General features: G+C 70.8%; 46 protein-coding genes and 1 other RNA gene (1 of these 47 running past the window's edge). 18 read left to right on the forward strand and 29 right to left on the reverse strand.

Annotated elements, in window-relative coordinates:
* The first annotated feature begins 57 nt into the window (after nucleotides 1-57).
* A complete protein-coding gene (locus DEJ01_RS14450) occupies nucleotides 58-969 on the forward strand; it encodes a sulfurtransferase (RefSeq protein ID WP_111093409.1) in 912 nt (303 codons plus the stop codon).
* Complete coding sequence (locus DEJ01_RS14455) at nucleotides 966-1,424, forward strand: SufE family protein (RefSeq protein WP_027465483.1); 459 nt, start codon at nucleotides 966-968, stop codon at nucleotides 1,422-1,424. The genes DEJ01_RS14450 and DEJ01_RS14455 overlap by 4 nt, the downstream gene beginning before the upstream one ends.
* Nucleotides 1,425-1,496: 72 nt before the next feature.
* Here DEJ01_RS14455 and DEJ01_RS14460 read toward each other — a convergent pair whose 3' ends face one another.
* Nucleotides 1,497-2,480: a S9 family peptidase gene (locus DEJ01_RS14460; protein WP_181438465.1), complete on the reverse strand. Its 984-nt coding sequence runs from the start codon at nucleotides 2,478-2,480 to the stop codon at nucleotides 1,497-1,499.
* Nucleotides 2,481-2,503: 23 nt separating this feature from the next.
* Between DEJ01_RS14460 and DEJ01_RS14465 the strand changes: the two genes are divergently transcribed.
* From DEJ01_RS14465 to DEJ01_RS14480, 4 genes are all read left to right on the forward strand, one after another.
* Complete coding sequence (locus tag DEJ01_RS14465; RefSeq protein WP_017886108.1) at nucleotides 2,504-3,085, forward strand: DUF3000 domain-containing protein; 582 nt, start codon at nucleotides 2,504-2,506, stop codon at nucleotides 3,083-3,085.
* Nucleotides 3,082-4,392: an HRDC domain-containing protein gene (locus DEJ01_RS14470; protein ID WP_375342385.1), complete on the forward strand. Its 1,311-nt coding sequence runs from the start codon at nucleotides 3,082-3,084 to the stop codon at nucleotides 4,390-4,392. The genes DEJ01_RS14465 and DEJ01_RS14470 overlap by 4 nt, the downstream gene beginning before the upstream one ends.
* A gap of 128 nt (nucleotides 4,393-4,520) precedes the next feature.
* Nucleotides 4,521-5,738, forward strand: coding sequence for a thiolase family protein (locus tag DEJ01_RS14475; RefSeq protein WP_027465475.1), 1,218 nt, complete (start codon nucleotides 4,521-4,523; stop codon nucleotides 5,736-5,738).
* Between the two features lie 2 nt (nucleotides 5,739-5,740).
* Nucleotides 5,741-7,879, forward strand: coding sequence for a 3-hydroxyacyl-CoA dehydrogenase NAD-binding domain-containing protein (locus DEJ01_RS14480; RefSeq protein WP_111093411.1), 2,139 nt, complete (start codon nucleotides 5,741-5,743; stop codon nucleotides 7,877-7,879).
* Nucleotides 7,880-8,030: 151 nt separating this feature from the next.
* On the opposite strand, the gene DEJ01_RS14485 is transcribed toward DEJ01_RS14480, so the two are convergent.
* From DEJ01_RS14485 to dut, 6 genes are all read right to left on the reverse strand, one after another.
* The gene (locus tag DEJ01_RS14485) at nucleotides 8,031-8,765 is read right to left on the reverse strand and encodes a hypothetical protein (RefSeq protein WP_146247632.1); all 735 of its coding nucleotides are present in this window, start codon (nucleotides 8,763-8,765) and stop codon (nucleotides 8,031-8,033) included.
* 165 nt (nucleotides 8,766-8,930) lie between these two features.
* Entirely contained in the window at nucleotides 8,931-10,868 is a 1,938-nt protein-coding gene (gene dxs / locus DEJ01_RS14490) for a 1-deoxy-D-xylulose-5-phosphate synthase (protein WP_111093413.1), read from the reverse strand.
* A gap of 109 nt (nucleotides 10,869-10,977) precedes the next feature.
* Nucleotides 10,978-13,794, reverse strand: coding sequence for an aconitate hydratase AcnA (gene acnA, locus DEJ01_RS14495; RefSeq protein ID WP_027465472.1), 2,817 nt, complete (start codon nucleotides 13,792-13,794; stop codon nucleotides 10,978-10,980).
* A gap of 128 nt (nucleotides 13,795-13,922) precedes the next feature.
* On the reverse strand, nucleotides 13,923-14,702 hold the full coding sequence (locus tag DEJ01_RS14500) for a DUF3159 domain-containing protein (RefSeq protein WP_111046150.1): 780 nt from the start codon (nucleotides 14,700-14,702) through the stop codon (nucleotides 13,923-13,925).
* A 32-nt stretch (nucleotides 14,703-14,734) separates the two neighbouring features.
* Entirely contained in the window at nucleotides 14,735-15,457 is a 723-nt protein-coding gene (locus DEJ01_RS14505) for a DUF3710 domain-containing protein (protein WP_027465470.1), read from the reverse strand.
* Nucleotides 15,454-15,945, reverse strand: a complete 492-nt coding sequence (dut, locus tag DEJ01_RS14510) for a dUTP diphosphatase (RefSeq protein ID WP_071403948.1) — start codon at nucleotides 15,943-15,945, stop codon at nucleotides 15,454-15,456. The genes DEJ01_RS14505 and dut overlap by 4 nt, the downstream gene beginning before the upstream one ends.
* A 63-nt stretch (nucleotides 15,946-16,008) precedes the next feature.
* On the opposite strand from dut, the gene DEJ01_RS14515 reads away from it, so the two are divergent.
* Nucleotides 16,009-16,440, forward strand: a complete 432-nt coding sequence (locus DEJ01_RS14515; RefSeq protein WP_111046151.1) for a DUF3093 domain-containing protein — start codon at nucleotides 16,009-16,011, stop codon at nucleotides 16,438-16,440.
* Nucleotides 16,441-16,589: 149 nt separating this feature from the next.
* On the opposite strand, the gene DEJ01_RS14520 is transcribed toward DEJ01_RS14515, so the two are convergent.
* Nucleotides 16,590-16,889: a DUF4193 domain-containing protein gene (locus DEJ01_RS14520; protein ID WP_017886098.1), complete on the reverse strand. Its 300-nt coding sequence runs from the start codon at nucleotides 16,887-16,889 to the stop codon at nucleotides 16,590-16,592.
* Between the two features lie 298 nt (nucleotides 16,890-17,187).
* On the opposite strand from DEJ01_RS14520, the gene sepH reads away from it, so the two are divergent.
* A complete protein-coding gene (sepH, locus tag DEJ01_RS14525; RefSeq protein ID WP_181437710.1) occupies nucleotides 17,188-18,216 on the forward strand; it encodes a septation protein SepH in 1,029 nt (342 codons plus the stop codon).
* A 69-nt stretch (nucleotides 18,217-18,285) separates the two neighbouring features.
* Here sepH and DEJ01_RS14530 read toward each other — a convergent pair whose 3' ends face one another.
* Entirely contained in the window at nucleotides 18,286-19,452 is a 1,167-nt protein-coding gene (locus tag DEJ01_RS14530; protein WP_181438466.1) for an alkaline phosphatase family protein, read from the reverse strand.
* 43 nt (nucleotides 19,453-19,495) lie between these two features.
* Here DEJ01_RS14530 and DEJ01_RS14535 point away from each other — a divergent pair, with 43 nt between their 5' ends.
* Entirely contained in the window at nucleotides 19,496-21,982 is a 2,487-nt protein-coding gene (locus tag DEJ01_RS14535) for a DNA topoisomerase (ATP-hydrolyzing) subunit A (RefSeq protein ID WP_111030156.1), read from the forward strand.
* Between the two features lie 233 nt (nucleotides 21,983-22,215).
* On the opposite strand, the gene DEJ01_RS14540 is transcribed toward DEJ01_RS14535, so the two are convergent.
* Nucleotides 22,216-24,342 (reverse strand): type IIA DNA topoisomerase subunit B, encoded by a 2,127-nt coding sequence (locus DEJ01_RS14540; protein WP_111093414.1) that lies wholly within the window; start codon nucleotides 24,340-24,342, stop codon nucleotides 22,216-22,218.
* A gap of 167 nt (nucleotides 24,343-24,509) precedes the next feature.
* Between DEJ01_RS14540 and DEJ01_RS14545 the strand changes: the two genes are divergently transcribed.
* Nucleotides 24,510-24,734, forward strand: a complete 225-nt coding sequence (locus tag DEJ01_RS14545) for a hypothetical protein (RefSeq protein ID WP_017886093.1) — start codon at nucleotides 24,510-24,512, stop codon at nucleotides 24,732-24,734.
* 71 nt (nucleotides 24,735-24,805) lie between these two features.
* Here DEJ01_RS14545 and DEJ01_RS14550 read toward each other — a convergent pair whose 3' ends face one another.
* From DEJ01_RS14550 to DEJ01_RS14575, 6 genes are all read right to left on the reverse strand, one after another.
* Nucleotides 24,806-25,264 carry a peptidoglycan-binding protein gene (locus DEJ01_RS14550; RefSeq protein ID WP_111046153.1) on the reverse strand — a complete coding sequence of 153 codons (459 nt, stop codon included), beginning with the start codon at nucleotides 25,262-25,264 and terminating at the stop codon, nucleotides 24,806-24,808.
* Nucleotides 25,265-25,392: 128 nt separating this feature from the next.
* Nucleotides 25,393-26,166, reverse strand: a complete 774-nt coding sequence (locus DEJ01_RS14555; RefSeq protein WP_111093415.1) for a type 1 glutamine amidotransferase — start codon at nucleotides 26,164-26,166, stop codon at nucleotides 25,393-25,395.
* Nucleotides 26,163-27,422: a MurT ligase domain-containing protein gene (locus tag DEJ01_RS14560; RefSeq protein WP_017886091.1), complete on the reverse strand. Its 1,260-nt coding sequence runs from the start codon at nucleotides 27,420-27,422 to the stop codon at nucleotides 26,163-26,165. The genes DEJ01_RS14555 and DEJ01_RS14560 overlap by 4 nt, the downstream gene beginning before the upstream one ends.
* 6 nt (nucleotides 27,423-27,428) lie before the next feature.
* On the reverse strand, nucleotides 27,429-28,688 hold the full coding sequence (locus DEJ01_RS14565) for an RNA polymerase sigma factor (RefSeq protein WP_027465462.1): 1,260 nt from the start codon (nucleotides 28,686-28,688) through the stop codon (nucleotides 27,429-27,431).
* Nucleotides 28,689-28,881: 193 nt separating this feature from the next.
* Nucleotides 28,882-30,201 carry a nitrate/nitrite transporter gene (locus DEJ01_RS14570; RefSeq protein ID WP_071403956.1) on the reverse strand — a complete coding sequence of 440 codons (1,320 nt, stop codon included), beginning with the start codon at nucleotides 30,199-30,201 and terminating at the stop codon, nucleotides 28,882-28,884.
* Between the two features lie 157 nt (nucleotides 30,202-30,358).
* Entirely contained in the window at nucleotides 30,359-31,288 is a 930-nt protein-coding gene (locus tag DEJ01_RS14575) for a proteasome assembly chaperone family protein (protein ID WP_027465460.1), read from the reverse strand.
* A gap of 76 nt (nucleotides 31,289-31,364) precedes the next feature.
* On the opposite strand from DEJ01_RS14575, the gene DEJ01_RS14580 reads away from it, so the two are divergent.
* The 3 genes from DEJ01_RS14580 (at nucleotide 31,365) to sucB (ending at nucleotide 35,958) form a co-directional block, all read left to right on the forward strand.
* The gene (locus DEJ01_RS14580) at nucleotides 31,365-32,855 is read left to right on the forward strand and encodes a leucyl aminopeptidase (RefSeq protein WP_111093416.1); all 1,491 of its coding nucleotides are present in this window, start codon (nucleotides 31,365-31,367) and stop codon (nucleotides 32,853-32,855) included.
* Between the two features lie 156 nt (nucleotides 32,856-33,011).
* Nucleotides 33,012-34,385 (forward strand): dihydrolipoyl dehydrogenase, encoded by a 1,374-nt coding sequence (gene lpdA / locus DEJ01_RS14585; protein ID WP_111022800.1) that lies wholly within the window; start codon nucleotides 33,012-33,014, stop codon nucleotides 34,383-34,385.
* 70 nt (nucleotides 34,386-34,455) lie between these two features.
* A complete protein-coding gene (sucB, locus tag DEJ01_RS14590) occupies nucleotides 34,456-35,958 on the forward strand; it encodes a 2-oxoglutarate dehydrogenase, E2 component, dihydrolipoamide succinyltransferase (protein ID WP_071403959.1) in 1,503 nt (500 codons plus the stop codon).
* Between the two features lie 76 nt (nucleotides 35,959-36,034).
* Here sucB and DEJ01_RS14595 read toward each other — a convergent pair whose 3' ends face one another.
* The gene (locus DEJ01_RS14595) at nucleotides 36,035-36,889 is read right to left on the reverse strand and encodes a hypothetical protein (RefSeq protein WP_146247633.1); all 855 of its coding nucleotides are present in this window, start codon (nucleotides 36,887-36,889) and stop codon (nucleotides 36,035-36,037) included.
* Between the two features lie 128 nt (nucleotides 36,890-37,017).
* Here DEJ01_RS14595 and DEJ01_RS14600 point away from each other — a divergent pair, with 128 nt between their 5' ends.
* Entirely contained in the window at nucleotides 37,018-37,734 is a 717-nt protein-coding gene (locus tag DEJ01_RS14600; protein ID WP_027465455.1) for a DUF4191 domain-containing protein, read from the forward strand.
* A gap of 560 nt (nucleotides 37,735-38,294) precedes the next feature.
* Here the strand turns inward: DEJ01_RS14600 and DEJ01_RS14605 are convergent.
* On the reverse strand, nucleotides 38,295-38,750 hold the full coding sequence (locus DEJ01_RS14605; protein WP_071244549.1) for an RDD family protein: 456 nt from the start codon (nucleotides 38,748-38,750) through the stop codon (nucleotides 38,295-38,297).
* Nucleotides 38,751-38,891: 141 nt separating this feature from the next.
* Between DEJ01_RS14605 and glnA (DEJ01_RS14610) the strand changes: the two genes are divergently transcribed.
* Nucleotides 38,892-40,316, forward strand: a complete 1,425-nt coding sequence (gene glnA, locus DEJ01_RS14610) for a type I glutamate--ammonia ligase (RefSeq protein WP_027465453.1) — start codon at nucleotides 38,892-38,894, stop codon at nucleotides 40,314-40,316.
* A gap of 442 nt (nucleotides 40,317-40,758) precedes the next feature.
* On the opposite strand, the gene DEJ01_RS14615 is transcribed toward glnA (DEJ01_RS14610), so the two are convergent.
* The 6 genes from DEJ01_RS14615 to DEJ01_RS14640 all read right to left on the reverse strand — a co-directional run bounded on the left by DEJ01_RS14615 (nucleotide 40,759) and on the right by DEJ01_RS14640 (nucleotide 50,564).
* Entirely contained in the window at nucleotides 40,759-42,186 is a 1,428-nt protein-coding gene (locus DEJ01_RS14615; protein ID WP_071403961.1) for a UDP-glucose/GDP-mannose dehydrogenase family protein, read from the reverse strand.
* Nucleotides 42,183-43,781 (reverse strand): glycosyl hydrolase, encoded by a 1,599-nt coding sequence (locus tag DEJ01_RS14620; RefSeq protein WP_111093418.1) that lies wholly within the window; start codon nucleotides 43,779-43,781, stop codon nucleotides 42,183-42,185. Before DEJ01_RS14620 ends, DEJ01_RS14615 begins: the two co-directional genes overlap by 4 nt.
* On the reverse strand, nucleotides 43,774-45,408 hold the full coding sequence (locus DEJ01_RS14625) for a glycosyltransferase family 2 protein (RefSeq protein ID WP_111093419.1): 1,635 nt from the start codon (nucleotides 45,406-45,408) through the stop codon (nucleotides 43,774-43,776). The genes DEJ01_RS14620 and DEJ01_RS14625 overlap by 8 nt, the downstream gene beginning before the upstream one ends.
* A 525-nt stretch (nucleotides 45,409-45,933) precedes the next feature.
* Nucleotides 45,934-48,885, reverse strand: a complete 2,952-nt coding sequence (locus DEJ01_RS14630; protein ID WP_111093420.1) for a bifunctional [glutamine synthetase] adenylyltransferase/[glutamine synthetase]-adenylyl-L-tyrosine phosphorylase — start codon at nucleotides 48,883-48,885, stop codon at nucleotides 45,934-45,936.
* A gap of 36 nt (nucleotides 48,886-48,921) precedes the next feature.
* Entirely contained in the window at nucleotides 48,922-50,259 is a 1,338-nt protein-coding gene (glnA, locus tag DEJ01_RS14635; protein ID WP_027465449.1) for a type I glutamate--ammonia ligase, read from the reverse strand.
* Nucleotides 50,260-50,384: 125 nt separating this feature from the next.
* Nucleotides 50,385-50,564: an SPOR domain-containing protein gene (locus DEJ01_RS14640; RefSeq protein WP_111023013.1), complete on the reverse strand. Its 180-nt coding sequence runs from the start codon at nucleotides 50,562-50,564 to the stop codon at nucleotides 50,385-50,387.
* A gap of 218 nt (nucleotides 50,565-50,782) precedes the next feature.
* Between DEJ01_RS14640 and map the strand changes: the two genes are divergently transcribed.
* The 3 genes from map (at nucleotide 50,783) to rnpB (ending at nucleotide 52,978) form a co-directional block, all read left to right on the forward strand.
* Nucleotides 50,783-51,646 (forward strand): type I methionyl aminopeptidase, encoded by an 864-nt coding sequence (gene map / locus DEJ01_RS14645; RefSeq protein WP_071403965.1) that lies wholly within the window; start codon nucleotides 50,783-50,785, stop codon nucleotides 51,644-51,646.
* Nucleotides 51,647-51,687: 41 nt separating this feature from the next.
* The gene (ppgK, locus tag DEJ01_RS14650; RefSeq protein WP_027465446.1) at nucleotides 51,688-52,437 is read left to right on the forward strand and encodes a polyphosphate--glucose phosphotransferase; all 750 of its coding nucleotides are present in this window, start codon (nucleotides 51,688-51,690) and stop codon (nucleotides 52,435-52,437) included.
* A gap of 180 nt (nucleotides 52,438-52,617) precedes the next feature.
* Nucleotides 52,618-52,978, forward strand: an RNA gene (rnpB, locus tag DEJ01_RS14655) — RNase P RNA component class A.
* A 411-nt stretch (nucleotides 52,979-53,389) separates the two neighbouring features.
* Here the strand turns inward: rnpB and DEJ01_RS14660 are convergent.
* The 5 genes from DEJ01_RS14660 to DEJ01_RS14680 form a co-directional block, all read right to left on the reverse strand.
* Nucleotides 53,390-54,124: a zinc ribbon domain-containing protein gene (locus tag DEJ01_RS14660; RefSeq protein WP_111093421.1), complete on the reverse strand. Its 735-nt coding sequence runs from the start codon at nucleotides 54,122-54,124 to the stop codon at nucleotides 53,390-53,392.
* Between the two features lie 2 nt (nucleotides 54,125-54,126).
* Entirely contained in the window at nucleotides 54,127-54,972 is an 846-nt protein-coding gene (locus DEJ01_RS14665; RefSeq protein ID WP_111093422.1) for a Nif3-like dinuclear metal center hexameric protein, read from the reverse strand.
* 149 nt (nucleotides 54,973-55,121) lie between these two features.
* Nucleotides 55,122-56,213: a hypothetical protein gene (locus DEJ01_RS14670; RefSeq protein ID WP_111093423.1), complete on the reverse strand. Its 1,092-nt coding sequence runs from the start codon at nucleotides 56,211-56,213 to the stop codon at nucleotides 55,122-55,124.
* 107 nt (nucleotides 56,214-56,320) lie between these two features.
* Nucleotides 56,321-56,965, reverse strand: coding sequence for an alpha/beta hydrolase (locus DEJ01_RS14675; RefSeq protein WP_111093424.1), 645 nt, complete (start codon nucleotides 56,963-56,965; stop codon nucleotides 56,321-56,323).
* Nucleotides 56,966-57,029: 64 nt separating this feature from the next.
* On the reverse strand, nucleotides 57,030-57,671 hold the 3' portion of the coding sequence (locus DEJ01_RS14680; RefSeq protein WP_111046878.1) for an AraC family transcriptional regulator. Its footprint extends 342 nt past the window's final position; only the last 642 of its 984 coding nucleotides appear in the window; the start codon falls outside the window, past its right edge; the stop codon is at nucleotides 57,030-57,032.

A 57,671-nucleotide genomic window follows, 5' to 3' on the forward strand; every position in this document is an offset into this window, starting at 1 on the left:
GCCCCGCACCACGCTCGCCCCGCACCACGCTCCCCCGCACCCCTGGAGGTACCCCCGATGACCGCACCGGTCGACCCGTCCGAGAAGTTCGCCGCCTACGCGCACCCGGAGCGCCTCGTCTCCACCGAGTGGCTGCAGGAGCAACTCGACGCCGGGGCCGGCGCGCCCGACCTGGTGGTCGTCGAGTCCGACGAGGACGTCCTGCTCTACGAGACGGGGCACATCCCGGGCGCCGTGAAGATCGACTGGCACACCGACCTCAACGACCCGGTGCAGCGCGACTACATCGACGGCGCCGCGTTCGCCGAACTCCTCGGCGGCAAGGGCATCGGCCGCGACACCACCGTCGTGATCTACGGCGACAAGAACAACTGGTGGGCGGCCTACGCCCTCTGGGCGTTCACCCTGTTCGGCCACGAGGACGTCCGCCTGCTCGACGGTGGTCGCGGCAAGTGGATCGCCGAGGACCGCGCCCTGACCACCGACGAGACCCCGGTCACGCCCGTCGAGTACCCCGTCGTCGAACGGCACGACGAGCCCGTCCGCGCCTTCAAGGACGACGTCCTCGCCCACCTCGGCAAGCCGCTCATCGACGTCCGCAGCGCCCCCGAGTACAGCGGGGAGCGCACGACGGCGCCCGACTACCCGGAAGAGGGCGCGCTGCGCGGCGGACACGTCCCCACCGCCGTGAACATCCCCTGGGCAACGGCCGCCGCGCCCGACGGCACCTTCAAGACACGCGACGAGCTCGACGCCGTCTACCGTGACGGCGCCGGCATCGGTGACGCCGACGAGGTCATCGCCTACTGCCGCATCGGTGAGCGCTCGAGCCACACCTGGTTCGTCCTGCAGCACCTGCTCGGCTACGACAGCGTCCGCAACTACGACGGCTCGTGGACCGAGTGGGGCAGCGCCGTCCGCGTCCCCATCGTGCAGGGATCCGAGCCGGGTACTGTTCCGAACCGATGAACGCCAGCACCGACGCACCACTCCCCGCCACCCTCGCCGAGATCCGCGACGACTTCCTCGCCCTGGGCCAGAAGGACCGCCTGCAGCTCCTGCTCGAGTTCTCGAACGAGCTGCCTGCGCTGCCCGAACGCCTGCAGGGGCACGAGGACGAGCTCGAACGCGTCGAGGAGTGCCAGTCCCCCGTCTTCATCACCGTGACGGTGGGCGAGGACGGCGACGCCCCGGACGTGGTCCGGATGCACGCCACCGCCCCGCGCGAGGCGCCGACCACCCGCGGCTTCGCCTCGATCCTGGCGCAGGGACTGTCCGGCCTCACCGTCGAGCAGGTGCTCGCCGTCCCGACGGACTACCCGCTGACCATCGGCCTGTCCGAAGCGGTCAGCCCGCTGCGGATCCGCGGCATGGTGGGCATGCTCGGCCGCGTCCAGCGGCAGGTGCAGGCGGCGGTCGCGTAGACGCGACCCACTGACGGACGGGAGGCGCGGTGCCAGCTGGCACCGCGCCTCCCGTCCGTCCTCCGGTCGCGTCTACCGCGCGCTGGCCGCCCCGCGCCGCTGGACCACCTCGGTCAGCCACGCGAGGATCCGGGCGTCGAACCAGTCGGCGTCGTGGTTCCAGAGCTTGGTGTGCCGGGCCGTGGTCTGGATCTCGAGCCGCACCAGGTCGGGCCGTGCGCGGGCCAGGTCGTGCGAGGCCGAGGACGGCACGAACCCGTCGTCGTCGCTGTGCAGGAGCAGGATCGGCACCGTGAGCTCATCGGAGCGCGTGACCATGTCGAGCTCGCGCAGGTCGACGGGCTGCTGGAGCCCGGCGAGCCGGTACAGCACCGGCGCGCGGAGCAGCCGCTGCGCGACCTTGCGGACCGGACGTGGCAGGCGCAGGAGCTGGCTCTGCGACTTCAGCACGGCGTGCCAGTCGACCACCGGGGACTCCAGCACCACCCCGTCGACCAGGCCGGCGAAGCGCGAGCGGAGCAGGGTCTGCAGCACGACGGCGCCGCCCATCGACCAGCCCATGAGCACGACGCTCTGGGCGTCCTGCGCGGTGAGCCAGCGGAGGACGGAGTCGACGTCCTCGACGGGCACGTCGAGCTCGCCCGGGGTCAGGTAGAACCAGCCGCCCCAACGTCCTCGACGTGCAGCGGTCGGATCGCCGGCGTCGATCGCGATGATGCGGCGCGTGACGGTGGTGTCGGTCGTGCCGAGGACCTCGCCGACGCGCATGTGGCCGGTGCCGCCGCCGAACCAGAGCGAGTAGCGGCCCTGCAGCTCGGTGTCGGCCGTGCGCTCGATCGTGACGGTCTTCCGGACCGGGTCGACGGCGTGGATCGGGACTCTTTCGTTGCGCTTGCGGTCGGGGGTGACGACGGCGCGGGCGACGGCGGCGACGAAGCCACCGATGACGGCCGTCCCCACCGCGGCAGCTGCCAGACCGGCGCCGAGTGCGATGAACCCGGCCGATCGAGCGGTCTCCTGGACGACGTCCTCGGCGGGTCGCGCGGATCGGGACATGGCCCGGAGCCTAGTCTGCATGTGTGTCCGAAACCCGAGAGCCCGACGCCTTCGCGCGGCTCCGCGCGTTCGTGTCCGGCGGCAGCGGCCGTGCCGAGACCACCGTCACCGAGATCCCCTCGCCGACCCGGATCGCACCGTTCTCGATCGCCCTGGCGGCGGACGTGTCCGGCACCGCGCACGGCGTCGAGTCGGACCTGGGAACCGGCCGGTTCATCGCCCTGTACGACCCGGAAGAACCCGAGGGGTGGGGCGGTGCGTTCCGTGTCGTCTCGTTCGCCCAGGCGCCGCTCGAGCCGGAGATCGGCGTCGACGAGTTCGTCGCCGACGTGACCTGGAGCTGGCTCGTCGACGCCCTCGAGTCGCACGGTGCGACGTACGACCACGCCTCGGGCACGGCCACCAAGATCATCTCGCGCGGGTACGGCGACCTCGCCGCACAGGGCGACGGCGCCCAGCTGGAACTCCGCGCGTCGTGGACACCGCGCGGCGACGACCTCACCGCACACGTCCGGGCCTGGCAGGACATCGTCGCCATGCTCGCCGGTCTGCCGCCCGCATCGGACGGCGTGACCCTGCTGGCCCCGAGGAGGCTCGCCAAGTGACCGACCCCGCTCCCCAGGACGCCGCTGGATCGACCGGCCCGGCTGCGTCCGCAGCCACGGCTGCCGGATCGACTGCTCCCGCTGCCAGCCCTGCCTTCGAGGCATCGCACGACGCCGTCAAGGTCATCGACACGCGCGAGGACTACCTCGAGGCGGTCGCCGCCATCGCCGCCGGCCACGGCCCCGTCGCGGTCGACGCCGAGCGCGCCAGCGGCTACCGCTACTCGCAGCGCGCCTACCTGATCCAGGTGTTCCGCCGCGGTGCCGGTGCGTTCCTGTTCGACCCGATCCCGATCGGCGACTTCTCCGAGCTGCAGGCCGCCATCGTCGACGAGGAGTGGCTGTTCCACGCCGCCTCGCAGGACCTGCCGTGCCTGCAGGAGGTCGGCCTCGTCCCGACGCGCATCTTCGACACCGAGCTCGGTGCCCGGATCGCCGGGTTCCCCCGCGTCGGCCTCGGCGCCGTCGTCGAGCAGCTGCTCGGCATCACCCTGGCGAAGGCGCACTCGGCCGCCGACTGGTCGACCCGTCCCCTGCCGCAGTCGTGGCTCGTCTACGCGTCGCTCGACGTCGAGCTGCTGCCCGACCTCCGCGACGCCCTCGCCGAGAAGCTCGACGAGGCCGGCAAGACCCGGATCGCCCAGGAGGAGTTCGACGCGGTCCTGCACCGTGCGCCGAAGCCCGCCCGTGCCGAGCCCTGGCGTCGGCTGTCCGGCATGCACGCGCTCCGTGGTGCGCGAGCACTGGCGATCGCCCGGTCGCTCTGGCTCGCTCGCGACGAGTACGCCCGACAGGCGGACATCGCCCCCGGGCGCACGATCCCCGACTCGGCGATCGTCGCCGCCGCGGCCGCTGCACCCGAGTCCCGCGCCGAACTCGGTGCGCTGAAGACGTTCACGGGCCGCGCCAGCCGTTCCGAGCTCGACCGCTGGTGGGCCGCCGTCGAGGAAGGCCGCACCACCGAGGACCTCCCCCGTCTCCGCGGTGCCGGCGAGGCGACGCTGCCCCCGCCCCGCGCCTGGGCGGACCGCAACCCGGCCGCGGACCGCCGGTACAAGGCCGCGCGGGCCGCGGTGACGAAGCGTGCCGAGGAGCTCGACATCCCGCTCGAGAACCTGCTCACGCCGGAGACGCTCCGGCTCGTGTCGTGGGCCCCGCCGTCGCCGCCGTCGACCGAGCTGGTCGGCGCCGCCCTCGCCGAGCACGACGCCCGCCCGTGGCAGGTCGAGGAACTCGCGTCGATCATCGCGTCGGCCTTTGTCGCTGCTGCACAGCGGCCCGCGGCGACGGACGACGACGAGTCGTAGGAACTGCCCAACCGGCATGCGGCCGCCCAGGCTGGGGGCATAGCGTCGGGAGGGTCGCCGGGCGAGGCCCGGCCAGGCCGGAGCGACCTGCGTTCCGGCCCGATCGATGAGGATCTGGGAGGCCCGGATTGCCAAAGGCATCAGACGTCGTGTTCGTGGACGGCGTTCGCACACCGTTCGGACGAGCGGGCGAGAAGGGGGTGTTCTGGAAGACCCGGTCCGACGACCTCGCGGTGCACGCGATGCGCGGACTGCTCGACCGGAACGCCTTCGACACCGCAGCAGTGGACGACGTCGCCGTCGCGGCCACCACGCAGCAGGGTGACCAGGGGCTGACGCTCGGCCGCACCGTGGGCATGCTCGCTGGTCTGCCGAAGTCGGTTCCCGGCTACGCGATCGATCGCATGTGTGCCGGTGCCATGACGAGCGTCACGACGCTCGCCGGCGCCATCGCCTTCGGCGCCGCCGACATCGCGATCGCCGGTGGTGTCGAGCACATGGGTCGGCACCCGATGGGCTTCAACGCCGACCCGAACCCGCGCTTCGTCGCGGAGCGCATGGTCTCGAGCGACGCCCTCGTCATGGGCGCCACCGCCGAGCGCCTGCACGACCGCTTCCCCGCGATCACGAAGGACCGCACGGACGCCTACGCCGTCCAGTCCCAGCAGCGGTACGCCGCCGCCTGGGCGAACGGGAAGCTCCAGCCGGACGTCATCCCGGTCGAGGTCAACAAGGGCGACGGCTGGGACGTCGTCAGCACTGACGAGCCGCCGCGGCCGGGGACCACCCTGGAGGCGCTGGCCGCGTTGAAGACGCCGTTCCGGCCCCACGGACGGGTCACCGCCGGCAACGCCGCCGGTCTCAACGACGGTGCGACCATGAGCCTGCTCGCGTCCGAGGACGGTGCGAAGCAGCACGGACTGTCGACGAAGATGCGCATGGTCTCGTTCGCCTTCGCCGGCGTCGAGCCCGAGGTCATGGGCGTCGGCCCGGTCCCCGCGACCGACAAGGCCCTGTCGAAGGCCGGCCTGTCGATCGACGACATCGGCCTGTTCGAGATCAACGAGGCGTTCGCCGTCCAGGTGCTCGCGTTCCTCGACAACTACGGCATCGCCCAGGACTCCCCGAACGTGAACGCCTGGGGCGGCGCGATCGCCGTCGGCCACCCGCTCGCGTCGAGTGGTGTCCGGCTGATGAACCAGCTCGCCGCACAGTTCGCCGAGCGACCGGACGTCAAGTACGGCATCACCACGATGTGCATCGGGCTCGGCCAGGGCGGCACCGTCATCTGGGAGAACCCGAACCACAGCAAGTCGGCCGAGCGTTCGGCTCGGAAGGGGGCGTGACCATGACCATCGTCGACAACGACCGACTGGCCGAACTCAGCGAGGACGAGGTCGTCACGCACTCGTTCGTCAAGCACATCACGATGCCCTCGGGTGGCACGCTGGCGCTCATCACGCTCGACAACGGCAAGGACTACAAGCGGCCGAACACCCTCGGGCCCCGCACGCTCCGTGAGCTGTCCGGCGTGCTCGACACCCTGAAGACCGAGGCCGCCACGGGCACGATCCAGGGCGTCGCGATCACCGGCAAGGAGTACTGCTTCGCCGCCGGCGCCGACCTGTCCCAGGCAGCCGCAGTCCCGTCGCGCGAGGCCGCCCACGACCTGGCCGCGCTCGGGCACGCCACGCTCCGCAAGTTCGCCGACCTCGGGGTACCGTCGTTCGCGTTCGTGAACACCCTGGCGCTCGGTGGTGGGCTCGAGATCGCCCTGCACTGCACCTACCGGGCGTTCTCGTCCGCGGCGCAGGGCATCGGCCTGCCCGAGGTGTTCCTCGGCATCATCCCCGGCTGGGGCGGCGCGACGCTGCTCCCCCGCCTGATCGGACCGGAGCGCGCGCTCCGCGTCATCGTCGAGAACCCGCTCAAGAACAACCGCCTGATGGACGGTCCGGCCGCGGTCGAGATCGGCATCGGCGACGTGCTCGTCCCGTCCGTCACGTTCCTGCCCTCGGCCGTGGCATGGGCGGACGGCGTCATCACCGGCACGACCAAGGTGGTGCGGAAGAACGAGCCGGGCATGCTCGAGAAGGCCGCATGGGGCACGGTCGTCAAGGTCGCCCGCGGACAGGTCGCGTCGAAGATCGGCACCGTGCCGAAGTCGCCGTTCCGGGCGCTCGACCTCGTCGCGGCCGCCAAGTCGGGTTCGCTCGACGAACGCTTCGCTGACGAGGACGAGGCCCTCGCCGACCTCATCTCGGGCGACCAGTTCGCCGCGTCGATGTACGCCTTCGACCTCGTGCAGAAGCGTGCGAAGAAGCCCGTCGGCGCTCCCGAGGGCGTCGAACCGAAGAAGATCACGAAGGTCGGCGTCCTCGGCGCCGGGCTGATGGCGTCGCAGTTCGCGCTGCTGTTCGCCCGACGGCTGGGCGTCCCCGTCGTCATCACCGACGTCGACCAGTCCCGTGTCGACGCCGGCGTCGAGCGGATCCGCGGCGAGGTCGCGAAACTGCTCGACAAGGGCCGGATCTCCCCCGACGACGCGAACCGCATCACGGCACTCGTCAGCGGGTCGGTGTCCTACGACGCCTTCGCCGACGCCGACTGGGTGATCGAGGCCGTCTTCGAGGAGATGACCGTGAAGCAGGAGGTCCTCCGGAAGATCGAGCAGGTCATCGCACCGGACGCCATCCTCGCCACGAACACGTCGTCGCTCTCCGTCGACGAGATGGCGTCGGTGCTCACCAACCCGGAGCGACTCGTCGGCTTCCACTTCTTCAACCCGGTCGCGGTCATGCCGCTGCTCGAGGTGGTGCGCGCGGCGAAGACCTCGGACGAGGCCCTCGTCACCGCCCTCGCCGTCGCGAAGACCCTGAAGAAGACCGCGATCATCACCGCGGACCAGCCGGGCTTCGTCGTCAACCGGGTGCTCGCCCGGGTGCTCGGCGAGGCGATGCGCGGCGTCGAGGAAGGCACCTCGTTCGACACCGTCGCCCAGGGTGCCGCACCGCTCGGCCTGCCGATGTCCCCGTTCGAGCTGCTCGAGCTCGTCGGGCTGCCGGTCGGCGCGCACGTGCTCGACTCGCACCACGCGGCCTGGCCGGAGCGCTTCTACCCCGGCGACGGCCTGAAGAAGATCGCCGAGCACGGGACGATCCTGACCCGCGACAAGAAGGGCAACGCGACCGGGTACGACCCCGCCGCCGTGAAGCTCGTCGCGCCCTCCAAGAAGGACGCGAAGCCCGTCGACGCCGCCGAGATGCAGCGCCGGTTCGAGGACGCCCTGGCCGACGAGCTGCACCGCATGCTCGAGGACCGGGTCGTCGAGCACGTCGAGGAGATCGACCTCGGGCTCATCCTCGGTGCGGGTTACCCCTTCCAGGCCGGCGGGATCAGCCCGTACCTCGACCGCTCCGGTGCGTCCGAGCGGGTCTTCGGCGGCACGTTCCACGAGCCCCGGATCGTCGGCCCCGCTTCCCGCTAGAGCCGACTCGGTCTCGAAGGCGGCACCGCCGCACAACCAAAGTCACCCCGAACCGCGGATCGCCGTGGTTCGGGGTGACTTTGATTGTGCGGCGCCGAGGCGTGCCACCGTCTCCGACAGCAGCCCGGGCGTCTGCTACCGTGCGCCGCCGTCAGCCACCGACGCAGTCGTTGCTGCCACTGAAGCACGGCGGCGCCGACGGCCGGGGTGCCGGCGGCTCGGGCGGCTCGTTGTCGTACGACGTGAAGTAGTCGGCGCTGTGCGTCACGACGAGCACGTAGTCCGCCCCGCTCGCCCGCACGGCGTCGTCTCGTCGGTCGACACCGAGTCCCGGCGCGGACTGCACGACGGACGATCCGTCCGGTTGCCACAGTCCGAGTGACTGGTCCCAACCACGGACCCGGACGACGGCGAACCGGTCCTGGCCGACATCGCTGCCGAGTGCGATCGACTGCCGCCCACCGACATCGATCAAGGACGGTGTTGATCCGTCCGGCCGGATCGCCTGCGCCACGAGGTCCTCGTCGGTCAGGCCGCCTGCACGAAGCGCTGGGCCGACGATGCGCACCGCGTCGACCGGTGTGGTCGCACCGTCGATCGTGTAGACCACTCCGGCGTCGATCCGGCACGTGGTTCCTGCAGCGGGCTGGAAGAAGCCGGAGTTGCTCGCGTGCCCGCAGGAGTCGGTCCAGGTGGCATCGACCCGGTGGACCGCTTCCCCGCCATCCCAGTCGATCACGCGGTGCATCGTCTGTCTGGCACCGACCCGGGCGTCAGCACCGAGCTCCGGCGCGACCGAACCGTCGTTCATCGCCGAACACCCCGAAGTCAGCGCCAACACGGCGAGGCAGAGCCCCACCGTCACCGTCCTGAGCCCCCGTCGCATGTGGCGATCCTGCCAGACGTCCCCGTGGCACATGCCCCTCGCGGCATGGCAGCACGGCGGCAGGGCGGCCTCCCACCGAACCAGGTTCCGGTCACAGCACCGCGGAGGAACGTGGTGCCGTGTCCGGAACCTGGTTCCGAGCGGTCAGCCGTCAGCCGTCAGGCGTCATCGGTCGGACGCCGCCGACTCGCGGGAGCGCGCGGGCTTCGCCTGCGGCAACTTCGTCCCGACGACCTGGTCGATGACGTCGCGGGCGATGGCCTGCGCCGTCAGCCCTGCGTCGGCGAGGATCTGCGACCGGGTCGCGTGGTCGATGAACGCGTCGGGCAGCCCGAGCTCGTTCACCCCGGTGTCGACCCCGGCGGCACGGAGGTCCTGCCGCAGCCGGGTCCCGACGCCGCCGACCCGCACGCCGTCCTCGATGGTGATCACGAGCCGATGCGTCCGCGACAGCTCGATCAGCGACGCGGGGATCGGGACCACCCAGCGCGGGTCCACGACGGTGACGCCGATGCCCTGCGCCTCGAGCAGCGCCGCGGCCTCGAGCGCCACCGGCACCATCGACCCGACGGCGACGAAGAGCACGTCCTCGACGTCGTCCGCGGCTGCGTGCAGGACGTCCACGCCATCCGAGAGACGACGGACCGCGGGGATGTCCGGCCCGACCTGCCCCTTCGACCACCGCAGCACGGTGGGGGCGTCGTCGACGGCGATCGCCTCGCGGAACTCCTCGCGCAGGGTCGCAGCATCGCGGGGCGCGGCGATCCGGATCCCCGGCACGACCTGCAGCAGCGCGAGGTCCCACATGCCGTGGTGCGAGGGGCCGTCCGGGCCGGTGATGCCGGCACGGTCGAGCACGAACGTCACGCCGGCCTTGTGCAGGGCGACGTCCATCAGGACCTGGTCGAACGCGCGGTTCAGGAAGGTCGCGTAGAGCGCCACCACGGGGTGGAGTCCCCCGTAGGCCAGGCCCGCAGCGGTCGTCACGGCGTGCTGCTCGGCGATGCCGACGTCGTAGACCCGGTCGGGGTGCTGCTCCTGGAACAGGTGGAGCCCGGTCGGCCGGAGCATCGCCGCCGTGATGGCGACGATCCGAGGATCCGAGGCACCGGCATCGGCCAAGGAGGACGCGAACACCGAGGTCCACGACGGACCCGATGCGGCGTCGAGCGACTCCCCCGTCTCCGGGTCGATGTGCCCGACGGCGTGGAACTGGTCGGCCTGGTCGCGCAGGGCGGGCTCGAAGCCGTGGCCCTTCTCGGTGATCGCGTGCACGATCACGGGAGCGCCGTACTCCTTCGCCTGCCGGAGTGCTGCCTCCATCGCCTGCTGGTCGTGGCCGTTCACCGGGCCGATGTACTTGATGTCGAGGTTCGAGTACAGCGCCTCGTTGTTCGTCAGCCGCGACAGGAAGCCGTGCAGGCCCCCGCGCATGCCTCGGTACACCGCACGACCCGGAGCGCCGAAGCGTGCCGCCACGGCCTGCGTGCCCTCGTACAGGGCGCGGTACTCGCGGCGGGTGCGCACGGAGCTGAGGAACCGCGCCATGCCACCGATCGTCGGGGCGTACGAGCGGCCGTTGTCGTTGACGACGATGACCAGTCGACGGTCGTTGTCGTCGGAGATGTTGTTGAGCGCCTCCCACGTCATCCCGCCGGTGAGGGCGCCGTCCCCCACCACCGCGACGACGGTGCGGTCGGTCTGCCCGGTCTGCCCGAACGCGCGGGAGATGCCGTCGGCCCACGACAGCGACGACGACGCGTGCGAGGACTCGACGATGTCGTGCTCGGACTCGCTCCGCTGCGGGTAGCCGGCGATGCCGCCGCGTTCGCGCAGCTTCGAGAAGTCCTGGCGCCCGGTGACGAGCTTGTGCACGTACGACTGGTGCCCGGTGTCGAAGACGAACGGGTCGTTCGGCGAGTCGAACACGCGGTGCATCGCGAGCGTCAGCTCCACGACGCCCAGGTTCGGCCCGAGATGCCCACCGGTCTTCGCGACCTCGGCGACCAGGAAGCGCCGGATCTCGGCGGCGAGGTCGGTCATCTGCGCGTCGGAGAGACGCTTCAGGTCGCGCGGCGACGTGATGCTGGCGAGCATGCTCACGGGCGCTCCTTTCGTGGGGCTGTCGGCCCACTCTATGCGCGTGGGGACAGAACGGACTGGAGGCGCGGTGCCAGCTGGCACCGCGCCTCCAGGCAGTATCCGGGTCGCGTCAGACGAGCGAACGGAGCACGTACTGCAGGATGCCGCCGTTGCGGTAGTAGTCGGCCTCGCCGGGGGTGTCGATGCGGACGACCGCGTCGAACTCGATCGGCTGCTTGCCGGCCGGCGAGTGCTCGCTCGGCGTCGCGGTGACGTGCACCGTCTTCGGGGTGCGGCCCTCGTTCAGCTCGGTCAGCCCGGAGATCGAGACGACCTCGGTGCCGTCGAGCCCGAGGGACTCGACCGTCTCGCCCGCCGGGAACTGCAGCGGGACGACGCCCATGCCGATGAGGTTCGAGCGGTGGATCCGCTCGAAGCTCTCGGTGATGACCGCGCGGACACCGAGCAGGTTCGTGCCCTTGGCAGCCCAGTCACGGGACGAGCCGGAGCCGTACTCCTTGCCACCGAAGATGACGAGCGGGATGCCCTGCTCCTGGTAGTGCTGCGAGGCGTCGTAGATGAACGACTGCGCACCGTCCGGCGTCGTGAAGTCACGGGTGTACCCGCCCTCCACGCCGTCGAGCAGCTGGTTGCGCAGACGGATGTTCGCGAACGTGCCGCGGATCATGACCTCGTGGTTGCCGCGACGCGAGCCGTAGGAGTTGAAGTCCTTGCGGTCGACGCCGTGCTCGGCGAGGTACTGGCCGGCGGGGCTGTCGGCCTTGATCGAACCGGCCGGCGAGATGTGGTCGGTCGTGACCGAGTCGCCGAGCTTCGCGAGCACCCGGGCGCCGGAGATGTCCGACACCGCGTCGGGCTGCATCGTCATGCCCTCGAAGTACGGGGGCTTCCGGACGTAGGTCGACTCCTGGTCCCACTCGAAGGTGTCACCCGTCGGGGTCGGCAGGTTCTTCCAGCGGTCGTCGCCCTCGAACACGGAGCCGTACTCGTGGGTGAACATCTCGGTGTCGATCGACTCGTCGATGACCTGCTGCACCTCGGCCGCGTCGGGCCAGATGTCGGTCAGGTAGACGTCGTTGCCGTCCTGGTCGGTGCCGAGGGCGTCCTTGTCGAAGTCGAAGTGCATCGACCCGGCGAGGGCGTAGGCGATGACCAGCGGCGGGGACGCCAGGTAGTTCATCTTGACGTCGGGGTTGATCCGGCCCTCGAAGTTGCGGTTGCCCGAGAGCACCGCGGTGACGGCGAGGTCGTTGTCCTGCACGGCCTGCGAGATCTCCTCGGGCAGCGGGCCCGAGTTGCCGATGCAGGTGGTGCAGCCGTAGCCGACCGTGTAGAAGCCGAGCTGCTCGAGGTAGGTGGTGAGACCGGCCTTCTCGTAGTAGTCGGTGACGACCTTCGACCCGGGCGCGAGGGTGGTCTTCACCCAGGGCTTCGCGGTGAGGCCCTTCTTCGCGGCGTTCCGGGCGAGGATGCCGGCGGCCATCATGACCGACGGGTTCGACGTGTTCGTGCACGAGGTGATCGCGGCGATCGCGACGGCACCGTGGTCGATGGTGAACGGGTCGGCCCCGTCCATCGCGACCTTCGTCGGCGCCGAGGCGGTCGACGGTGCGCTCGACACGTGCACGTGCTCGTGCAGCGCAGTGTCCTCGTTGGTCGAACCGGCGGCGATCGGGTCGGAGGCCGGGAACGTCTCCTCGACCGCGTCGTCGAGATCGGTCTGCTCGGACGGCGTCGTGTAGTTGTTCAGGTCGAGCTCGAACTGGCTCTTCGCGTTCGTGAGCTCGATGCGGTCCTGTGGACGCTTCGGGCCGGAGATGGACGGCACGACCGTGGAGAGGTCGAGCTCCATGTACTCGGAGTAGTTCGGCTCGACCGAGGCGTCGTGCCACAGGCCCTGGGCCTTGGAGTACGCCTCGACCAGGGCGATCTGCGCCTCGTCGCGACCGGTCAGCCGCAGGTAGTCCAACGTGACGTCGTCGACCGGGAAGATCGCCGCCGTCGAACCGAACTCGGGCGACATGTTGCCGATGGTGGCGCGGTTGGCGAGCGGGACGGCGCCGACGCCCTCGCCGTAGAACTCGACGAACTTGCCGACGACGCCGTGCTTGCGGAGCTCCTGCGTGATGGTGAGCACCACGTCGGTCGCGGTCACGCCGGCCGGGATCTCACCGGAGAGCTTGAAGCCGACGACCTTCGGGATGAGCATCGACACGGGCTGGCCGAGCATCGCGGCCTCGGCCTCGATGCCGCCGACGCCCCAGCCGAGCACGCCGAGGCCGTTCACCATCGTGGTGTGCGAGTCGGTTCCGACCAGGGTGTCCGGGTACGCGTAGGTCTCGCCGTCGAAGTCACGCGTGTAGGTGACCTTCGCCAGGTACTCGATGTTCACCTGGTGGACGATGCCGGTGCCCGGCGGGACGACCTTGAAGTCCTCGAACGCGGTCTGGCCCCAGCGGAGGAACTGGTAGCGCTCACCGTTCCGCTCGTACTCCAGGTCCGTGTTGCGCTGCAGGGCGTCCGTGCTGCCGAACAGGTCGGCGATGACGGAGTGGTCGATGACCATCTCGGCCGGGGACAGCGGGTTGATCTTGTTCGGGTCGCCGCCGATGTCCGCCATGGCCTCGCGCATGGTGGCGAGGTCGACGATGCACGGCACACCCGTGAAGTCCTGCATGACGACGCGTGCCGGCGAGAACTGGATCTCGGTGTCGGGTTCCGCGTCGGGCCGCCAGGAGCCGAGCGCCCGGATCTGTCCCTCGGTGACGTTCTTGCCGTCCTCGGTGCGGAGGAGGTTCTCGAGCAGCACCTTCAGGCTGTAGGGCAACTTCTCGTGCCCGGGAACCGAGTCGATCCGGTGGATCGCGTAGTCGACACCCCCAACCGACAGTGTGTCCTTCGAGCCGAAGCTATTGACTGCAGCCACCGTGCCGCCTCCCTACTGATCGGTTTGCCCTCATCCTCGCGGGCCGTGGACCGTCCCACCAGCAAGGCAAACCTAATCCCGAGGACGCGTGCGCGCCCTGCGAGAACTATCTTGATGTCGAGAGAACTCTACACCGGGGTGACGTCGTCGCGTCGGACGAACACGGTGCGGACCAGCAGCCAGGTCACCCAGAGCACCGCCGCGTACAGCGGCACGCCGAGGATGAGCTTCAGCCCGGCGAGCAGTTCGACCTGCGCCGTCAGGTACAGCGGGACCTCCACCGCGAGCCGGACCGCGAACAGCCCGACCCAGATCCAGGTGGCGACCGTCAGCACGCGGCGCTTGACGGGGTCGGCGCGCCAGTCGACGTGCGAGCCGTCCTCGTTCGCGGGCAGCAGGAAGCCGACGACGAGTCCGATCAGCGGCCAGCGGATCGCCAGCGTGATCAGCAGCCCGACGAGCCAGACGGCGTTGATGACGATCCCGGGGATGAAGTTGCTCTCCGCGCGTCCGGTGATGAGCGCCAGGCCGGCTGAGACCGCGACGCCGAGGATGCCCGCGAACGACATCGTCACCGACTGCCGCTGCAGCAGCCGGAGCACCACGAAGACGAGCCCGACGGCCACCGGGATCACGACGCTCGGCACGAGCTCCTTCGTGATCGCGTAGACGACCAGGAACGCGAACCCGGGCAGCACCGACTCGGCGAGCCCGCGCACCCCGCCGACCGCGCCGAGCAGCGCCCGGCCGGACGGTGCCTCACCGGGTGCCACGCGGGCGATCCCGGCGTTCTGCACGGCGTCACGGAACTGCGCGGAGAACGACGGCGCCACCGAGGGCTCAGCAGCCGGCGCAACGGGGTCGGAGCCAGCCGTCTCGGGTCGTGGGGTGTCGTCGTGGTCCGGCACCGTGCCTCCAGGCGGGGTTGGTCGTCAGTCGGTCAGATCGCGGTCTGCGTCGACTTGGGCATGTGCAGCGGGATGAGGTCGCGCGGCGGCATCGGCGTCGTGCCGCGCACGACGACGACGCTGCGGAACAGCTCCTCGATCTCGCTCGCGTCGTCGGGCTGCTCGGCGGCCTTGCCGGCGATCACGCCGCGCAGGAACCAGCGCGGGCCGTCGACGCCGACGAAACGGGCCGGACGGGAGCCCGCGGTGCCGCCGTCGCCGTCCACGGCGACCGGGACGGACGCGCGGAGCTCGGGGCCGAACGGGCCGTCGACCTCGGTCACGACACCGCCCTGGCGCTCGATCTGCTCGGCGATCTGGGCGCGGATCTCGTGCCACAGGCCGGTGGACCGGGGTGCCGCGAACGGCTGGACCTGCAGCGTGGACTCGTCGTAGTCGAGCCCGACCGCGACGACGCGCTGCGAGCCCTCCTCGACCTCGAGGCGCAGGTGCAGGCCCTCGCGCGGGAGCACCTTCACCCCGCCCAGGTCGACGTAGGGGCGGACCAGGTTCGCCTCGGTCTCGTCGTGGGGGCCGTTCTCGGCCCGGTCCTCCGGAGCGGACTTGTCCGTCGGGGCGACCGCGTCGACCTCGTCGAGGTCCGCGTCGGCATCCGTCGCGATGTCGACCTCGGGGGACGTGTCCGCGACCTCGATGTCGTCGGCGACGGCGTCCGCCACCTCGACCTCGTCCCGCTTGCGTCGGCCGAACTTCATGCGCGCGTTCCTTCCTGAGCGTCTGCGGCGGCACCGGTCACGGCGTCGCTCCGGTCACCGTAGCCCGACGAGCCGAACCCGCCCTGTCCGCGGACGCTGTCCGGCAGGTCGTCGACCCGGGTGTAGGTCACCTGCGGGACCGGCATCACGATCAGCTGGGCGATGCGGTCGCCGACGTGCACCTCGTACGGTTCCGTCTGGTCGGTGTTGAGCAGGGCGACCTTGATCTCCCCGCGGTAGCCGGAGTCGACGGTGCCGGGGCTGTTCACGATCGTGATGCCGTGCTTCGCCGCCAGGCCGCTCCGCGGGACAACGAACGCGGCGTAGCCCTCGGGCAGCGCGATGCGCAGCCCCGTGGCGGCCAGGTGTCGCTCCCCCGGCTGCAGCACGAAGGCCTCGGTGGAGACGAGATCGGCACCCGCGTCGCCGGGGTGGGCGTGGCCGGGAGCGTGCTCCCCGGTCCAGAGGACGTCGACTGGTTCGGTCACGTGACGAGGGTAGTGCAGCCGTGACCGTTCCGTGACCTCGCTCGCTCGTGATCGAATGGACCCGTGACCCTGTACCGCGAACGACTCTGGGCCCCGCCCGCCCTCTACCTGGCGACGGCGCTCGTCATCCCCGCCACCCTGCTCGTCTTCCTCCCCATCAGCGTCCTGGCCGGCGTCCTCGTGGCGATCGGGATGGAGCTCGGGGTCCTGGTCCTCCTGTGGGCACTCGCACCCACCGTCGAGGTCACCGACACCGAGTTCCGCGCGGGCAAGGCCCACCTCCCCCGCACGCTCGTCGGCACGACCGAGGCGTTCGAGGGCGCAGCGGCCACCGAGCAGCGCGGGCCGGCACTCGACGCCCGCGCCTGGACCCTCTTCCGCGGCTACGTCCGCGGGGTCGTCAAGGTCGAGGTGCGCGACGACGCGGACCCGACGCCCTACTGGCTGGTCAGCGTCCGGCACCCGGGCAAGGTCGTCGAGGCGCTGCGTTCCTGACGGACCACGGTCCACGGTCCACGGTCCACGGGCCACGGCCTGGAGGCGCGGCTCGGCCCCGCCTCGCAGCACACGACGAAGGCCCCGCATCCCTGGAGGATGCGGGGCCTTCGCTGATCGTTGCGTCGAGAGCGACGCGGCTGTGCTCGCTAGAGCGAAGCGCACTCCGCGCAGACCGGTCCGAGCTTCGACTCGTGGTCGAGCTGGGAGCGGTGCTTCACGAGGAAGCACTCGACGCAGGTGAACTCATCGACCTGCGGGGGCAGCACCACGACGTCGAGGTCGACGTCGCTGAGGTCCTGCCCGGCGAGTTCGAAGCTGCCGGGGTTGTCGGAATCATCGTCGACGACCCCCGACATCTTGTCGGGAACGCGCTCCTTGAGGGCCTCGATCGACTCTGAGTCAGAGTTGTCGTCGGTCTTCCGGGGGGCGTCGTAATCGGTGGCCATGCCCATCCATTTCTCGTATCGAGAGGTCGTCGCCGGGTGATCGGCGGCGACAGTTTGCACCACGCCCCGCCAGAGCGCAAACCGAGTGCTGCGGCGGGTCGTGCTGGCTGTGCAACCCACGACCGGAACCGGACATTCCCGACACCCGTTGCCGGAGCGCCGCCCGCCCGGGATCGGCCGTGCGGATGTCCGCGGCACGCCCGTGCGCCTCCCCGGAAACCGCCCGTCGTCCCTGCATACTCACGGGGTACGACAGCAGCACCGTACGCGACGCTGGGAAGGCGGAACCATGCAAGACGTGAGAGTCATCGGAGTCGAGTCCGGCGCACTCCTCCTGGCGACCGACGGCGGCACCGAGTTCCGGTTGCCCGTCACGTCGTCGCTGGCAGGCCAGGTGCGCCAGGCGAACCCCGACGCCGGTCCGCAGAAGCGGGTCTCCCCCAAGGACGTCCAGGCGCGCATCCGTGGTGGCGCCGACGCCGCCGACGTGGCCGCCGCGCTCGACGTCGACGTCGAGTACGTCCGCCGCTTCGAGGGCCCGGTCCTCGCCGAGCGTGCCTTCATCCTCGACGCCTCGCACCGCGTGCCGGTCACCCCGGTCGACGACGAGGCCCCCGACACCTTCGGCCCCGCGATCACCGCGAAGCTCGAGGCCGGCGAGGCCACCGCGATCACCTGGGGCTCCTGGAAGCACCCGGAGAGCGGCTGGCAGGTCCGCGTCCGCTACACCGCTGGCGAGGTCGAGCACGACGCCCAGTGGCACTTCGACCCCAAGACCTCGACCCTCGTACCGGACAACGGCGACGCGCACCGGCTGTCGCACACCGACGACGAGGGCATCGCCCCGCGTCTGCGTGCGGTCGAGTTCGAGCAGCAGGACGACGACGGCACCCGCTTCGACTCCGGCGCCTTCCGCGTCGACGAGCCGGAGCAGCCGGCCGCGGAGCCCGAGCCGTCCCAGCACGCGCCGCTCCGTGCACCGCTGCCCCGCATCGGCCAGGCCGCCGTGGAAGAGCGTGCTCCCGGCAACGAGACCGCCGACCTGCTCGAGGCGCTCCGCCGTCGCCGCGGTGAGCGCGAAGCCGCGTCCTTCGGCGAGCAGCGCGACGAGTCCGCCCGCGGCACGTCCATCAGCGTCGTCGACATCCCGCTGCAGGGCTTCGAGGACGGCGGCGCGCACGACACCGCACCGCAGTCGACCGACACCCGCCCGGCCTCGGCGCCCGAGCCCGAGAGCCGTGGCGAACGCAAGAAGCGCAACCGCCGCTCGATGCCGAGCTGGGACGAGATCGTCTTCGGCACCCGCCCGGACGACGACCCCGCCTGATCGGCACGCACACCGGCCGTCGGCACTGCCCCTCGTGAGCACTGACGCCCCTGGTGGGCACCGACGCTCCTAGTGGGCGAACGCGCCGGCGAGCCGGAGCGGCACGATCGTCTCCTCGTCGGTCATCGCCCCGTGCTGGCCGATCATGCGCTTCGGCGTCTCGTCCTCGCGCAGGGCACGGTCGTCGTTGAACGCCCACGAGCCGCGCGCCACGACGAGCACGTCGCCGATGCGCGGCAGCACCTGGTCGGACACCTGCCCGAACCACCCGGCCTCGATCGCCTCGGCACGGCTGGCGACGGAGGCCTTCTTGCCGTAGCGGGCCCGGAACGCGCCGACGAGGGCTCGGACGTCGGTACCGGGTGCGACGGTGAGCTGGCGGCAGCGCGGGTCGCCCGCGACGCCGACGACGTCGGTGAGCAGCAGCGGGTCGATGGCGATGTTCGCGTGGTCCGGCACGTCGAGCACACCGTGGTCCGCCGTCACCAGGACCCCCACGTCGTCGGCGGTCCGCGCATCGAGGCGGGCGAGTTCCCCGTCGAGCAGCTCGAGGGCGGCCGTCCACCGGTCGGACTGCCAGCCGTACTTGTGCCCGATCGAGTCGAGCTCCGGCACGTACAGGTAGACGAGCGAGCGGCCGGTGGCGGTCTCGGCCAGTGCGGCATCGACACGCTGCGGGATGGTGTCCGCCGACACGTACCGGGCGCCGCCGAGCACGTTCGCGGTCATCCCGGACGAGCGGTACCGGTCCGGCCCGACGACGACGGGGTCGAGCCCGAGCTCCGCGGCCCGGGTGAACAGGGTCTGCGTCAGGAACCAGTCCGCGGGCACCTCGGTGTCCCAGCCGCCGAGCAGGTTCATCACGGCACCGGTGTCCGGGTTCCAGCCGCTGTACCCGACGACGCCGTGGGTGCCGGGCGACCGGCCCGTGGTCAGGGTGCTCAGCGCCGCCGCGGTCGTCGTCGGGAACCCGCTCCGGAGCTTCTTCGCGGTGCCGGTGCCCTTCGCACCGGTCAGCCAGCGGGCGTGCCCGGCGCGCGCCGCCAGCGCGGCGGAACCGAGGCCGTCGACCAGCACGACGATCGCCGAGCGGGCGGGGCGGAGGGCGATCCGGGCCTCCAGGCCGTCGTTCCGCAACCACGCGTCGTCCGCAGCGCCGAGCGCCACGAGGCAACTCGGGAAGACGTCGGCGAGGTTCGCGACGGCGTCGGGGGCCGTCGGTACGCTTGTTCCCATCCCACGAGTCTCCCAGACGACTCCGGTTCTCCAGAAAGGTGCCATGGCACGCACGGACGTAGTCGGCCTGCCCGACGGTGAGCGCATCGAGGACGTCGACGTCTCCGAGGAGATGCAGGGCTCCTTCCTCGAGTACGCGTACTCCGTCATCTACTCGCGGGCACTGCCCGACGCCCGCGACGGCCTGAAGCCGGTGCAGCGTCGCATCCTGTACCAGATGGCCGAGATGGGGCTGCGGCCCGACCGCGGACACGTCAAGAGCGCTCGCGTCACCGGCGAGGTGATGGGCAAGCTGCACCCGCACGGCGACGGCGCGATCTACGACGCGCTGGTCCGCATGGCCCAGCCGTTCACGATGCGCGTGCCGCTCGTCGACGGTCACGGCAACTTCGGCTCGCTCGACGACGGCCCCGCTGCCGCCCGGTACACCGAGGCCAGGCTCGCCGAACCGTCGATGGCGATGACCGAGGGCCTGGGCGAGGACGTCGTCGACTTCGTCCCGAACTACGACAACCAGATCATGCAGCCGGGCGTGCTGCCGGCGGCGTTCCCGAACCTGCTCGTCAACGGCGCCTCCGGCATCGCGGTCGGCATGGCGACGAACATGGCGCCGCACAACCTCGGCGAAGTGGTCGAGGCCGCGAAGCACCTGCTCATGAACCCGCAGGCCAGCCTCGAAGAGCTCATGGAGTTCGTGCCCGGCCCCGACCTGCCGTCCGGCGGCACGATCGTCGGCCTCTCCGGGGTCCGCGACGCCTACGCCACCGGCCGCGGTTCGTTCCGCACCCGGGCGAAGGTGAGCGTCGAGAACCTCACCCCGCGCAAGGTCGGGCTCGTCGTCACCGAGCTGCCCTACCTGGTCGGCCCCGAGCGTGTGATCGAGAAGATCAAGGACGGCGTCCAGTCCAAGAAGCTCGTCGGCATCTCCGACGTCAACGACCTGACCGACCGCAACCACGGGCTCCGGCTCGTCATCGGCATCAAGAGCGGCTTCAACCCCACCGCCGTGCTCGAGCAGCTCTACAAGCACACCCCGCTCGAGGACGGCTTCGGCATCAACAACGTCGCGCTGGTCGGCGGGTCACCGCGCACCCTCGGGCTCCGCGAGCTGCTCGACGTCTACGTGCAGCACCGCCTCGACGTCGTCACCCGGCGGTCGCAGTACCGGCTGGCACGACGCAAGGAACGGCTGCACCTGGTCGAGGGCCTGCTCATCGCGATCCTCGACATCGACGAGGTCATCCAGGTCATCCGCACCTCCGACGACTCCGAGGCAGCGCGCAACCGCCTGCGCGACGTCTTCGACCTGTCCGAGGTACAGGCCGAGTACATCCTCGAGCTGCGCCTGCGCCGCCTGACGAAGTTCTCGCGGATGGAGCTCGAGGCCGAGCGCGACCAGCTGCTCGCCGACATCGCCGCCCTCGAGGAACTGCTGGCGTCCGACGAACGGCTCCGCGCGCAGGTCGCCCTCGAGCTCACCGAGGTGTCCGACAAGTTCGCGACCCCGCGCCGCACCCTGCTCACCGAGGCCGACGCCCCGGTGAAGGGCGGTCGGAAGGCCGCGGTCGACCCGGAGTCGCTGCAGATCGCCGACTCGCCCTGCCGCGTGCTGCTCTCCACCACCGGACGGCTCATCCGCGTCGACATCCCGACGTCGGAGCTCGGCATCGTCCGCGTGCCGAAGCGCTCGAAGCACGACGCCGTCCGCTCCGCCGTGGTGAGCACGGTGCGGGGGCAGATCGGCGCGATCACCTCGACCGGTCGTGTCCTCCGGCTCTCCCCCGTCGACGTCCCCGCCGTACCGCCCGCCGCGGTCCGGCTCGACGCCGGCGTCCGGGTCACCGACTTCCTGGCGCTCACCAAGGGCGAGACCGTCGTGGCGATCGTCGACCTGTCCGGCGCGTCCTCGGACTCGCTGGCGATCGGCACCGCACACGGCGTCGTGAAGCGCGTCGTCCCGGGCGCCTGGCCGGACAAGCCCGAGTTCGTCGCCATCGGCCTGAAGCCCGGCGACCACGTAGTCGGCGCTGCCCAGGCCCCGGAGTCCGACGACCTCGTGTTCATCAGCTCGAACGCGCAGCTGCTGCGGTTCCCGGCGTCCGTCGTCCGGGCGCAGGGGCTGCCCGCGGGTGGCGTGGCCGGCATGGCCCTGGCCGACGGCGCCTCGGTGATCTGGTTCGGCTCGGTCGCCCGCTCCGACGACGCCGTGGTCGCCACGGTGTCCACCACCTCGACCGCACTGCCCGGCACCGACGCCGGCCGCGCCAAGGTCTCCGCCCTGTCGGAGTTCCCGGCGAAGGGCCGCGCCACCCAGGGTGTCCGGGCGCACGCGTTCCTGAAGGGCGAGGACGGGCTCACCGTGGGCTGGGCCGGCATCGCGCCGCCGCACGCCGTCGGCACGGATGGCGCCGCACGGACCCTGCCCGACTGGCTGTCGAAGCGTGACGGGTCGGGTGCCCCGCTCGAGGCGGTCATCGGCTCGATCGGTGGCAGCGCTGCGACGCTCGACGGCACCGCCGGCGAGGCGTAGGCGCGCACTGGTTTCGCGCCTGGCGACACCTCACGCCCGTGGGGATGCGTGAGGTGTCGCCCAGCGCGTGAGAACGCAGGGCACACCGGCCTGGAGGCGCGGGGCGGCCCCGCCACGGTCCTCCCGTCCGCCATCGCGGAAGCGACAGAACCCCGCCGACGTTCGGCGGGGTTCTGTCGCTCTTGCGCCATGGACCGTGCGCGTCGGCCGAGCGGTGTCGCTTTCGCGACGCGCTACGCGTCGATGCGGTCGCGGTCCAGGCCCTCGCCGGCCAGGATGAACTCCTTGCGCGGCGCGACGTCGTTGCCCATGAGCAGCTCGAACACCTTCGCGGCACCCTCGGCATGGGTCACGTTCACCCGGCGCAGGGTGCGGTGCGCGCGGTCCATCGTGGTCTCCGCCAGCTGGTCGGCGTCCATCTCACCAAGGCCCTTGTACCGCTGGATCGGCTCCTGGTACTTCTTGCCCGTCGTCTCGAGCTTCTTCAGCACCGTCTGCAGCTCCTGTTCGGAGTACGTGTACAGCGTGTCGTTCGGCTTGCCGCGGTTCACCACGACGACCCGGTGCAGCGGCGGCACGGCGGCGAAGACCCGGCCCTGCTCGATCATCGGCCGCATGTACCGGAAGAACAGCGTCAGCAGCAGCGTGCGGATGTGGGCGCCGTCGACGTCGGCGTCCGACATGATGATGATCTTGCCGTAGCGGGCCTGGTCGATGTCGAACGTGCGGCCGGAACCGGCGCCGATGACCTGGATGATCGACGCGCACTCGACGTTCGAGAGCATGTCCGACACGGACGCCTTCTGCACGTTCAGGATCTTGCCGCGGATCGGCAGCAGCGCCTGGTACTCGCTGTTGCGGGCGAGCTTCGCGGTGCCCAGCGCCGAGTCGCCCTCGACGATGAAGAGCTCCGTGCCCTCGGTCTCCTGCGAGCGGCAGTCGGCGAGCTTCGTCGGCAGCGAGGAGTTCTCGAGCGCGTTCTTGCGGCGCTGCGTCTCCTTGTGTGCCCGCGCCGAGATGCGGGTCTTCATCTCGGACACGACCTTCTCGAGCAGGGCGGCCGACTGTGCCTTCTCGGTGCGCTGCGTCGAGGTGAGGATCTCGGTGATGCGCTTCGACACGACCTGGTCGACGATCTTGCGGACCGCCGGGGTGCCGAGGATCTCCTTCGTCTGTCCTTCGAACTGCGGCTCGGGCAGGCGCACGGTCAGCACGGCGGTCATGCCGGCGAGGACGTCGTCCTTGTCGAGCTTGTCCTGCCCGACCTTGAGCTTGCGGGCGTTCGCCTCGACCTGGGCACGGACCGCCTTGACGACGCCCGACTCGAACCCGGCCTGGTGGGTGCCGCCCTTCGGCGTCGCGATGATGTTGACGAAGCTGCGGAACACGGTCTCGTAGCCACTGCCCCAGCGGAGCGCCAGGTCGACCTCGCACTCGCGCTCGACCGAGGTGGAGACCATGTGGCCCTTGTCGTCGAGCATCGGCACGGTCTCGGTGAAGGTTCCAGTGCCCTGCACGCGCCAGACGTCGGTGAGGGGGCTGTCGACGGCGAGGTGCTCGACGAACTCGCCGATGCCACCCTCGTACCGGAAGCGCTCCACCACCGGCCCCGCGGCCACGGTGGTGCCCGTCGCCTCGGCCCGGGCGGCAGCGGCGTCGATCGAAGCCGCGCGCTCGTCGGTGATGGTGATGCCGAGCCCGGGCACGAGGAATGCGGTCTGCCGTGCACGGGTGACCAGGTCGTCGGTGCTGAACCGGGCGTCGGCGGTGAAGATCTGGCGGTCCGCCCAGTACCGGATCCGGGAGCCGGTGACGCCCTTCTTGACCTTGCCCACCACACGCAGTTCGCTGCCGGAGGTGAAGGGCGCGAACGGAGCGTCCGGGCCGATGCCCTTGCTGTCGTCGAAGATGCCGGGCTCGCCGCGGTGGAACGACATGGCGTAGGTCTTGCCGCCCCGGTCGACCTCGACGTCGAGGCGCTCTGACAGCGCGTTCACGACCGAGGCGCCGACACCGTGCAGGCCGCCCGAGGCCGCATACGACCCCGAGCCGAACTTGCCGCCGGCGTGCAGCTTGGTGAACACGACCTCGACGCCGGTGAGGCCGGTCTTCGGTTCGACGTCGACGGGGATGCCGCGGGCGGTGTCACGGACCTCGACCGAGCCATCGGCGTGCAGCACGACACCGATCTCGTCACCGTGTCCCGCGAGTGCTTCGTCGACCGAGTTGTCGATGATCTCCCACAGGCAGTGCATGAGGCCCCGGGAGTCCGTCGAGCCGATGTACATGCCCGGCCGCTTCCGGACCGCCTCGAGCCCTTCGAGGACGGAGAGATGGCGTGCGGAGTAGTCGGAGCTCACCGTCGGAGTTTACCGAGCGGCACCGACAGCACCGTGTGGACACTCGCACTGGGGCCAAGCGATCCGCGCTGAGCGAAACAGGCCCCGACAATGCGTCGCTCTCAGGCATCACGTGTTGAAATGGTGCAACCACCCGGCACCACCTGCGATCCGTGAGGAGCACAGCAATGACCCAGACCGTGCAGGACCCCTCCATCGACGAAGTCAGCAACCACCAGCTGACCGCCGCCGACCGTTGCGACAGCTGCGGGGCGCAGGCCTACATCCGAGCCACCATGTCGAGCGGCGAGCTCTACTTCTGCGCCCACCACGGCGCCGAGTTCAAGGACAAGCTCGCGGCGACCGCCATCGAGTGGCACGACGAGAGCAGCCGACTCTACGAGTCGAAGTAGTCGCGACCGACACAAAGACAGGAGGCGCGGTGCCAGCTGGCACCGCGCCTCCTGTCTGTCTGCAGCCCGGTTCAGAACTCGCGGTTCAGCGACCAGGCCACCCCGCGGTAGCTGTTCGGCCCCCAGATGCCGTCGATCGGCCCGCTGTACCTGCCGTGGGCGGCCGCCCATCGCTGCAGTGCCCGGATGATCTCGGGGCTCTGCCAGTTGTGGAGGTCGCCTGCACGGAAGTACCCGCCCTTCGCGAGCTGCTCGGAGACACCCGTCCAGGAGTTCGGACCCATGATCCCGTCGATCGGTCCCTTGTAGCCGTAGTACCCCGCCATGCTGCCGAGGCACTGCAGCCGCTTGTAGAAGATCGGCCCCGGGACGCCGTCCGACTCGGTCGTGGTCGTCGGCACCGAACTGCAGGCCGAACTGATGCGGGGCGTCGCGGCCTCAGCCGGAGCTGTCTGGACGACGGCAGCGGCAGTGGTGATCGCCACGACGAGTGCGCCGACCAGGGCGAGGACGGATTTGTTGGTGAGCATGAAGCCTCCTTTGTCGGCTTCCAACATTTCACATCTCGCACACGAGCGGACCGGCTTGGCAATTGTTGCCACTCATCAGAGACGACGAAGGCCGGGCCCCCTCGGGACCCGGCCTTCGTCTTCGTGCGTCAGGCGATGCGCTTGAACGCCTTGTCGACGTAACGGTCGACCGTGGCGCGCGCTTCAAGTGCGTAGCGGTCGATGGTCGCCGTCTGCTCCGCGTCCGGCGCGTACTCGCGGCCCAGCCGTGCGGTGGCCGCGGCGAGGACACCGTCGGTCAGCTGCGGGTTGAGCGGCAGGACCGGACCCTGGGTGTGCGTGCCGAAGGAGTTCCCGACGATCGCGCCCTCGACCGGGGAGCCGGCCTGGTTGCCGCCGCCGGAGACGACGTCGGCGAAGGGTGTGACCCCGGCTGCGAGCTCGATGCGGGTGGCGTGGTCCTCGAAGCCCGCGAGACGCTTCGGTGCTCCGGGGAGCAGCGGGTACCGGGTCTCGAGGACGAAGTAGTTCACGCGACGTTCGGCACCGCGGACTGCTCGAGCGTCGAACACGCCGAAGCCGGCGACCGGCGCGCCCTCGGTCGGCACGACCTCGTTCGTCGCGAGGTCGAACCCACCGCCGACGGCGAGCACCGGCACACCATCGGTCGCGAACGCACGGAGTGCTCCCCCGATGCGTGTGACGTCGTCGCCCAGGGAACGCATCGCGCTGAGCGGACCGTTGCCGATGACGACGACGTCCGCCGTGGTCGGCAGGTCGTCACCGGGCGCGTACTCGAGGACCTGGGTCTCGATGTCCGCGGCGGCCGCACGGCGGACCAGCGCCGCGACGTTGCCACGGTCGCCCGAGACGCCCATCTGCCGGGGGTAGACGTGCAGGATCGTCAGCCGATCGGCCGTCATGCGGTCTTCTCCATGTCCGGGTGGCCGAGGGCCTTGCGGGCGATCATCATGATCTCGTAGTTGACGATGAAGTTCTTCGTCCCGCGGGTCGTCGAGCCGAGCTGCTCCATGTGCTTGATAGCCGCTTCGACGTCGGGCTCGACCCGGCCGATGCGGACACCGGCGTGCTCGAGCGCGATCGCGATCTGCCACGCCTTGTCACCGGAGACGACGTCCACGTGGTCGAGCTTCGAGAAGTCGATGTCGTAGATCCAGGAGATGTCGGGCGTGCCCTCGTCGATCGCCATGAGGACCTGCTCGGGCTGGTCCGGCAGGGCGTCGAGGTTGAGCTGCAGGCTCGCGGCGTTCTTGAACATCGTGAACTCGGCGGACTCGCCCGCAATGGGCAGTCGCTCACCGCGGCCGTACGCGGGCTTCATCGTGCCGAAGGCCTTGGTCACGGCATCGGCGCGGAACTGCGCGCCGAGGGCCGCACTCGCCGTCGCGGTGGCTGCAGCGGCGTCGACCGCGTAGTGCAGGCCGCGGGCGGGCAGCCGGACCGGGATCTCGGCGCCGTCGAAACGGATCGTCGCGCCGTCGCCCGTGTGGGCCACGACCTCGGCGTCGGCAGTGTGCTGGGCACGGTCACCGGCGTCGAACGAGTCGGCGTTCTGCAGACCGTTCGGCGCTGCGGCGATGACCTCGTCGCTCGCACCGAACCGCAGGACACGCTGCCCGGGGGTACCGGAGTAGCCGTCGAGGAACTGGTCGTCGTGGTTCGTGATGACGTTCGCCGTCGACAGTGCGGCGGTGTCGAGCATCATCGTCGCCACGCGCTCGGTCTCGAAGAACCGGTACAGCTGGTCGACCTGCACGTTGAGCATCGTCACCGTCGAGGGCGACAGGATCCCGGCGAGCTCGACCGCGAAGGCCTCGTCGACCTCGAGGATGCCGATGTCTGCCTTCAGGCGACCGGTCAGCGAGACCTCGGACAGCAGGGCCGACGCGATGCCCTGCGGCAGGTTCGCGCCGGACGGGTTCGTGAAGACCCGCAGCCCGTGGGCACGCACGATGTCGGAGATCATGTGCGTGGTCGTCGACTTGCCGTTCGAGCCGAGCACGAAGACGACGCCGTTCGGGAACTGCTTCGTCACGTGCTGCAGGAAGTCCGGCACGAGCTTCAGGACGATGAACCCCGGGTAGGCGGACCCGCCGCCCCGCGCACGAGCGAGGGCACGGAGGATCCGCCCGATCAGGATCGGGATGAAGAAGCGCATGCCGGCTTACTCGAGGTAGTCGCGCAGCGACTGCGACCGCGACGGGTGGCGGAGCTTCGCCATCGTCTTGGACTCGATCTGACGGATGCGCTCACGCGTCACGCCGAACGTGTCACCGATCTGGTCGAGGGTCTTCGGCTGGCCGTCACCGAGGCCGAAGCGCATGCGGATCACGCCCGCCTCGCGCTCGGACAGGGAGTCGAGCAGGCTCTCGAGCTGCTTCTGCAGCATCGTGAAGCCCACCGCGTCGGCCGGCACGACCGCCTCGGTGTCCTCGATGAGGTCACCGAACTCCGAGTCGCCGTCCTCGCCCAGGGGCGTGTGCAGCGAGATCGGCTCGCGGCCGTACTTCTGGACCTCTACGACCTTCTCCGGGGTCATGTCGAGCTCGCGGGCGAGCTCTTCCGGAGTGGGTTCGCGACCGAGGTCCTGCAGCATCTGCCGCTGGACGCGGGCGAGCTTGTTGATGACCTCGACCATGTGCACCGGGATGCGGATGGTGCGGGCCTGGTCGGCCATGGCGCGGGTGATGGCCTGACGGATCCACCACGTCGCGTAGGTCGAGAACTTGAAGCCCTTGGTGTAGTCGAACTTCTCGACCGCACGGATCAGGCCCAGGTTGCCCTCCTGGATGAGGTCCAGGAACTGCATGCCACGACCGGTGTAGCGCTTCGCGAGCGAGACGACCAGGCGGAGGTTCGCACCGAGCAGGTGCGACTTCGCACGCTGACCGTCACGGGCGACCCAGCGCAGTTCACGCTCGGCGGGCTTCGAGAGCCCCGTCGCGTGCTGCAGCTTGTCCTCGGCGAACAGGCCGGCCTCGATGCGCATCGCGAGCTCGACCTCCTGCTCGGCGTTGAGCAGGGCGACCTTGCCGATCTGCTTCAGGTAGTCCTTCACCGGGTCGGCGGTGGCACCCGTGATGGTCGTCGAGTAGACCGGCGCCTCGTCGTCGTCGGTCTGCGAGATGACGAGCGCACCGGCGGCGACCGCGGCAGCGGCGTCCGGCTTGGCCGTCTTGTCGTCGGTGTCGTCGGCCTCGTCGGTCGGCTCCTCGACGGGCTCGTCGGAGGCGATCGCCTCGTCGACGGCGTCGGTCTTCTTCGCCTTGGGCGCCGCCTTCTTGGCGGGCGCCTTCTTGGCGGGGGCCTTCGTGGCGCGCTTCTTCGGCGCTGCGGTGCCCTCGGTGTCCGTGGCGTCCTCTGCCACAGCGCCCTCGGGCTCGGTGTCCTTCGTGGGATCGATCGTCGTGCTCCGGGCAGCCATGCGATCACCTCTCTCGTCGTGCCACGTTCGTGGGGTCGTGGCCTCCCTCGCCGCCCAGGTCCCGCGCCGCAGTCCCCCGCGTCGTACGAGTCCTACCGTTCCGGGCAGCACTAGGACCCATGTCAAGTCCCCCGAGTTCACCGGCGCACCGATGTGCTCCGACAGACAGGGGTCCCGAACGGGTCCGTGATCATTATTGCACGTGCCGCTTCCGCAGGCGTGCAACGAGTGCAACCCAGAGTGGTCCGACGCGTATTCCCTCTTCCGAGTGCAGCACCCGGCGGGTCCGACGGCGGGCGTGCAGGAGCATCCCGACGCCGAAACCGACCACGACGTACTGCACGGTGAGGGCGATCCGGAAGTTCTCCCAGGCGAACACCTCGGTGCCCGAAGCCCGCGCAGCGACGTCGAGGACGACGCCGATCAGGTACATCATCACGAAGGCCGCCAGGAACCCGCCGACGTTCACCACGCCGTTCGCCGAGCCGAGAGATCCGACCGGGTTGAAGGTCCGGGCGAAGTCGAAGCCGATCAGGGAACCGGGCCCACCGATCCCCATCGCGACGACGAGCAGCACGAGCAACCACGTCGGCGGGTGCCCGGGCCAGAGCAGGATCGCCGTCCAGAGCACCGCGAGCAGGACGACCACGCCGAGCACCAGGTTCGACCGGCGCATCGGGAACCGTGCGCAGAGCACACCGAGCACCGGGCCGGCGACGAACCCGACGACCACGATGATCGTGAGGAACCCGGCAGCTTCACCCGGGGAGTACCCGAGCCCCCGGAGCATCGGCACGCCCCACAGCAGCGAGAACACCGTGCCCGAGGACTGCGTGACGTAGTGCGACCAGAACCCGAGCTGCGTGCCCGGGCGTCGGAGCGCGTGCCCGAAGGTGCTGAACGCGGCGCCCCACGAGTGCGGCAGCGGGATGGTGTCCGTCCGCACCGGCACGGGACCGTTCCGCACGAAGACCGCGGCGAGCACGAGACCGACAGCGCTGGCCGCGGCCGCGACGCCGAACGCCGGGGTCCAGCCCACTGTGTGCAGCAGCACCGCGAACGGGAACGCCGAAAGGATCTGGCCGATCTGCCCGAGGTTGCCCGTCCACTGCGAGATCTGCGGCAGGATCCGGCCGCTGAACCACATCGGAACCAGGCGGATCACCGAGATGAAGGTCATGGCGTCACCGGCACCGACGAGCACCCGCCCCGCGATGGCCGGCCCGATCGACGGGGACACGGCGACGATCGCCTGTCCGACGACCAGCAGCGCGGCGCCGAGGAGCACCAGCCGGCGCGGGCCCACGCGGTCGAGTGCGATCCCCACCGGGATCTGCAGCCCCGCGTAGACGGCGATCTGCACGACGGCGAGAGTCGAGAGGACGGCGGCGGAGACGGCGAACCGGTCCTGCGCGTCGACACCGGACACCCCGAGCGAGGACCGCTGCACCACGGCGAGGACGTACGCGAGGACCGCGACGCCCCAGATCAGGAAGGCACGACGGGAGTTCACCGGACCAGGCTACCGACGCGTCCCCGCGTCGATGCGCGACGAGCGTCGTCGACGCGCGTCACGTCGTGCGGGCGACCGGAGGGCGGCCTGGAGGCGCGGTGCGGGGCCGCCACGGGCCTCCAGGCCGCCCTGTGGGGACGTCCGGATCCCGCGACGGTCAGTCGGTCGCGTCGCCCTGGGTGCGCCGGTCGGCGAGGAAGCGCTCGAGCTCGGCCGCGATGGCGTCGGCGGTCGGCACCTCGCCGTCGACGCCGGTGAGCGGCGATGCGACGGGGTTGCCCTCCATGTACGTGTCGTGCCGCTCCTCGAGCACGGAGACCAGGCGCTGCAGCTCGGGGTTGCCGGCCACCTGCTCCTCGACGCGGGTGAGGAACTCGCGACCCGACTCGCGCAGGGCGTCGGTCGGGAAGATGAGCCCGGTCGCGGCGGCGATGCCGGACAGGGCTGCGACGGCGGCGTCGGGGAACTCGGTGTCGGACAGGTAGTGCGGCACGAGCAGCACGAGCCCGGTGACCTGGGCACCAGTCTCGGCGAGGCGGTGCTCGACCAGGTGCAGGACGTTCGCCGGCGCCTGGGTCTCGGGCTTCCAGACGCTCATCTGCTCGACGAGGTCGGCCCGGGTGCCGGAGACGGTCAGGCTGATCGGACGGGTGTGCGGGACCGGCATCGGGATGGACTGCACCCACGTGGTGTCGGCGACCTGCAGGTCGGCGGCGAGCCCGGTGACGGCGCGGACGAAGCGGTTCCACTGGAAGTCCGGCTCGTAGCCCGACAGGAACAGGAACGGCTGGCCGATCTCGTCGCGCACCAGGTGCAGGGCCAGACGGGGCGGCTCGACGGCGCTGATGTGGTCGTGCTCGAAGGTGATGACCGGGCGACGGGCCCGCCAGTCGAGCAGCACGTCCGGGTCGAACTCGGCGACGAGTTCGGTGTCGAGGTCCTCGAGGATCGAGTTCGTCACCTGCGCCACGGCCGATCCGGCATCGGCGAAACCGGTCAGCCCGGCGATCAGGTGCAACCCTGCTGGCACGGTCGGGGCGTCCGCGTCGAACGTGTAGAGCTCCTCGGGGTGGTTCACCGTCCCCATGCTAGGCGGGGCCTCCGACGTCCCCGGTGCGCGACGACCACGCCGACAGCGAACAGGCCGTCGGTAGGGTTGGAGCATGGTCCGACCGACGCTCTCCACCACCAGTTCACCCCCCGAGACCACCACCGCCGACGTGCTCGTCGTCGGGGTCCGCCCGGGCTCGTCCGGCGAGGCCGACAGCCCCGCCGTGCTCGCCCCCACCGCCCTCGGCACGCTCGACGCCCTCGCCGGCCTCGACCTCGCCGCGATCGGGGTCACCGGCGCGAAGGACCAGCTCGTCCGCCTGCCCGCCACCGGCGTCGGTGCGAAGTCGGTCGCGCTGATCGGGCTCGGCTCCGCCACGGGTGCCGCGGCGATCCGCGCTGCGGCCGGCAGCGCCGTGCGACAGCTCCCCCGCGTCGACTCGATCACGCTCGCCCTGCCCACCGACTCCGCCGAGCTCGTCGACGCCGCCCTCGAGGGCGCGGCGCTCGGCGCCTACGCCTTCACCCGGCACAAGGGCACCGGCACCAAGGCCCCGGCCCGCGGTGACCAGCGCATCGAGGTCGTCGCCCCGGCCGACGTCGCAGCCGACGCCGCAGTGCGCCCCGCGATCGTCGCCGACGCCGCGTCGCTCGTGCGGGACCTCGTGAACACCGCCGCGGGCGACCTCGGGCCGCAGGACGTCGCCGACGTCGCGACCGGGTTCGCCTCGGACCTGCCGCTCACCGTCGAGGTCCTCGACGAGCAGGCGCTCGAGGAGCAGGGCTTCGGCGGCATCCTCGGTGTCGGCCGCGGTTCGGCGCGTCCCCCGCGCCTGGTCGTCGTCCGGTACGCGCCGGAGTCCGCCACGAAGCACCTCGCCCTCGTGGGCAAGGGCATCACCTTCGACTCGGGCGGCCTCTCGCTCAAGCCCGCGGCGTCGATGCTCGGCATGAAGACCGACATGACCGGTGCCGCCACGGTGCTCGCCGCGACCGTCGCCGCCGCCCGCCTGGGGCTGAACGTGCGCGTGACCGCGTGGCTCGCCCTCGCCGAGAACATGCCCTCCGGCACCGCGACCCGCCCGGGCGACGTCCTGACGCTGAAGAACGGCACCACGGTCGAGGTCACGAACACCGACGCCGAGGGCCGCCTGGTGCTCGGCGACGGGATGGCCGCCGCGTCGCTCGAGCAGCCCGACGCGCTCGTCGACGTCGCCACGCTGACCGGCGCCCAGGTCGTCGCGCTCGGCGACCGCACCACCGGCCTGATGGGCAGCGACGACCTCGTCGCGAAGGTCCGCGCCGTCGCCGAGGGCGTCTCGGAGCCGATCTGGCCGATGCCGCTGCCCGAGGAGCTCGAGGCCCGGCTGTCCAGCGACGTCGCCGACATCGTCAACGCCACGGTCGGCAACCCGGCCGGTGGCATGCTGCTCGCGGGCAAGTTCCTCGAGCGCTTCGCCGGCGAGGGTGTCCCCTGGGCGCACCTCGACATCGCGGGTCCGTCGGAGAACAAGGGCGGCGGGTACGCCTGGTTGGGCAAGGGTGCGACGGGCGTGATGGTCCGGACGCTCATCGCTCTCGCAGAAGACCTCCAGTCCGAGTAGTAGGTTTGGTACCGGTGGGAACGGCGCACCGACGCGCCTCCCACCGGTACTGCACGGGACGGGACCGGAACCACGCGGTCCGACCGTCGGACGCCGCCCTCCGCGGTGTCCACGTAGGGCCCGATCGGCCCGACACGCACGAGGGAGTTGCACCAGGTGACGGAACAGACTTACGACGTCGTTGTCCTCGGTGGCGGGAGTGGTGGGTACGCCGCTGCGCTCCGGGCCGCCGAACTCGGCATGAGCGTCGCGCTCATCGAGGGCGACAAGCTCGGAGGGACGTGCCTGCACCGCGGCTGCATCCCGACGAAGGCACTGCTGCACGCGGCCGAGGTCGCCGACGCGACGCGCGACGCCGAGAAGTACGGCGTGGTCGCGGAGTTCGCCGGTGTCGACGTGCCCAAGGTCATCGACTACCAGCAGGGCATCATCAACTCCAAGTACAAGGGCCTGCAGGGTCTGATCAAGGCCCGCGGCATCACCGTGGTCGAGGGCTGGGGTCGTCTGACCTCGCAGAACACCGTGCAGGTCGGCGACCAGACCGTCACCGGCAAGAACATCGTGCTCGCGACCGGCTCCTACTCGAAGTCCCTGCCCGGGCTCGAGATCGGCGGCCGCGTGATCACCAGCGAGACCGCACTCCGCATGGACTACGTCCCGAACAAGGTCGTCATCCTGGGCGGCGGCGTCATCGGCGTCGAGTTCGCCAGCGTCTGGAAGTCCTTCGGGGCCGAGGTCACCATCGTCGAGGGCCTGCCGCACCTGGTCCCCGCCGAGGACGAGTCGATGTCGAAGCAGCTCGAGCGTGCGTTCCGCAAGCGCGGCATCGAGTTCTCGCTCGGTGTCCGGTTCCAGGGCGTCGAGCAGCACGAGAACGGCGTCGTCGTCACGCTGGAGGACGGCAAGACCTTCGACGGTGACGTCCTGCTCGTCGCCGTCGGCCGTGGCCCGGTCACGCAGAACGTCGGCTACGACGAGGTCGGCGTGGCGATGGACCGCGGGTTCGTCACCACGAACGAACGTCTCGCCACGAACATCCCGAACGTCTACGCCGTCGGCGACATCGTCCCCGGTCTGCAGCTCGCGCACCGCGGCTTCCAGCAGGGCATCTTCGTCGCCGAGGAGATCGCCGGCCTCAACCCGGTGGTCATCGAGGACAAGAACATCCCGAAGATCACCTACTCCGACCCCGAGGTCGCGTCGGTCGGGCTCTCGCAGGCCAAGGCCGAGGAGCAGTACGGCGCCGACAAGGTCGACTCGTACGAGTACAACCTGGCCGGCAACGGCAAGAGCCACATCATCGGGACCTCCGGCTCCGTCAAGGTCGTGCGCGTCGTGGACGGCCCCGTCGTCGGCGTCAGCATGATCGGTGCCCGCGTCGGCGAGCTCATCGGCGAAGCCCAGCTCGCCGTGAACTGGGAGGCCTACCCGGAGGACATCGCTCCCCTGGTGCACGGTCACCCGACCCAGAACGAAGCCCTCGGCGAGGCGTTCCTGCACCTCGCGGGCAAGCCGCTGCACGCGCTGTGACCGGCACCGGCCGCACTGTGACAATGACATCAACAACCACTGCAATCCCCCGCGAAGAGGAGTCCACCCGATGAGCGAATCCGTCAACCTCCCGGCGCTCGGCGAGAGCGTCACCGAGGGCACGGTGACCCGATGGCTGAAGAACGTCGGTGACCGGGTCGAGGTCGACGAGCCGCTGCTCGAGGTCTCGACCGACAAGGTCGACACCGAGATCCCGTCGCCGATCGCCGGCGTCGTCGAGGAGATCCTCGTTCCCGAGGACGAGACCGTCGAGGTCGGCACCGCCCTCGTGAAGATCGGTGACGGCTCCGGCTCGTCCGACGGCGGTTCGGACTCGTCCGACTCCGGCGCCGACGACGCGAACGCCGCCGCTGCCGACGCCGAGGAGCCCGAGGCCGCTCCGAGCACGGAGCAGGAGGCCGAGACCCCCGCACCCGAGCCCACCGAGCCCGAGCCGGCCCCCGCCGGCCAGACGCAGCCCGCCGCCCCGCAGGCACCGTCCGCCCCGCCCGCGGCAGCGCCGGTCCCGGCCGCCGCTCCGGTCCCGCCGCCCGCAGCCGCTCCGCCGGCAGCCGTGCCGGCCCAGGCCGCTCCGGCTCCGGCGTCCGCGCCGAGCACCACGGCCGCCGCAGCGGTGCCGAACCCCACGCAGGACGGCGCAGCCTCCGGCTACGTCACCCCGCTGGTGCGCAAGCTCGCCAACGAGCAGGGTGTGGACCTGTCCACGGTCACCGGGTCCGGTGTCGGGGGGCGCATCCGCAAGGAGGACGTCCTCGCCGCCGCCGCGAAGGCCCCGGCCGCCTCGGCAGCAGCAGCACCCGCCGCCGCGTCCGGCCCGTTCGTCGCCGAGGTCTCGCCGCTGCGCGGGACCCGCGAGAAGATGACCCGCCTGCGCAAGGTCGTCGCCGAGCGTGCCGTGCAGTCGATGACCTCGACCGCACAGCTCACGAGCGTCGTCGAGGTCGACGTCACGAAGGTGGCGCAGTTCCGCGACGCCCACAAGGCGGAGTTCCTCGAGAAGACCGGCTCGAAGCTCTCCTTCATGCCGTTCTTCGCCCTCGCGGCGTCCGAGGCGCTGAAGGCCCACCCGAAGATCAACTCCACGGTCGAGGGCGACGAGATCGTCTACCCGGAGTCCGAGAACGTCTCCATCGCGGTCGACACCGAGCGCGGCCTGCTGACCCCGGTCATCAAGGACGCGGCCTCGCTGGACCTGGCGCAGTTCTCGAAGTCCATCGCGGACCTCGCCGAGCGCACCCGGAACAACCAGCTCAAGCCCGACGAGCTGGCCGGCGGCACGTTCACGCTGACCAACACCGGTTCGCGTGGCGCGCTGTTCGACACCCCCGTGGTGTTCCTGCCGCAGTCGGCGATCCTCGGCACCGGCATCGTCACGAAGCGCCCGGCGGTCGTGAAGGTCGACGGCCAGGAGGCCATCGCCATCCGCTCGTTCGTCTACCTGGCGCTGTCGTACGACCACCGGATCATCGACGGTGCGGATGCCTCGCGGTACCTCGTCGCGGTGAAGAACCGTCTCGAAGAGGGCAACTTCGCCCCGAACCTCGGGTACTGATCCCAGCAGCACGGCCGACGGCCCCGGTTCCCCTCGTGGGAGCCGGGGCCGTCCCCGTTCACGGGCGGGTTCGGCGTCACCCGCCGCCGAGCAGGGTCAGGGCGGCGACCACCGACCCGACGGCGACGACGAGCCCCACGAGCACGCGGCGGAGCGGGAGCCGTCGGTCCGCTCCGAGTGGGATACCGTGCTCGACCACGTCCCGCAGGCGCCCGAGCAGTCCGTCCTGCCCGTCCGGTGTCGGCGGTTCGGCGAACACGAGGTCGCTCGGCACAGGGGTCCAGCGGAACGGCCGGGGCGCGGCGGTGCCGTGGACGACGTCGAGTGCCGTTCGTGCGCTCGGTCCGTCACCGTCGAGGGCGTCCTGCAGCGCGTCGAGCACCGGTTGCTGAGCGGGATCGGCCGGGTCGACGCGGTCCCACACCGTCCGGGCTGCGAGCACGAGGGTCCGGGTCGCGTCGGTCGAGTGCACGGTGCGCGTCGGGGGTGCGGTGCACGTCGGGGTCCTCGCGTTGGTTGGGTTCGTCGGGGTCATCGGGTTCGTCGGGGTCGCCGGGCTCGTCGCGTTCGTCGGGCGGTCGCAGAGCACGACGGCACCGGAGTCGTCCACCAGCACGTCGTCGATGCCGGCGGCACCGAGCAGGACCGCGCCGTCGTGCACCGCCACCAGGAGCTCCAGGAGCGGGACCGTCAGGGTCACCGCGACGCCGGTGGTCGGGGTGCCGAGCCGGTCGAGCGCCGCCACGAGCGGTGTGCCGGTCGGCCGGTCGAGGTCGACCACGAGATGCCCCGTCGGGGTCCGGCCGACCGCGGCCACCGGGACGAGGTGCCGCTCGGCGGCCGCGGAGCGGTCGGCGACCCAGGTGAGCACGTCGTGCTCGTTGCCGGTCGCGATCCAGCGATCCGGGTGGTCTTCGGTGCGAGTCTCCATGGTGACCAGCGTGGCGGTGGCGCGGCGGGCCTCCAGGCTCTCCCGCACCACCTGTGGACAAGACGTGTTCGCGCACAGCCGGACACGCGACGGTCTCCCCCGGCGCACGGAGGCCGTATCCTGTTCGCATGGCACGCAGCTCTTCCACAGACAAGAAGGCGAAGGAGCCGGGGCGTCTCAAGCAGATGTTCCAGGTCTTCCAGATGACCCGAAAGGCCGACCCGTCGTCGGTCTGGTGGTTCGCCCTCGCCTTCGTCGGCCCGGTCGTCCTCGGTGTCCTGCTGGCGCTGCTCCTGCCGGGGCAGAACTGGCTCGCGATCGTCCTGTGGATCGTCGCCGGTGTGCTGCTCGGTGTGCTGCTCTTCCTCATCGTGCTCGGTCGTCTGGCCGAACGCGCTGCGTACTCGCAGATCGAAGGCCAGCCCGGCGCCGTCGGTGCCGTGCTGTCGAACTCGCTCCGTCGCCAGTGGCGCTCGAGCGAGATGCCCGTCGCGGTGCACGGTCGCTCGCAGGCAGCGGTCTACCGCGCCGTGGGTCGCCCGGGTGTCGTCCTGATCACCGAGGGCCAGCGTGGCAACCTCAACCGCCAGGTCGACGAGGAGCGCCGCAAGGTGCAGCGCATCGTCCCGAACGTCGCCGTGCACGTGCTGCACGTGGGTGACGGCACCGGTGAGAGCCTGACGCTGCACAAGCTGCCCCGTGCCATGAACAAGCTCAAGAAGTCACTCAACCGCAACGAGGTCCTGGCGGTCGCGAACCGTCTCGACTCGCTGACGCAGAGCCCCGCGGCCTCGATCCCGAAGGGCATGGACCCGATGCGGGCTCGCGCCGGACGGCCGCGCTGACCCAGGCTCCACATACACGAGAACGCCCCCGACCAGATCTGGTCGGGGGCGTTCTCGTGCGTGTAGGCCGCGGGGGCGGGGGTGTTCGCGAAGCACGCACCGTGCGACCTTCGCTGAACCGTGCGAGGTCGTCGGCTCGGTGCGGGACTCCGACGGCGCACGGGGCAGGCAAGCTCGCACCCGGTGAGCAACCTCGCACGGTGCGAGGGCGAGCGGCGGAGGCCCGGCGCGCAACCTCGCACGGTGCGAGGCGATCGGCACCGGCCCTGAACCGTGCGAGGTTGTCGGCTCGGTGCGAGACTCCGACGGCGCACGGGGCGGGCAAACTCGCACCCGATGAGCAACCCCGCACGGTGCGAGGGCGAGCGGCGCATGCCCGTCGCGCAACCTCGCACGGTGCGACGGCAAGCGGCTGAGCCCTGCATGGTGCGCGGTTGCGTACTCGGTGCGAAGGGACGGAGCACGCATGGAGTACGCAACCTCGCACCCGACGAGCAACCTTGCACGGTGCCGACGGCCACCGCCCGCGCGCCGCACCAGCCGACCAGCCGAGCCCCGGCTCAGCGGCGGACGAGCACCGTCCCCGCGATGCGGTCGTGCGCACCCCGGCTGTCGCGGTCGATGATGAGCGCCGGGACCACCAGGCAGAGCAGCACCGTCCGGAGGATCGGCCGCCACACCCCCACGTAGCCCCCGCGCATCGGGACGACCCGCAACCCGACGCAGATGTGCCCGAACGACCCGGACAGCAGGCAGATGAACACGATCTGCAGCACGGCGAAGATGGCGATCTGCACCCAGGAGTGCGCGATGTCGCCCGAACCGTTCACCGGCGACCAGACCCCGGTGACGTAGGCGACCAGGTCAGCAAGTGCGCCGTCGATCAGCAGCGCGACGACCCGCCGCCCGATCCGCCCGACACTCCGGGGCCCGGACTCGGGCAGACCGAGGTCCTTGCCCGGCCATCCGTCCGGGTGCTCGGAGGGCGCGGACGGACTGGGAGTGCTGCGGGCCATGGTCCCCAGCGTAGGCGACAGCCCGGGCGTAACACGCCCGAAACAAACCAGTCATGTCCGGGAAACCCCGTGTCAATAGCCTCGTCGGAGGTGCCTTGACCGGTGCCTCCGACATCACCCAACCCATTGGAGATCGGCCCCATGTTCAGCGATTCCTCCGAGGTCCTGGCCTTCATCAAGGACACCGACGTCAAGTTCCTCGACATCCGCTTCACGGACCTGCCCGGTGTGCAGCAGCACTTCAACATCCCGGCATCCACCGTCGACGAGGACTTCTTCTCGGTCGGCCAGCTGTTCGACGGCTCCTCCATCCGCGGCTTCGCGTCGATCCACGAGTCCGACATGCAGCTGATCCCCGATGTCACCACGGCGTACGTCGACCAGTTCCGCGCCGAGCGCACGCTCATCATGATCTTCGACATCTACAACCCGCGGAACGGCGAGATCTACGGCCGCGACCCGCGCCAGGTGGCGAAGAAGGCCGAGAAGTACCTCGCGTCGACGGGCATCGCGGACACCGCGTTCTTCGCCCCCGAGGCCGAGTTCTACATCTTCGACGACGTCCGCTACTCGGTCACGCAGAACGAGTCCTTCTACGCGGTCGACTCCGAAGAGGGCGCCTGGAACACCGGTCGTGACGAAGAGGGCGGCAACCTCGCCAACAAGACCCCGTACAAGGGCGGCTACTTCCCCGTGTCGCCGGTCGACAAGACCGCCGACCTGCGCGACGACATCACCCTCAAGCTGATCGACGCGGGCTTCGAGCTCGAGCGCTCGCACCACGAGGTGGGCACCGGCGGCCAGCAGGAGATCAACTACAAGTTCGACACGATGGTCCACGCCGCGGACGACATCCTGAAGTTCAAGTACATCGTCAAGAACACGGCTGACCAGTGGGGCAAGGTCGCCACGTTCATGCCGAAGCCGCTCTTCGGCGACAACGGCTCGGGCATGCACACCCACCAGTCGCTCTGGTCGGACGGCAAGCCGCTCTTCTACGACGAGAACGGCTACGGCGGTCTGTCGGACCTCGCCCGCTGGTACATCGGCGGCATCCTGAAGCACGCCTCGGCGCTGCTCGCGTTCACCAACCCGTCGATCAACTCGTACCACCGTCTGGTCAAGGGCTTCGAGGCTCCGGTCAACCTGGTCTACTCGGCCGGCAACCGCTCGGCGGCGATCCGCATCCCGATCACGGGCACCAACCCGAAGGCCAAGCGCATCGAGTTCCGCGCGCCCGACGCCTCCGGCAACCCGTACCTCGCCTTCGCCGCGCAGCTGATGGCGGGCCTCGACGGTATCCAGAACCGCATCGAGCCGCACGAGCCGGTCGACAAGGACCTCTACGAGCTCCCGCCCGAGGAGGCCAAGGGCATCCCCCAGGTCCCCGGCTCCCTCGACGAGGCGCTCGACGCGCTCGAGGCGGACCACGAGTTCCTCACGAAGGGCAACGTCTTCACCGAGGACCTCATCCAGACCTGGATCGACTACAAGCGTGAGAACGAGATCCTCCCGCTGGCCCAGCGCCCGCACCCGTTCGAGTACGAGCTGTACTTCGGCGTCTGAGTCTCGCTGACACCACACGAAGGGCCCCGCACCGTCAGGTGCGGGGCCCTTCGCCGTGCCGGCCACGTTTCGGGGTGGGCGACACCTCACGGGCTGCGCCACCCGTGAGCTGTCGCTCAGCGCGAGAGGACGCTGCCACCGTGCGCGCGGGGTACGGACGCGACCGCCTGGAGGCCCGGTGCCGGTCCGGCGGGCGGGCACCGGGCCTCCAGGCGGTCGCGACGCACGTTCCTTCCCATCGCAGCCGGACTGGAAAGCGGAATCGGGCGTACCTGGTCAGAAGTCCCGACCAGCTACGCCCGATTCGACCAGGTACGCCCGATTCGACCAGGGACGCCCGATTCGACCAGGGACGCCCGGAACCGCCCGAACAGACCAGCCCCCGGGCGCACGGGAACGGGGCCCGCGCCGCCCGGCACGGACCCCGTCTCGCGAACGGTGACTAGCGGCTCGTGGCCAACGCGTCGTTCGTCCCCGCTGCGACGCTCACGGGTGCACCCGTGACCGGCGTGGGACGTCCCAGGGAACGGACGGTCCACCCCGCTTTCACCCAGTCGAGGACCGGGAGGCAGTTGCGCGCGTCGATGACGACGCGGCGCCCGACGAGGTCGCCGAGGGCGACCGGGTCGGCGGTGATGATGTCGTCCCACTCGGTGAGCACGAGGACGACGTCGGCGCCCTCGATCGCGTCCGTCATCGAGGCGGCGTAGCTCAGCGTCGGGAACGAGCGCTTCGCGGGCTCCATCGCCTCGGGGTCCCAGAGCGTCACCTGGGCGCCGCGGAGGTGCAGCGCGGCGGCGACGTTGAGCGCCGGGGAGTCCCGGACGTCGTCGGTCAGGGGCTTGAACGCGGCACCGATGACGGCCACCCGGCGGTTGAGCACCGATCCCCCGGCCGAGTCGATCGCCATGTCGATGACCCGCTGGCGCTGCCCCATGTTGATCTCGTCGACCTGCTGCATGAGGCCGACGACCTGGCCCGCGCCGATCTCGTTCGCGCGGTACATGAGCGCCCGGATGTCCTTCGGCAGGCAGCCGCCGCCGAAGCCGAGGCCGGCGTTCAGGAACTTCCGGCCGATGCGGGCGTCGTGGCCGAGGGCGTCGGCGAGCGTGGAGACGTCGGCGCCGGTGATGGCGCACATCTCGGAGATCGCGTTGATGAACGAGATCTTCGTGGCGAGGAACGCGTTGGCGCTCACCTTGACGAGTTCCGCGGTGGCGAGGTCGGTGGTGATGACCGGGGTGCCCTCGCTGATCGGTGCGGCGTAGACCTCGCGGATCACGGCGTCGGCGGCCTCGGAGGCTCCACCCCAGACCAGACGGTCCGGGTGCAGGGTGTCCTCGACGGCCTTGCCCTCACGCAGGAACTCGGGGTTCCAGATGAGTTCCGCGTCGATGCCGGCGGGGGTGAACTCGCGGACGATACCGCGGAGCCGCGCTGCCGTGCCGACCGGGACCGTCGACTTGCCGACGATGAGGCCCGGGTGGGTGAGGTTCTCGGCGACGCCACGGGTGGCGCTCTCGACGTAGGCCAGGTTCGCGGCGTGCGACCCGGCCTTCTGCGGGGTACCGACGCAGACGAAGTGGACGTCCGCAGCGGCGACGGCCGAGGCGATGTCGGAGGTGAAGCGGAGCTTGCCGCTGGCGACGTGCTTCGTGATGAGCTCGGGCAGACCGGGCTCGAAGAACGGGACCTCACCGGCGGACAGTGCGGCAAGCTTCGACGGGTCGATGTCGACACCGATGGTCTCGAAGCCCATCTCGGCCATGGCGGCCGCGTGGGTGGCGCCGAGGTAGCCGGTGCCGATGACGCTGATGACGGGTGCGGGGCGGGTGTCGGCCGATGCGGTCGACTTCTTGGACTCGCTCATTGCGTGACCTCCTGCAGGTCGTAGTCGATGTCGTTGCGCTTGATGCCCTCGGCGAAGGCCTTGAGGGAATCGGCGCGGGAGTTGAGGCGCCAGTCGTTCGTGGTGCGCTTGCCGTCGATGATGGTGGTCGCGGTCTCGCTGAAGTACGCGAAGCCGACGATGTCCTTGTTGGCGGGGTCCGCCAGCGCATCGAAGAGCGAGTTGATCCACTGCGTCTTCTGCGGGTTCGCGACACTCGTGCCGGTCTCGGTCGCCCCGATCTCGTTGAGCATGATGCCCTTGCCCGGCGCGATCTGGCGGAGCTGCGTGAGCGTCGCTCCGAAGGTCGTGCCGAACGTCGGCTGCTCGGTGGCGTCGCGGTAGTAGCCGCTCATGCCGACCCAGTCCACGTAGTCCGCACCCGGGTAGTACTGCCGCATGTAGTCGAGCGTCTGGTACTTCGGGTTGCCGAGCTTGTCGATGCGGCTCGGGGACCAGTCCCAGATGACGTACTTGTTCGCGCCGTTCGCCTGGAAGACGTCGTGCACGTGCTGCCACATCTTCACGTAGGAGCCGGCCGGGTTCTTCTGGGCGTCACCCTCGGACCAGTTGTACCAGGAGCCGTTCATCTCGTGGTCGAGACGGATGACCATCGGCTGTCCGTTGGCCGCCAGAGCCTTGGCGTACTTCGTCAGGTAGGCGTCGAACGACCCACCGGAGATGTCCTCGTTGGTGTACCCGGGGACGTACTTCTGGTCGTTGCCGGTCTGCGCCGGCACGGTCTCCCACGTCATGAGCGGGACACGGCCGTTGGCCCAGGAGCGCTGCACCGCGGGGGCGTTGAACTCCTGGTCGAAGCCCTGGAAGAAGCCGGTCATGTTCGACGCGGTGCCGACCTGACGGGAGACCTCGTCGTACTCGGCCCAGTTGAACGGGGACTGCGCGGTGTACAGGCCGTACCAGCGCGACTGCTGGCCGAGGATCTCGGCCTTGGTCGGTGTGACGACCGGGGTGGCACCCGGGTCGGTGGAGGGACCGGGGTTCGGCTTCGAGCCGCCACCGTTGCCGGAACCAGAGCCGGACCCGGAGCCGTTGCCGGACCCGGAGCCGTTGCCGGAACCGGAGCCGCTGCCGGACCCGTTGTCGGACGAGCCCGAGCCGGACCCGGCGGCCGAACCGGCACCGGACCCGCCGGAACCCGAGCCGCCGCTGCCGGAACCCGCGGCGTTGACGTTGGACGAGCCTCCCGAGTCCTTCGCGGCACCGAGCTGGGACTGCAGCGACGCGATCTGCGCCTTGAGTTCCGAGATCTGGTCGCCACGCGACCCGGCCTGGGCCGTGCGGGAGTCGAGCTTGCCCTCGAGCGACCAGATGCGCTCCTGGGCGGCGTCGAGCTGCGTCTGCAGCTCGGCGGCGGACACCTTCTTGGCCTTCGGCGCCTCGACGCCCAGAGCCTGGTGCACGGCGGTCGAGACGGGGCCGGAGGGCGAGATCCACACCGACCAGGTGATGAGGCCGAGCGCCAGCACGATGGCCGTCGTGCCGATGGCCGTCCGGCGGGCGTGCTTGCTGGACTGCGCCCACCAAGCACTCGAGGAACGGATGAAGTCAGACAATGAGGAACGCCTCCAGGGCGAAGATCGCGATGCCGATCACGTACGGGATCGCTGCGTACGGGTTGTACCGGCGGGCTCGGGCGGGGGCCGGCGCGGCTGCTCGCTGGGCCTCCTGCTGCGCGACCGCTGCTGCGGCCTCGCGGCGGGTGGCGAGCACGGTGGTGGTGGAGTTGGTCGCCGCGTCGGCGCCGAAGAGCTCGTCGAACGCACGGTCCACGGCCACCTGGTCGACGGTCTCGAGCGGAGCGGGCGAACCAGCGCCCGAACCCGCCTGCCCGGACCCGGCCGACCGGGCACGTTCGTCGTCGATCGGACTGACCGGGACCTGCGCCGTGGAGGACAGCGGCTGGACGGCGTCCGCCGGATCCTCCTGCATCGGGCCACCGGCGTAGGCGCCGGCCCGGGTCCCCCAGCCGGACGCGTGCGCCAGGCGGAAGAAGCCGATGAGCCGGATCGGCATCAGGAAGAACGTCGACACGATGATGAACATCGGCAGGCGGAAGAAGTCGCTCGGCTTCTCGGACAGGTGCCGCATCTGGCGGATCGCCATGCTCAGCACGCTCGAGATCACCATGAGCGCCGCGACGTAGACGAACCCGGTCGAGAAGCCGTACTGCGACAGGATGCCCTGGTACAGGTTCTCGCCCTGGCCGGTGAAGGCGCGGTAGATCCAGCCGGCGATCACGCCGAAGAGCATGAACGGCAGGATGATGTCGGTGATGAAGAACGCCGCGAGGACCGGGGCGTGGCCGAGCATCCACGGCAGCATCCGCAGCGTGTTGTACTGCGAGCCGCGGGCCCAGCGGAGCTGCTGCTTGAACAGCTTCTTCACCTGCAGCGGGGCGTCCGTGTAGACCAGCGACGTGTACTGGTAGACGGTCCGGTACCCCTCCTTGAGCGTGAGGTTCGTCAGTGTCCGGTCGTCCGAGACCTCGAGGAACACGCCCATGAACTTCTCGTGCATGAACCGGTCCATCACCCGCATGAGGATGCTCCGGCGGAACGCGATGGTGCGCCCGGGCAGGCAGCCGATCTGCCCGAGGACACTCTGCGCCGGCATCGAGTAGAGCGCCCGCGAGTTCTCGAGCCAGTCGGCCCAGCGGGTGATCCAGCTGCGCTCCGGTTCGAGGATGCGCTGCCGGGTCGTCACGCCACCGACGGACTCGTCGGCGAACGGCTTGAGGAGTTCCTCGAGCGCGCCGGGGGTCCAGACGGTGTCGGAGTCGACCAGCACGGTGATGTCGCCGTTGGACATCTCGGTGCCGACCTTGACGGCGTTGCGCTTGCCCGGGATGGGCGTGTGGGTCCAGCGGACGAGCGGGGCGAACTCGTCGCAGACCTCCTCGAGCGCCTCGTTGCGGGCACCGTTGATGACGACGATGATCTCGCCGGGCTGCTGCTCGACCATGCGGCCGATGACGTCACGGAAGAGGTCGAGCGGTTCGTCCACGACGGGGACGACGACGCTGGTGGTACCGACGAAGGTGCCGGTGAAGGGGCGGTAGCGGGCGGAGATGACGACCTTGAGCAACCAGAGCAACCAGATCACCGCGGAGTACACGGCGAACAGGTAGAACTCGGGGTGGCCTTCGACCATCTGCCTGATCTGCAGAATGAAGGTGAACACTGATCCCTGCTTCAACGTTCGAGGTGGAGATTCCGCTTCATCGGGGAATCAGGGCCGGTTCGGGTGATGCAATTGATGCAGAACCTGAACGCGCGCGCAACGCGGCCCCCGTCCGGGGGCGTTACGGGCGCGTTACGGGGTACACACCGGTCCCCCTCTCGGCCGGTCGGAGCGGTCCCCCGTGGTGCTGACAGCACTCCTGCGGACCACGCCTCGACGCAGGGTCGCCCTGATGGGCGACAGGTGCGGCCTGGAGGCACGGGTCGGGTCCGACGGAAAGCCCAGGTCAGCAGGTGGTCACGCGGCGTGTCGGGGGACGTCGGAAAAGGTCCCCTGGCGGTCCGGTGGGAGTTCGGTCACGGCCCGGTAACGAGCCGGACTCCGTTTCGAACAGGGGTACGAAGAGGGTGCCGTCGGGGGACGTCGTGCGACACGGAGAATTAACCTTCGATGGCTGCTCAGGTCGGGTCCGTCCGCGGACGCTCGGGCGTGTCGCGAGGTGCTCGGCGCTGCGTCGGCGGCGGGTCAGGCTCCGTAGAACTCGCGCTCGAACACCTGGCGGGCGCGCCGCGTGACGCCGAGGTAGTCGTCCTCGAGGCGGCTCGCGGAGCCCGGCGGGTACTCCATCAGCCGTGCGACACCCTCGAGCTGGACGCGGTCGACGGGCAGCACGTCGGTGGTCTTCCCCGACCACAGCACGAGGGCGCTGCGAGTGCGCGACGCGAAGCGCCAGGCAGCCCCGAGCCGCTCCCCGTCCTCGGCGCCGACGAGTCCGGCGTCGACCGCGGCGTCGAGCGCCTCGAGCGTCGACGTGGTCCGGAGCGACGGGATCTCGAGCGCGTGCTGCAGCTGCAGGAGCTGCACGAACCACTCGACGTCGCTGAGCGACCCGCGACCGAGCTTGAGGTGCCGGGCCGGGTCGGCACCGCGGGGCAGCCGCTCCGACTCGACGCGGGCCTTGATGCGGCGGACCTCGCGCACCTGGTGATCATCGATCCGCTCGGGGTACCGGGTGCGATCGGCGAGGTGCTCGAAGTCACGCAGGAGCTGTGCGTCACCGACGGCACCGCGGGCACGGAGGAGCGCCTGCGCCTCCCACGTGAGCGACCAGCGGGCGTAGTAGGCGCCGTAGGACTCGAGCGTCCGCACGACGGGACCGTTCTTGCCCTCGGGGCGCAGGTCGATGTCGAGGTCGAGCGGGTGGATCGTGTCCTCAGTGAGCCGGTTGAGCTCGCGCACGATGGTCTGGGCGATCCGTGACGCGACCTCGGGCGCCAGGTCCGGTGCGCGGTACACGTACAGCACGTCGGCGTCCGACCCGAAGCCGAGCTCCCGCCCGCCGTACCGGCCCATCGCGATGATGCCGAACTCGAAGCCCTCGGGCGCGTCCCGGCGGGCGAGCGCGAGGGCGCCGGCGAGGGTGGCCTCGGTGACGTCGCTCAGCGCCGGGCCCAGGCCGTCGACGTCGAGGGAGCCGAGCACGGCGGCCATGCCGAGCCGCAGGGTCTCCCGACGTCGGGCCGAGCGCAGCAGAGCCGCGGAGCCGTCGACGTCGTTGCCGTGCCGGGCGGTGGTCGCGGTCATCTCGGCGAGCAGGGAGTCGATCGGCCGCGGACGCAGGAGCGCTTCGGGTTCGTCGAGCCAGGCGACCGCCTCGGGGAACCGCTCGAGCAGCCCGGACAGGAACGCCGACTCGGACAGCACGGTGGTGAGCGAGTGCGCGGCGCCGGACGAGTCGCGCAGCATGCGGAGGAACCAGCTCGACTCCCCCAGGCCGTCGCTCAACCGCCGGAAGGCCAGCAGCGCACGGTCCGGCGCCGGCCCCTCGGCCATCCAGCGCAGGAGCACCGGGAGCAGGTTCCGCTGGATCGCCGCGCGCCGGCTCGTGCCCTGCGTGAGGGCGCGGATGTGGCCGACGGCTCCGGCGGGGTCGACGAACCCGACACCGGCGAGCCGGTCGACGACCTGGTCGTTGGTCAGGACGATCTCGTCCTCGGTCGAAGCCACCGCGGACAGCAGCGGCCGGTAGAACAGGCGCTCGTGCAGCCCGCGGACCTCGAGCTTCACGGCGCGCCAGCGGGCCTCGAGCGCCGGCGCCGACGCCGCGACGCCGCTCGACCGGGCGAGCACCCGCAGCTCCTCTTCGTCGGAGGGCATGAGGTGCGTCCGCTGCAGGCGCCGGAGCTGGATGCGGTGCTCGAGCACCCGAAGCAGCGCGTAGTCCGGGCCGAACCGAGCGGCCTCGGCACGGCCGACGTACCCGGCGTCGGTCAGGGCGTCCATCGCCTCGAGCGTCGACCGGACCCGCACGGACGGGTCGTCACGGCCGTGCACGAGCTGCAGGAGCTGCACCGTGAACTCGACGTCCCGCAGGCCGCCGGGACCGAGCTTGAGCTGCCGGTCGACGTCGGCGTCGGGGATGTGCTCGGTCACCCGCTCACGCATGCGCTGCACCGACTCGACGAACCCCGGCCGGGTGGACGAGTTCCACACGAACGACGCGACGGCCTCGGCGTACCGGTCACCCAGGTCGGCGGACCCGGCGATCGGACGGGCCTTGAGCAGCGCCTGGAACTCCCACCCCTTCGCCCAGCGCTCGTAGTACGCCACGTGCGAGTCGAGGGTGCGGACGAGTGCGCCGTCCTTGCCCTCGGGCCGGAGGTTCGCATCGACCTCCCACAGGGCGGGTTCGGCGGCGAGGTCCGTGATCGCGTGCATGGCGGCGATCGCGATGCGGGTGGAGACGAGCACGGCCCGGTCGGTGGAGACGTCGTCGGTGGGCTCCGTGACGAAGATGACGTCGACGTCGCTGACGTAGTTGAGCTCGCGGGCGCCGGCCTTGCCCATCGCGATCACCGCGAGCGGGGTCGCCGCGACGTCGGCCGCGGGGAACGGGACCTCGCGCCGGGCGATGTCGACCGCGGCGTCGAGGGTGGCGCCCGCCAGGTCGGCGAGGCCCGCCGCGACGGCCGGGAACGCGTCCGTCGGCACGGCGTGCAGCACGTCGAACAGGGCGATCTGGGCCAGGTGCCGGCGGTAGCGCACGCGCAGGCGCATCCGGGCGTCCTCACCCGTCGCACCGTCGACGGCCTCGGTCAGCGACGCCGTGTACCGCTCCTGCGACCACGGTTCGCCGACCGGTTCGAGCAGCAGTGCGAGCTCGGCCGGACGGCGGTGCAGGAACTCCCCGAGACCGATCGAGGCGCCGAGCAGGCGGATCAGACGCTCGGTCGCCGCGTCGTCCGTCAGGACGGGGCGGAGCTCGTCCGGCGCGCGCTCGAGCAGCCGCTCGAGCATCCGCAGGGCGCCGTCCGGATCAGCGGTGCCGCCCCAGAGCGCGGCAGACCCGGCGACCGGCAGCGGCACGTCGGGGCCGAACCGGGCCTCCAGGTCGGCAGCCCGCTCGAGGCTCTCCGACAGCTCGGCGAACCCCAGACGGGCCAGCTCCGAACGTGACGTCGTCGTCCGACCGGTCATGTGGAACGTGCTCCCGAGGGGTCAGGGCGCTCGGTTCTAGAGCGCGCCGAGGTTGGTGTCGAGCTCGAACGGGGTGACCTGGTCGCGGTAGCGCTTCCACTCCTGCCGCTTGTTGAGCAGCACGAAGTTGAACACCTGCTCGCCGAGGGTCTCGGCCACCAGCTCGGAGTCCTCCATGAGGCTCAGGGCGTGGTCGAGGCTCGCGGGCAGCTGGCTGTAGCCCAGGGCCCGGCGCTCCGAGTCGCTGAGGCTCCAGACGTTGTCCTCGGCCTCGGCGGGGAGCTCGTACTCTTCCTCGATGCCCTTGAGCCCGGCGGCGAGCAGCAGCGAGTACGCCAGGTACGGGTTCGCCGCCGAGTCGATGCCGCGGTACTCGATGCGCGAGGACTGGCCCTTGTTCGGCTTGTAGAGCGGCACGCGCACCAGGGCCGAGCGGTTGTTGTGGCCCCACGTGACGAAGGACGGGGCCTCGTCGCCGCCCCAGAGCCGCTTGTACGAGTTGACGAACTGGTTCGTCACCGCGGTGATCTCCGGCGCGTGCTTGAGCACCCCGGCGATGAAGTGCTTGGCGGTCTGCGACAGCTGGTACTGGCCACCGGCCTCGTAGAAGGCGTTCTGGTCGCCCTCGAACAGCGAGACGTGGGTGTGCATGCCGGAACCGGGCTGGCCCGAGATCGGCTTCGGCATGAACGTCGCGTAGACGCCCTGCTCGATCGCCACTTCCTTCACCACGGTGCGGAAGGTCATGATGTTGTCCGCCATCGTCAGTGCGTCGGCGTAGCGGAGGTCGATCTCGTTCTGCCCGGGGCCGGCCTCGTGGTGCGAGAACTCGACCGAGATGCCGAGGTCCTCGAGCATCCGGACCGACCGGCGGCGGAAGTCGTGGGCGCTGCCGCCGGGGACGTTGTCGAAGTAGCCGGCCTGGTCGACGGGCTGAGGGCCGCCGTCCTTCCACTCGCGGCTCTTGAGCAGGTAGAACTCGATCTCGGGGTGCGTGTAGAACGTGAACCCGCGGTCACTCGCCCGCGCCAGGGTGCGCTTCAGCACGTTGCGGGGGTCGGCCACGGCGGGCTGCCCGTCCGGCGTCGTGATGTCGCAGAACATCCGCGCGGTGGGGTCGATCTCGCCGCGCCACGGCAGGATCTGGAAGGTCGAGGGGTCCGGGTGTGCCAGGACGTCGGCCTCGTAGGAACGGGTGAGGCCCTCGATCGCGGAGCCGTCGAACCCGATGCCCTCGGCGAACGCGCCCTCGACCTCGGCCGGGGCGATCGCCACCGACTTCAGCGTCCCGATGACGTCCGTGAACCAGAGTCGGATGAACTTGATGCCGCGCTCCTCGATGGTGCGGAGCACGAAGTCCGTCTGCTTGTCCATGCACGACCTTTCCGTGTATCGGGTGGCCGCTGGCGGGCCTCGTCCCAGGCTAGTGGTCCGGCGGTGTGCGCGGGGCCGTGCGACGCGCCGTCACCGGGGCGCCGGCGGAGCGCCGGCCGCGGAGCTCAGCGGTCCTCGGCGTCCCACTTCTCGTTGTTCGCGGCGATGCGGTCGAGCGCGTGCTGCGCCTCCTCGCGCGTCGCGAACGGGCCGATCCGGTCGCGCTGCGGGGACTGCGGGCCCTGCTCGACCTGGCCGGTCTTGTCGTTGAACCACCACTGGGACTCGATGCGTTCTTCGCTCATGCCGCCCACCGTACCCACGCAACCGTCTGGAGGCCCGGTGCCGGTCCGGCGGACCGGCACCGGGCCTCCAGGCAGTCACGTCCACCACGTCGGGCCGCACCCCGGGGCGTTGTGCTCGGCGCGTCGGGCCGCACCCCGGGGCGGTCGCGCTCGGCGCGTCGGGCTGCGCCCTGGGGCGGTTGCGTTCGGCGCGTCGCGCCGCGGCTAGAGTGGTCCGCATGCCCCGGGACGAACACGGACACCTGACCGCCGGCCGCATCTCCCCGCACCGCGCCGTCCCGAAGGACATCGAGCGTCCGGAGTACGTCGGGAAGGTCGAGCCCCACGAGCACGGTCTCGGTGACACCTACACACCGGACGAGGTCGAGCGCATCCGGGTCGCCGGACGCATCGCGTCGCAGGCCATCGACGCCGTCGGCGAAGCCATCCGCCCCGGTGTGACCACGGACGAGCTGGACCGGATCGGGCACGAGTTCGTCGTCGCGCACGGCGCCTACCCCTCCACGCTCGGGTACCGCGGCTACCCGAAGTCGCTCTGCTCGAGCCTCAACGAGGTCATCTGCCACGGCATCCCCGACGACACCGTCCTGCAGGAGGGCGACCTCGTCAACATCGACATCACCGCCTACAAGGACGGCATGCACGGCGACACAAACCGCACGTTCGTCGTCGGGCAGGCCGCGCCCGAGGTGTCGGACCTGGTCACCCGGACCGAAGAAGCACTGCGTCGCGGCATCAAGGCCGTCGCCCCGGGCCGGCAGGTCAACGTCATCGGTCGCGCTATCGAGGCGTACGCGAAGCGCTTCGGCTACGGCGTCGTCCGCGACTACACCGGACACGGCGTCGGTCGGGCGTTCCACTCCGGCCTGATCATCCCCCACTACGACGCACCGCAGTACGACACGGTGATCGAACCCGGCATGGTGTTCACCATCGAACCCATGCTCACGCTCGGCGGCATCGAGGCCGACATCTGGTCCGACGACTGGACGGTCTCGACCCGTGACAAGTCGTGGACCGCGCAGTTCGAGCACACCCTCGTCGTCACCGAACGCGGCGCGGAGCTCCTCACCGTCTCCTGACCGGACACCTCCGGCAGGCAACCGAAAGGCACGACAACCTCATGACCTCCCTCGCAGTCGGCGTCGACATCGGTGGTACGGGCATCAAGGGCGCGATCGTCGACGTCGCGTCCGGTGCCCTCACCACGGACCGCATCAAGAAGGCCACGCCTGAGGGCGGGAAGCCCCAGGACATCACGGCGGTGGTCAAGGAGATCATCGGCGAGCTCGCTCCCGGTGACGACGTGCCCGTCGGGGTCTGCTTCCCGGCGATCGTGCGGGACGGCAAGACGATGTCCGCCGCGAACGTGTCGAAGAAGTGGATCGGCTTCGAGGCCGAGGCGCTGTTCGAGAAGGAACTCGGCCGCTCCATCCACTTCGTCAACGACGCCGACGCCGCCGGGTTCGCCGAGCAGCAGTTCGGTGCGGCCAAGGGCAAGGACGGCCTGGTCATCGTGACGACGCTCGGCACCGGCATCGGCACCGCGCTCATCAACGACGGCGTGCTCATCGTCAACTCGGAGCTCGGGCACCTGGAGATCGAGGGGCACGACGCCGAGTCCCGCGCCTCGTTCGCCGCCAAGGAGCGCGACGACCTGTCGTGGAAGCACTGGGCGAAGCGCCTGCAGAAGTACTACTCGACGCTCGAGGCACTGCTCTCCCCCGAGCTGTTCGTCGTCGGCGGCGGGGTCTCGAAGCAGTACGAGGAGTTCCTCCCGCTGCTCGACCTGCAGGCGGACATCATCCCCGCGACGCTCCGCAACAACGCCGGCATCATCGGTGCCGCGACCCTGGCGGCGCGCAGCGTCTAGTCCGGGTCGGGCGTACCCGGTCGAATCGGGCGTACCTGGTCGAATCGGGCGTACCTGGTCGAATCGGGCGTACCTGGTCGGAACTTCCGACCAGGTACGCCCGTTCTCATCAGGTACGCGTGTGCGTGGGGCTCACCTCGCATCGGGCACCGCGGAGCCGGGTAGACTCGCTCCAGCGAATGGGTCGGTGAGACGGTCGCGTCGCTCCCCCGGGAGCGCCGAGGAACGTCCGGGCTCCACAGAGCAGGGCGGTGGGTAACACCCACCCGGAGCAATCCGCGAGACAGTGCCACAGAAAGCAGACCGCCGGCGGCAACGTCGGTAAGGGTGAAACGGTGGTGTAAGAGACCACCAGGGGTCCGGGTGACCGGATCCGCTCGGTAAACCTCGCCCGGAGCAAGGTCAGACAGAGGACGTTGAGGCTGCTCGCCGAGTCCTCGGGTAGACCGCTGGAGGCCGACGGCAACGTCGGTCCGAGAGAGATGGCCGTCACCGCCGTGCAAGCGGCGGGACAGAACCCGGCGTACGGCCGGCCCATTCGCCCCTCCTCCGTGCCGCGTCGGTCCACGCGGACGTCGCGCGCGGCGCGCGCGGTCACGACTCCCCGCTCTGGTCCGCCGAGTGGTCACAAAGTGTCGGCCGGCAGGGCCGCAGCCGACGGTTCGTGACCTTTCGGCGCCCGGCGAGCGACGCGTTGCGACCAGCCCACGACGGACGGGAGGCGCGGTGCGGCGCCGCCACGGGCCTCCCGTCAGGCGGCGCAGGCGGCGCGCACGGTCACGACTCCCCGCTCAGCTTCGCCGAGTGGTCACAAAGTGTCGGCCGGCACGACCCCAGCCGACCGTTCGTGACCGCTCGGCGGCACGCACCCGACGCGTTGCGACCAGCCCCCGACGGACAGGAGGCGCGGTGCCGGCTGGCACCGCGCCTCCGCCACGGACGTCGCTCGCGTCTACAGCCCGGACTCGGCCGTCCGCACCAGGATCGCGTCGCTGTCGGGGCACAGCACCACGTCGTCAGGCGCAGCCCGGCGGATCGTCTGCAGGTCGGAGTTGTTGAGCGCCACGCCCGAGGCCGTCGACACGCCGCCCTGCAGCAGCGAGGCGCCGAAGCCGTAGCGCGCACGCTGCCGGTCGTACAGGGCGAGCAGCTCGGCAGGCACCTTGGCGGCGACGTCGGCACGGGCCTGCTCGGCGGACTCGCGGTCGGCCGTGAGCCGGGCGATCTCGGCGTCGCGCTCGGTGACCAGACCACCGCGGGCGGCCTCGACGTCGGCGAGCTTCGCCTCGACGTCACCGACCCGGGCGCGGAGGCCGTCGAGGTTCTCCATGATCTCGAGCTCGGCGGTCTCGAGGCCGCCGATGCGCCGCTGCAGCGAGTCGAGCTCGCTCTGCAGTCCGGCGGCGTCCTTCGCGTTCGCGACGTTCTGCAGCATCGTGGTGTCGCGTTCGACACGGGCCTGCGCGACCGCGGTGTCGGACTCCAGGCGGGCGAGGTCGCGCTCGGCGTCCTCGACCTCGCCGGTGGCGGCGACGAGTTCGCTCCGGAGCGCCGCGGCCTGCTTGCTCAGCTCGGTCAGCTGGTCGCCCTTCTGCAACGACGTGATGCGGTGCGCGATGCGGGTGACGTCGTTGTCGAGACGCTGGACGTCGAGGAGGATGACCTGGTCCTCGGGTGCTGCCTTCATGGTCAGGCTCCTTCTGTGGGGGTGGTGGGTTCGGCGGCCGGCAGGACGGCGAAGTCCCACGGGTCGGTGCGGAGGTCGCTCACGGTGACGCGGACCCCGGCCCGGGTGCGCAGCTGCTCTGCGGCGACGTCGAGCCAGAGCCATTCGGTGGCCCAGTGCGAGGTGTCGATGAGCGCCGGCCCGCCGCCGAGGAGCGCCTGTTCGCGGAACTCCGAGGCCGGGTGGTGCCGCAGGTCGCTCGTGATGTAGACGTCGGCGTCGAGCACGGCGGGGTGGCCGAGCAGCGAGTCGCCGGCACCCGCGCAGAGCGCCACGGTGCGGACGGGCTGGTCGAAGTCACCGGAGACACGGACGCCGGTGGCCGTCGGCGGCAGCAGGTCGACGAGCTTCCGGGCGAGGGCGCCGAGGGTCGTCCCCTCGGGCAGCACGCCGACGCGACCGATGCCCGTGTCGGGGTCGGCTCCGGCGTCGAGCGGTCGCTGCTCGGTGAGCGCCAGGCGGTCGGCGAGGACCGCCGAGGTGCCGGTCGTCACGACGTCGGCGTTGGTGTGCGCCGCGAGCAGGGCGCTGCCGCCGCGAACGAGGGTCGCGAGGACGCTGCCCTTGTAGGTCGACTCGGCGATCGTCGTCACCCCGCGGAGCAGCAGCGGGTGGTGCGTGAGCAGGAGCCCGGCACCGATTTCGACGGCTTCACGGGCGGTGGCCGGCACCGCATCGACGGCGAGGTGCACGTGCTCGACGGTGGCGTCCGGGTCGCCTGCGACGAGGCCGACGGAGTCCCACGACTCGGCACCGGCGGCGGGCCACAGGTCCTCGATCACGGCCTGGAGTTCGCGGAGCGTCGGCATCCCGTCAGTCTACCGAGGCGACCGCCCCGGACGGGGTAGCCGGTCCGTGTGGGGTGATCTGGGCCTCCAGGCAGTAGGGCCGGAAGCGGGGTGACCGGAAGCGGGGTGACCGGAAGCGGTGCAGCCGATCGCGCCGCGATCGCGGGGCGTCAGCGACGACCGAGCAGGCCGAGCAGCCGGTCGACGAGTCGCGACCACCAGCCGGCCGGGGCCGGCGCTGCTGCCGTGGCGGAGTCGGCTTCCGTCGCGTCCACGACGGGGGCCGGGACGACGGGTGCGGCGACGGCATCCGGCAGGACAACCGGCGTGCTCGCGGTGACGCCCTGGTGCGCGGTGAGCGCGGCGGCGAAGGCCGCGCGGTCGATGACCGTCGGCCCGGTGGCGGGCAGGACGAGCGGGGTCGGTCGCGTGGCCGCGGACACCGGGGACACGGCCGGGAGGCCCAGCACCGGTCGGACGGGTTCGTCGCGTTCCGGGGTGACGAGTGCCACCACCGGCGCGGCTTCCGCGGTGGGTGCGGCCTGCGCTGCTGCGGGGACGCTCGGTGCTGCGGGGACGCTCGGTGCTGCGCGGGTCGGCACGGGTGCCGGCCGGGTGACGAGCGCCACCGGCGCGGTCGCTGCGCGGCGGGCTGCGGCACGGTCGCGGCGGTCCGCCTCGGCGGCGGCGTCGGTGAGCAGGTCGGCGAAGACGGTGTGGGCGAAGGCGCGGGCGGCCGTCACCTCGGGGTCGTCGGAGCCGGCGACGGTGGCCTCCCACGCGGCGAGGCGAGCGAGGTCCTCGTCACGGCGGCGGACCTCGTCCTCGAGCAGGACGATGCGCTCGATGCTGCTGCGGCCCGTGGACGACGACACCTCCACCGCGAGGTCCTCGATGCGCAGGGCCAGACGCTCCGGCGGCTCCGGGAACGACGGGGCGCAGACGGCGGCGTGGCGGGCGCGGTCGCGGCGGAACGCGGGGGCGGCGACGGGTGCCGACCGGGTCGTCACGTCGGCCGGTGCCGGGGTGGCGACGTGCGCCGGGATGGTCAGCTGGTCGGCGGTCGTCGCATCGGCGGTCGCTGCGGCGGCGGTGCTGCTGCTCGCGGCGTGTCCGGGGCGCTGCACGGGGCCGGTGACGGGCGGGACGACGAGGTCCGGCACGTACGGGGCACGGGTCGCCGGTGCGTCGCGGAGCCACTCCTCGAGCTCGCGGCCGAACGGGTCCACGAGCGGGGTGCGTGCGCCGGACTGGGTCTCCATGTCCGAAGGATAAATATCGCGCGGGCCGAAACGCGGGACATCCGCGGTGTGTCGCTGCACCGCCTGCCATATCGGCGCGGAGTTGAGCGGCGTGTCGCACCCCGTGGTCACCGAGGTGAGCGGAGGCCGTCCTCGAACGCCCGCAGCAGTTCCCGGCCCGCGGGCCAGGCACCGACGCCACTCGCGACGTTCACGTGCCCGAGAGCGCCGACACGGACGACGTCCGCGCCCATCGCCTCGGCGAACACGAGTGCCCGGTCAGCGTTGCAGTACGGGTCGTCGTCGCTCACGACGAGGCGTGTCGGAACCTGCTGGGCCGAGGGCACCGGGCGCGGTGTCACGAAGCCCGCGGCCTCGTCCGGGAACGTGTCGCCGAGTGGGTCGGGCGGGGCGACGAGGAAGGCACCGGCGACGAGCGCGGGAGCGTCCGCCGTGGTGGCGAGCCAGTCGGCGACGGCCAGGACGCCGAGGCTGTGGGCGATGAGGACCGGGGGCTCCGGGCACGAGGCCGCGGCCTCGGAGATCGCGGCGCGCCAGTCGTCCGGGTCCGGGTCGCTCCACGAGGTGGGGGCGATGCGGACGGCGGCGGGCTGCTGGGGGCGGTGGTCGTGCTGGATGTGCTCGTCGTGCTGGATGTGCTCGTCGTGCTCGTCGCGCTCGTCCTGCTGCTCCCGCTCCCAGACGGACTGCCAGTGGTCCGGGCCCGAGTTCCAGATGCCGGGGACGATCACCCACGGTCGCGGTCTGCTCACCCGGGCAGCGTAGCGAATCGGCGAGGCACCGTTCCGGAGTGTGACGCGCGGTGCGCTGCCCGGCTCAGAGCTGCGGGACCGCGCCCCGGGGCTGCTGCAGCGTGTCGCGCGGGTACTGCCCGAAGCGCGACGCGTACGCCGCCGAGAACCGACCGAGGTGCGCGAAGCCCCAGCGCAAGGCAACGCTCGCCACCGTCAGGTCGCCCGCCGACGCGCGGCGGAGTTCCTCGTGCACGCGGTCCAGCCGGATCCCCCGCAGCAACGCGTTCGGCGCCGTTCCGACCTGCCGCTGGAACGCCTGCTGCAGCCCCCGGACGCTCAGGCCGACGTGCTCGGCGACGTCCGTCGTCGTGACGGGCGTGTGGGCGAAGGCGTGCATGAACTCTACGGCCTCGCGGACGCGACCAGTGGCACCCTGTGGCAGCGCGACGTCGGGGGCGATGGTCTCGTGCGGGAACGTGTCGAGGAACGCCAGCGCGGTCTCCCGCACGGTCTCGGCGAGGGCCAGTGCGGTGAGCGGTGCCGGGCCGAGCACGATCGCCGCGGCGCGCTGCACCCGGGCGTTCCAGGCGCGGAGGTCCTCGGGCCGGGGCGCTGCGGTGTGGTCGAACACGAGGGGGCCGGGCCGGGTGCCGTGCACCTCGGCGGCGACGCCCTCCAGGTACGTGCGGTCGAACTGCACGAGGCTCTGGCGGACGTCCTGCAG

The sequence above is a fragment of the Curtobacterium sp. MCLR17_040 genome, assembly GCF_003234735.1.
GTDB lineage: Bacteria > Actinomycetota > Actinomycetes > Actinomycetales > Microbacteriaceae > Curtobacterium > Curtobacterium flaccumfaciens.

Bases quoted from the DNA above. Each gene is read 5' to 3' on its own strand.
- DEJ01_RS14450 (WP_111093409.1), top strand. From the start codon at position 58: ATGACCGCACCGGTCGACCCGTCCGAGAAGTTCGCCGCCTACGCGCAC.
- DEJ01_RS14455 (WP_027465483.1), top strand. From the start codon at position 966: ATGAACGCCAGCACCGACGCACCACTCCCCGCCACCCTCGCCGAGATC.
- DEJ01_RS14460 (WP_181438465.1), bottom strand. From the start codon at position 2,480: ATGTCCCGATCCGCGCGACCCGCCGAGGACGTCGTCCAGGAGACCGCT.
- DEJ01_RS14480 (WP_111093411.1), top strand. From the start codon at position 5,741: ATGACCATCGTCGACAACGACCGACTGGCCGAACTCAGCGAGGACGAG.
- DEJ01_RS14485 (WP_146247632.1), bottom strand. From the start codon at position 8,765: ATGCGACGGGGGCTCAGGACGGTGACGGTGGGGCTCTGCCTCGCCGTG.
- DEJ01_RS14505 (WP_027465470.1), bottom strand. From the start codon at position 15,457: ATGAAGTTCGGCCGACGCAAGCGGGACGAGGTCGAGGTGGCGGACGCC.
- DEJ01_RS14520 (WP_017886098.1), bottom strand. From the start codon at position 16,889: ATGGCCACCGATTACGACGCCCCCCGGAAGACCGACGACAACTCTGAC.
- DEJ01_RS14530 (WP_181438466.1), bottom strand. From the start codon at position 19,452: ATGGGAACAAGCGTACCGACGGCCCCCGACGCCGTCGCGAACCTCGCC.
- DEJ01_RS14535 (WP_111030156.1), top strand. From the start codon at position 19,496: ATGGCACGCACGGACGTAGTCGGCCTGCCCGACGGTGAGCGCATCGAG.
- DEJ01_RS14545 (WP_017886093.1), top strand. From the start codon at position 24,510: ATGACCCAGACCGTGCAGGACCCCTCCATCGACGAAGTCAGCAACCAC.
- DEJ01_RS14550 (WP_111046153.1), bottom strand. From the start codon at position 25,264: ATGCTCACCAACAAATCCGTCCTCGCCCTGGTCGGCGCACTCGTCGTG.
- DEJ01_RS14555 (WP_111093415.1), bottom strand. From the start codon at position 26,166: ATGACGGCCGATCGGCTGACGATCCTGCACGTCTACCCCCGGCAGATG.
- DEJ01_RS14560 (WP_017886091.1), bottom strand. From the start codon at position 27,422: ATGCGCTTCTTCATCCCGATCCTGATCGGGCGGATCCTCCGTGCCCTC.
- DEJ01_RS14565 (WP_027465462.1), bottom strand. From the start codon at position 28,688: ATGGCTGCCCGGAGCACGACGATCGATCCCACGAAGGACACCGAGCCC.
- DEJ01_RS14575 (WP_027465460.1), bottom strand. From the start codon at position 31,288: ATGGGGACGGTGAACCACCCCGAGGAGCTCTACACGTTCGACGCGGAC.
- DEJ01_RS14580 (WP_111093416.1), top strand. From the start codon at position 31,365: ATGGTCCGACCGACGCTCTCCACCACCAGTTCACCCCCCGAGACCACC.
- sucB (WP_071403959.1), top strand. From the start codon at position 34,456: ATGAGCGAATCCGTCAACCTCCCGGCGCTCGGCGAGAGCGTCACCGAG.
- DEJ01_RS14595 (WP_146247633.1), bottom strand. From the start codon at position 36,889: ATGGAGACTCGCACCGAAGACCACCCGGATCGCTGGATCGCGACCGGC.
- DEJ01_RS14600 (WP_027465455.1), top strand. From the start codon at position 37,018: ATGGCACGCAGCTCTTCCACAGACAAGAAGGCGAAGGAGCCGGGGCGT.
- DEJ01_RS14605 (WP_071244549.1), bottom strand. From the start codon at position 38,750: ATGGCCCGCAGCACTCCCAGTCCGTCCGCGCCCTCCGAGCACCCGGAC.
- glnA (WP_027465453.1), top strand. From the start codon at position 38,892: ATGTTCAGCGATTCCTCCGAGGTCCTGGCCTTCATCAAGGACACCGAC.
- DEJ01_RS14615 (WP_071403961.1), bottom strand. From the start codon at position 42,186: ATGAGCGAGTCCAAGAAGTCGACCGCATCGGCCGACACCCGCCCCGCA.
- DEJ01_RS14630 (WP_111093420.1), bottom strand. From the start codon at position 48,885: ATGACCGGTCGGACGACGACGTCACGTTCGGAGCTGGCCCGTCTGGGG.
- glnA (WP_027465449.1), bottom strand. From the start codon at position 50,259: ATGGACAAGCAGACGGACTTCGTGCTCCGCACCATCGAGGAGCGCGGC.
- DEJ01_RS14640 (WP_111023013.1), bottom strand. From the start codon at position 50,564: ATGAGCGAAGAACGCATCGAGTCCCAGTGGTGGTTCAACGACAAGACC.
- map (WP_071403965.1), top strand. From the start codon at position 50,783: ATGCCCCGGGACGAACACGGACACCTGACCGCCGGCCGCATCTCCCCG.
- ppgK (WP_027465446.1), top strand. From the start codon at position 51,688: ATGACCTCCCTCGCAGTCGGCGTCGACATCGGTGGTACGGGCATCAAG.
- DEJ01_RS14660 (WP_111093421.1), bottom strand. From the start codon at position 54,124: ATGAAGGCAGCACCCGAGGACCAGGTCATCCTCCTCGACGTCCAGCGT.
- DEJ01_RS14665 (WP_111093422.1), bottom strand. From the start codon at position 54,972: ATGCCGACGCTCCGCGAACTCCAGGCCGTGATCGAGGACCTGTGGCCC.
- DEJ01_RS14670 (WP_111093423.1), bottom strand. From the start codon at position 56,213: ATGGAGACCCAGTCCGGCGCACGCACCCCGCTCGTGGACCCGTTCGGC.